Here is a 41,107-nt window from a genome sequence, read left to right on the forward strand (position 1 = left end):
CATCAAGTACAGCCTGGTGCGCACCGTGCTCGCCGACGAGGCCGTGCATTTCTGGCAGATGCACAAGAGCGCGCCGGACAACCGGCCGCCGAACACGCGCAATATCCAGGGGTATTTCTCGCCGGCCGGAACCGCCGCCGATGCGGCGCCTGCTGCGCTGCGCCGCCTGTCGCCGGGCTTCAGCGAAGTTGCCGCCGCCGATGCCATGGTCTATGTGGACCAGCGTCCGGAAGGGCGCCTGTACCTGGTGTTCCCGCGCTCGCGCGCGGCGCACCTCACGCTGTGGTTCGGCGTGGTGCCGGCCATCATCGTGCTGCTGGGAATCTACGGCGTGTCGTGGTTCACCTACCGGGTGTCCAAACGCCTGGTGTCGCCGATCAGCTGGCTGGCACGGCGCGTGTCGCAGTGGGACCCGCGCAACCCGGATGTGGACGAACTGGCGCCTGAGCGCCTGCCGGCGGAGTTGCAGGGCGAAACCCGGCAGCTGGCGCTTGCGCTGCATGCGCTGGGGCAACGGGTCAGCGAGCATGTGGCACGCGAACGCAACTTCACCCGCGATGCCAGCCACGAGCTGCGCACGCCGCTGACGGTGATCCGCGTGGCCAGCGACATGGCCCTGGCCGACGACGATCTGCCGCAGCGGACCCAGCGCAGCCTGCGCCGGATCCAGCGCGCCGGCCGCGACATGGAAGCGGTGATCGACGCCTTCCTGATCCTGGCCCGCGAAGCGGAGATCGACCCGCAGAGCGAAACCTTCGACGTGGCCGAGTTGGCCAGCGAGGAGGTCGAGATCGCGCGCGAACTGCTGGGCGACAAGCCGGTGTCGCTGCACATGGTCGGCGACCGCCACCTGCAGATGTTCGCGCCGCCGCGGGTGATGCGGGTGGTGCTGAGCAACTTGCTGCGCAATGCCTGCGCCTATACCGACACCGGCAGCATCGAGGTGGAGGTCGCCCGCGACCGGATCGTGGTGCGCGATACCGGCATCGGCATGAGCGATGAAGCCCGCGCGCGGGCATTCGAGCCATTCTTCCGCGCCGACCCCACGCGCCCGCAGGGCACCGGGCTCGGGCTGTCGATCGTGCGCCGGCTGTGCGACCGCTTCGGCTGGCGCATCGAGCTGGAGAGCGAAGCGGGCGTGGGCACGTCGGTGGCGGTGGTGGTGGCCTGAGGCTGGCCGCTGCCGGCCGCTGCGGGCGCTCGTGGATCGCCTGGGTGTGGCAGGCACCGCTGCCGCATCAGAGCGCTGACTGGCCGACGTCGCGTGATGCGCTCCGGCGTGCGCGCGGATCGACCATGCGGATGGCATGCTGACGTGTCGCTGCGCGCAGATGCGACGGCACGGCTTTCGCCCAGGCCGCGTGAAACGTCTCGACGATCCTCACCCTGCAGCGGACAGCGAACCCTCCTGCGCGATTTCCGCAGTGACCGCTGCATTCGCAAGGCTGCAGATGGTCAGCCAGGCATGTCGCCGCCACCTGCGCAGCGTGGGCGACCCGGCAACGCCGCGCGGATCGGTCCACGTGGCGCGGCGGGTGATTACTCCAGCACCGGGGCCACGGCCTTGCGCCATAGCGCGTAACCGTCGGCGGTCATGTGCAGCCTGTCTTCGCGAAACAGCTGCGGACGCGGCTTGCCGCTGGCATCGAGCATCGGCGTGTAGACATCCACGTAATCCACCCGCGCAAAGCCCGCCAGTGCGTCCTTGATCAGGCGATTGGCGGCAATGACCGACGGTAGCAGCTGCGCGCGCGCCGGGCTGGGTTTGATCGACAGATAGCTGATGCGCGCGTCCGGCAAGTCGCGGCGGATACGCGTCACGAACGCCACCACATCATCGCGCACCTGCTCGGGCGTGCGCCCGCTGTTGAGATCGTTGTCGCCGGCATACAGCACCACCTGGCGCGGCGCATACGGAATCACGATGCGGTCGGCGTACCAGGTGCTGTCGCGTACCTGCGAGCCGCCAAAGCCACGGTTGATCACCGGCTTGCCTGGAAAGTCCTTGCCCAGCGTGTCCCAGAAGCGGATCGAGGAACTGCCGACGAACACGATGCCGTGCTTGGGTGGCGGCTGGCGCGCATCGCTGGCAGCGAAGCGCTGCATGTCTTGCTCCCAGGCCGCATCGGACACCTGCGCAGGGATCACGGGCGCAGTGCGCGGGGCTTCGGCGATGGCCTGGCTGGAGACCAGCACAAGTGCGCACAGCAGTGCGCGTAAGCGATGTGGGAGCATGAGAATCCTGCAACGATGGAGCGGGCCTGGCATGGTGCAGCAGTCTGCAAGCTGAGGGCAAACCGGACCGTGGCTGGCGATGCGCCGCGTCACGGTGCAAGATTCGCACTTTCCCCAGCAGCGACCACACCATGCGTTCTTCCTGTCCCCAGATCCGCCCGTGCGGCCGGACGTCCTGACGCATGGCCGATCAACTGGGACACGTGCCGCGCGGCCCGCGCCGCATGCTCAAGGCGGCGATCTGGTCGTGGCAGGGCCTGCGCGCGGCATGGCTGCACGAATCGTCGTTCCGGCTCGAAGTCTGCCTGGCGTCGGTGATGGCCCCGTTGGGCGCGTGGCTGGGACAGACGCCGCTGGAGCGCATCGCGTTGGTCGCCCCGTTGTTGATCGTGCTGGCGGCCGAACTGCTGAATTCCGCCATCGAAGCGGTGATCGAACGCTATGGCCCCGAGCATCACGTGCTGGCCGGTCGCGCCAAGGACATGGGCTCGGCGGCGGTGTTCCTGCTGTTGCTCAACGTGCTGCTGTGCTGGGGGCTGATCCTGTTGCCGCGGGTAGTCTGAGGCAACGCTTGCGTTGGGGCAGCGAGCGTGGGGCATGGCTTGATGTCGCTGCGCGCCAGCGAGCTGTTGCTTCGCTGCCGATCCAGCCGCTGTCAGGCGCCGGCGCGTGCATGCGGGCTTGACCTCGCGCGTGGCATGCTGCGGCTCTCTTTCAACGGAATCGCCTGCATGTCTGTCCTGATGCGCGCCCTGATGGTGCTGATCCTGGCCGTCGGCCTGTCCGGCTGCGGCTACAACACGATCCAGCAGAAGGAGGAGGGAGTGAAGGCGGGTTGGTCGGAAGTGCTCAACCAGTATCAGCGCCGCGCCGATCTGATTCCCAATCTGGTGCGCACCGTGCAGGGCTATGCGCAGCAGGAACGCCAGGTGCTGACCGAGGTGACCAACGCGCGTGCACGCGTCGGGCAGATCCAGGTCAATGCCGACGACGAAGCATCGCTCAAGCAGTTCCAGCAGGCGCAGGGCGAGCTGGGCAGTGCGTTGTCGCGCTTGCTGGTGGTCAGCGAGAACTACCCCCAGCTCAAGTCCGACCAGTCTTTCCGCGATCTGCAGGTGCAGCTGGAAGGCACCGAGAACCGCATCACCGTGGCGCGTGGTCGGTACATCCAGACCGTGCAGGACTACAACACCTACATTCGCTCGTTTCCGCAGGTGATCACCGCCAAGATCTTCGGCTACCAATCCAAGCCGAACTTCAGCGTGGAAAACGAAGCGCAGATCTCGCGCGCGCCGCAGGTGGACTTCGGCAATCAGCAGGCACCGCAGCAACAGCCTGCACCACAGCCTGCGCAGTAATCACAAGCCCCTCTCCCCTCGGGAGAGGGGTTGGGGGTGAGGGTACGGCGCCAAGCTGCTGTGTTTCCAACTGCACGTGGCTTCGCTCGCACCCTCATCCGCCCCTTCGGGGCACCTTCTCCCCATGAAGGGGGCAATGTCCCGGTGGAAGAAGGGAAAGACTGAGTGTCAATGCGCATCAGCTAGGAGTCGGCAATGCGGCCAACGTCTTTGAAAGTGGTGTGGATGCTGGTCTTGCTGCTGCTGCCGGCGTCGCTGCTGGCGCAGGAACTGGCGGCCATCCCGCCGCTGCGTTCGCCGGTGATCGATGTCACCGGCACCCTGGATGCGGCGCAGATCCAGCAGCTTGAGCAACAGGCACTGGCGCTGCAACAGCGCAAGGGTGCGCAGTTGCAGATCCTGATCGTGCCCAGCACGCAGCCGGAGACGATCGAGCAATACACCCTGCGCGTGTTCGACACCTGGAAGATCGGGCGCAAGGGCGTCGACGATGGCGTGCTGCTGCTGGTGGCCAAGGACGATCGCCGCGTGCGCATCCAGTCCGGTTACGGCCTGGAAGGTGCCATCCCCGATATCGTGGCCAATCGCGTGATCCAGGAATACCTGGCGCCGCGCTTCCGCGAAGGCGACTACGGCGGCGGTATCCGCGACGCCACGGCAACGCTGGCCGGCCTGATCGAGGGCGAGGCGCTGCCACCGCCGGTCAGCGGCCATGAGGGCGGAGCCGGTCAGGGCGCCGGCGGCGGTGGCTGGATCATGGCGCTGTTCATCGGCTTCGTGGTCGCGATGGTGGCGCGGGGCATCCTGGCCGCCTTGCCACGCCCGGTGCGCGCGTTATTGACCGCCGTTGCGGCCGGCGGCGCGGCGTTGCTGTTCACCTCCCTGCTGCTGGCCAGCGTCGGCGCGGCCGTGATCGGCTTGCTGGCCGGGCTGGCCTCGGCGTCGCCGGGGCGCTTCGTCGGCGGCGGTGGCTGGGGCGGCGGCGGTGGCTTTGGAGGATTCGGGGGCGGTGGCCGCGGTGGTTTCGGTGGCGGCGGCTGGGGCGGTGGTGGCGGATCGTCGGGAGGCGGTGGCGCCTCGGGGAGCTGGTAATGCGGTGGCTCAAGCATGTCTTCGCGCCCTCGGCGCAGCGCAGATTTCCAGCCTCCTGCATGGAGACGATCGCCGCGGCGGTTGCCGCCAGCGAGCGCAGCCACACAGGGCAGATCATGGTGGCGGTCGAGGCGGACTTGCCCCTTGGCGCGCTGTGGCGCCGTCACAGCGCGCGGCACAGCGCCGAACAGGCCTTCGCCCACCTGCGCACCTGGGATACGGAGGCCAACAACGGGGTGCTGATCTACCTGCTGCTCGCCGACCACGCCATCGAGGTGGTGGCCGACCGCGGCCTGCGCCGCCTGGTGCCGGATGCCCAGTGGGCGGAGGTGTGCCGGCGCATGCAGCAGTTCCTGCGCGAGGGGCAGTACGAGGTGGCGGTGCTAGCGGGCATCGAGGCGGTGACCGAGCTGCTGGTCGCGCACTTCCCGCGCAGCGCGGACGCGCCGTATGAAGACGAGCTGCCCAACCGGCCACAGCTTTTAGGCTGAGGGCGCCCGAGGTGTCAGAATAGCGGTCTCGCTCTACGTGATCCGCGCTCGGCATGATCTATCTGCACGCCATCGACCCCATCGCCTTCTCGCTTGGCCCGGTGCAGGTGCACTGGTATGGCTTGATGTACCTGGCGGCCTTTTTCTCGGCCTGGGCGCTGGGGCGCTCGCGCATCCTGCGCGGCCGCCTGCCTGGCGTGGACATGGACGGGTTCTCCGACCTGCTGTTCTACGGCATGCTCGGTGTGGTGCTGGGCGGGCGCATCGGCTACATGCTGTTCTATGCGTTCGATACCTTCCTGGCCAACCCGCTGATCCTGTTCAAGGTGTGGGAAGGCGGCATGAGTTTCCACGGTGGCCTGCTCGGGGTGCTGCTGGCCTGCTGGCTGTGGGCGCGCCGCCACCGGCTGCATTTCTTCGACGTGATGGATTTCGTCGCGCCGCTGGTCCCGCTGGGCCTTGGCTTCGGGAGGCTCGGCAATTTCGTCGGCGGCGAGCTGTGGGGCAAGTTCACCCAGGCCGGGTGGGGTGTGATCTTTCCGCATGCGCCGGAGCTGGCCAATATGGCGCCGGCACAGATTCAGGCGCAATACGCCGCCGGGGCGCTGGATCGGTTCGCGCGTCATCCGTCGCAGCTGTATGAAGCGGCGTTGGAAGGCGTGGTGATGTTCGTGGTGCTGTGGGCGTTTTCGATGAAGCCGCGTGCCCGCTACGCGGTGTCGGGCGTATTTGCATTGCTGTACGGCGTGTTCCGCTTCATCGTGGAATTCGTGCGGGTGCCGGATGCGCCGATCGGCTACCTGGCCTTCAACTGGCTGACCATGGGGCAGATTCTGAGCCTGCCGCTGATCGTGGTGGGGCTGGTACTGCTGGCGATGTCGCGCCGCGCCCCAGTGCTGCAGCCGGTGCTGCCGGCCGCCGTCACCGTGGAGGCGGTCAAGTGAAGCCGTACCTGGACCTGCTGCAGCATGTGCTGGAGCACGGCGCCGAGAAGTCCGACCGCACCGGCACCGGCACGCGCAGCGTGTTCGGCTGGCAGATGCGCTTCGACCTCAATGCCGGGTTTCCATTGGTCACCACCAAGAAACTGCACCTGCGCTCGATCATCCACGAGCTGCTGTGGTTCCTGCAGGGCGACACCAACATCGGCTATCTGAAGGACAACCAGGTCCGCATCTGGGACGAATGGGCCGACGACAACGGCGACCTCGGCCCGGTGTATGGCAAGCAGTGGCGTCGCTGGACCGGCCCGGACGGCGTGGAGATCGACCAGATGCAATGGCTGGTGGACGAGATCAAGCGCAACCCGGATTCGCGGCGGCTGGTGATCAGCGCCTGGAACGTGGGCGAGCTGCCGCAAATGGCGCTGATGCCGTGCCATAGCCTGTTCCAGTTCTATGTGGTCGACGGCAAGCTCAGCTGCCAGCTGTACCAGCGCAGCGGCGACATCTTCCTGGGTGTGCCGTTCAACATCGCCAGCTATGCGCTGCTGACGCACATGGTGGCGCAGGCTACCGGCCTGTGCGTGGGCGACTTCGTGCATACGCTGGGCGATGCGCACCTGTATGCGAACCACTTCGACCAGGCGCGCGAACAGCTGACGCGCGCCCCGCGCGCGTTGCCGACACTGCGCCTGAATCCGGAAGTGACCGACCTGTTTGCGTTCCGCTTCGAAGACATCGCCATCGAAGGCTATGACCCGCATCCGGCGATCAAGGCGCCGGTGGCGGTATGAGTAGGCGGGACCCGGGACCCGGGACCGGGGACCGGGAAACAGCAACTGCAGCACCAACGGCAACGTCGGAGATTTGCGTGGATCTGCTTCCCGGGTCCCCGGTCCCGGGTCCCCGGTCCCGGCCCTCCATCACCCTGATCGTCGCCTTCGACCGCAACAACGCCATCGGTCGCGACAACGACCTGCCGTGGAAGCTGCCGGACGATCTCAAGCGCTTCAAGGCGCTGACGCTGGGCAAGCCGATCCTGATGGGGCGCAAGACGGCGCAATCGCTGGGGCGTGCACTGCCGGGGCGTTTGAACCTGGTGCTGACGCGGTCGGGGCAGGTGCCCTTTGCCGGCATGCAGGCGGTGGCGTCGGTCGAGCAGGCGCTGGAGTGCGCCGAACAGGCGGGTGCGCAGGAGCTGTGCGTGATCGGTGGTGGCGAGATCTACCGGCTGACGATGGAACGCGCCGATCTGCTGGCGGTCACCGAGGTGGACACTGCGGTCGAACATGCCGATACGCACTTTCCGCCGATCGATCCGGCGCTGTGGGTTCCAGCGCATCGCCAGGCGCATGCGCCCGATGACCGCCATGCGTTTGCGTTTTCCTTTGTGGATTACCTGCGGCGCTGAGTCGGCACGGACGCAGCGCGCGATCGGCGCGCCAGGTTCAAATGAGGCTTACTCATGAACGCCGCCACCTTGCGGCTTGGCCGGCGCAGCATTGCCGTTGCCCGCATTTCCAGCAGTTCCAGCATTCCCCGCGTTGCCTCCTCCATTGCCGCGCCCACGGCCGCGCCCGCGTTGGCGGCCCTGGCCTTCGCGCGGACGCCGGGGGGCGTGCGCGGACGGCGCCGCCGGGGCGGTGACTTCACGTCCCGGCACCTGCACCACGCGCAGCTCGTCGGTGTCCAGCTGCAGCGCGGTGAGCTTGCCGCCCCAGACCGCACCGGTGTCGATGGCGTGCACGCCCTGGGTGATCGTCAGCCCCAATGCCGACCAGTGCCCGCAGACGATCTTCAGGTCGCGCTCGACCCGGCCCGGCACCTCGAACCACGGATACAGTCCCTGTGCCTGCGTGCCCGGCGTGCCCTTGTCTTCGGTGGCGATCCGCCCGCGCGGGGTGCAATAGCGCATGCGCGTGAACAGGTTGATGATGGCGCGGCTGCGCTCATAGCCGCTCAATCCCGGCGACCAGCCGGGCTGGTCGCCGTACATGTTGCGCAGCAGCTTGCGGTAGCCGCCGCCCTGCAGTTGCTGCTCGACCTCGCGCGCATGCTTCTCCGCCATCTGCGTGGTCCACTTCGGCGCCAGCCCGGCATGGATCATCATCCAGCCCAGGCTGCGGTCCACGTGCGCCAGCTTCTGCATGCGCAGCCAGTCCAGCAGCACGTCGCGGTCCTCGGCCAGCACGATGCGCTGCAGGTCCGGGTTGACCTTGCGCTGCTCCTCTTCCGAGCGTGCGCCGATCGCCAACAGCGACAGGTCATGATTGCCCAGCACCACCACGCTGTGCGCGCGCAGCGAATGCACCAGCCGCAGCGTTTCCAGCGACTGCCCGCCGCGGTTGACCAGGTCGCCGCAGAACCACAGCGTGTCCTGCGCCGGGTCGAAATTGATCTTCTCCAGCAATCGCTGGGTGATGTCGTAACACCCCTGCAGGTCGCCAATTGCCCAGACGCTCATCGCGTGCGCTCCATCAGTCCAGCAGTCATCAGTGCAGCGTCCTGGGCACGCTCAGCACAAAGGCGGCGATCGGGGCGGTGAATTCGGTGCCATCGTCGGCCACCATGTCGTAGTGGCCTTGCATCTGGCCCTGCTCGGTTTCCAGCAGCACGCCGGAGGTGTAATGAAACGCCTCGCCAGGGCGCAGCCAGGGCTGCTCGCCGACCACGCCTTCGCCATCGACCCGCTCGGTGCGGCCGTTGGCGTCGGTGATCTGCCAGTGGCGGGCGATCAGGCGCGCAGGCACGGCGCCCGCGTTGTGGATGCGGATGCTGTAGGCGAAGGCATAGCGGCCTTCTTCCGGGGTCGATTGCTGGGCGAGGAAGCGTGGCGACACCTCGACCTCGACCCGATAGCGTGGATCATCGTGCATGCGAAAATTCTAGATAAAACGCTGTGGGAGCGGCGCTCACGCCAGCTGGACATTGGCCAGCCGGATGAAATCGGCCACCTCGAGTTGTTCGGCGCGGGCATCCGGGCGCACCCCGGCAGCCTCGAAATGCGCCGGCTCGCACACCCCGGACAGGGCATTGCGCAAGGTCTTGCGGCGCTGACCGAAGCCGGCGCGCACCACGTCGGCGAAGCGGCGGTGGTCGGTGATCATCACCGTGGCCGGGTCGCGCGGCACCAGCCGCACCACTGCCGAGTCCACCTTCGGTGGCGGCCGGAACGCGCCCGGAGGCACCACGAACAGCGCGGTGACCTCGCAGTACGCCTGCAGCATCACGCTGAGCCGGCCATACACCTTGCTGCCCGGGCCGGCGGCCATGCGGTCGACCACTTCCTTTTGCAGCATGAAGTGCATGTCGGCCACCGCGCCGGCATGGTCCAGCGCATGGAACAGGATCGGCGAGGAGATGTTGTAGGGCAGGTTGCCGACCAGGCGGATCGGGCTGCCATTGGCCAGCTCGGTGAAGTCCACGCTGAGCACGTCGCGGTGGATGATGTTCAGCGCACCGATCGGCGCGGCGGTCTCGGTCAGCGGGGCGATCAGGTCGCGATCGAACTCGATCACGGTCAACGCGCCGTGCTTGCGCAGCAGCGGGAAGGTGATGGCGCCCTGGCCGGGGCCGATTTCGACCAGGTGCTGGCCGGCGCGCGGGTCCACCGCCTGGACGATCCGGTCGATGTAATACCGGTCGGCAAGAAAGTGCTGGCCGAGCGACTTCTTGGCCGGTGCGCTGAAGGAAGAATTCATCCACGCAGTTTAACGGAGCCGGCGGCCGCACGCGGTATCGGAGCCGGTTGCGCGGCGTGCAGCGACCGGCTAACCGGGCCACCGCTGTGGCCTCCCGCGCCGCGCGGGCAGCTCAGCCGCGCGCCGCCAGCCGCGCGCACAGCGCGGTCGCCGCCATCAGGCTGGACGGGTCGGCAATGCCGCGCCCGGCCAGTTCCAGCGCGGTGCCGTGGTCGACCGCCACGCGCGGGTAGGGCAGGCCCAAGGTGATGTTGACCGCCTGCTCGAAGCCGCTGTATTTGAGCACCGGCAGGCCCTGGTCGTGGTACATGGCCACCACCGCGTCGAAGCCGCTCAGTTTCTGCGGCAGGAAGGCGGTGTCCGCCGGCAACGGGCCGATCAGGTGCAGCCCTTCGCCGCGTAGCTGCTCCAGCAGCGGAATGATGACATCCAGTTCCTCGCGGCCCAGATGCCCGTCCTCGCCCGCATGCGGGTTGAGCCCGAGCACGGCGATGCGCGGCGCAGGCAGGCCGAAGTCGCGCCCGAGCGCAGCGTGGGTGATGCGCAGGCATTGCGCCAGCGCTGGGGCGGTGATCGCATCGGCCACCGCGCGCAGCGGCAGGTGGGTAGTGACCAGGGCGACGCGCACGATGTGATTGGCCAGCATCATCACCACGGGGCAGCCGGCCTGCTCGGCCAGTAGTTCGGTGGTGCCGGTATAGGCGATGCCGCCGGCATTGATGACCGCCTTGTGCACCGGGCCGGTCACGATGCCTTGCAGGCGGCCGGCCAGGCAGTCGCCGGCCGCGGTACGCAGGCCGGCGATCACCGCCGCGGCATTGGCCGGGTCCGGCGTGCCGAAGCGGGTCCGGGTGGCCTGGCGAATCGGCACCAGCGGCAGCTCGCCCGGTGCCCGCGCCGGCTGGTCGGGGTCGAGCAGCCGCACAGACAACGACAGCGCCCGTGCGGCGCTGTGCAAGGTATCCGGATCGGCATAGGCGATCAGGTGTGCGTCCGAGCGCGGCCGTTGGGCCAGCCGAACGCACAGCTCCGGCCCGATCCCGGCCGGCTCGCCTGGCACCAGCGCGAGCGACGGGACCCGCATGACCTCAGCGCGCCGGCTGTGCCGGCGGCGGGGTCGGTGCAGCCGGTTCTGCCGGCTTGGTCGGTTCGGCGGTGGCATTGCCGTCGGCACGATCGCCGGTGCGGTAGCTCACATAGGCTTCGCCGCGCAGTTCCTGCAGGTAGCGGTTGTATTCCTCTTCCAGCTTGCGGCGGCCGATCGTCTCGCGGATCTGGGCGCGCTGGTTCTCGGCACTGACGTCGGTCTGGCGGCTGCCGACGCGCTGCACGATATGCCAGCCAGCCTGGGTGCGGAATGGTTCGGAGACCCCGCCGTCGGCCAGGCTCTCGACCTGCTTGCCGAAATCCGGGCCGAAGGCGTCGGCCGGGAACCAGCCCAGATCACCACCCTGCCCACGGCTATTGGTGTCTTCGGACGCTTCCTTGGCGGTCGCCTGGAAGTCGGCGCCGCCGACGATGCGCGCGCGCAGCGTGTCGATCTTGGCCTTGGCCTGGGCTTCGGTCTGGTTGTCGCCGATGCGGATCAGGATGTGCCGGGCGTTGTACTCGGTGACCATCTTCTTTTCGCCGCCGGCATTGGCATCGCGCATTTCCACCAGCTTGAGCAACTGGAACCCGCTCGGGCCACGCAGCGGGCCGGCGACCTGCCCGGGTTGCATGTCGCGGATCAGCTGGGCGAAGGCATTGGGAATTTCGTCCAGGCTGCGCCAGCCCAGGTCGCCGCCTTCCAGTGCATTCGGGCTGTCCGAATAACGCACCGCCGCCGCGGAGAAATCCAGTTCGCCCTTGTCGATCAAGGCCTTGACGCCATCGACCTTCTTCTGGCCGGTCGCGATCTGATCGGCGGTCGCGCCTTCCGGCAGGCCAATCAGGATGTGCGCCAGGTGGTATTGACTCCCGGTGGTGGCCTGCTGGGCCAGCGCGCTGTCCACTTCGCCCTCGCTCACGCTGATGCGGCTCTGCGCAAAACTCTGGCGCAGGCGCTGCACGATGATTTCATCGCGCACCGAGGCGCGGAAATCGCCGTAGCCCATGCCGTCGGCGGCCAGCTTCTGGCGCAGGCCATCGACGCTGGTGCCGTTCTGCAGGGCAATGCTGGCGATGGCGCGGTTGAGTTCCTCGTCGCTGACGCGGATGCCGCTGCCCTCGGCGCGGCCGACCTGCAACTTGACCAGGACCAGGCGCTCGAGCACCTGGCGCTGCAGGACATCGTCCGGCGGCAGCTGGTTCTCGCGGCCGGCGTACTGCGACTTGACGTTGCGTACAGCGCGATCGAGTTCGCTCTGCAACACCACGTCTTCGTCCACGATGGCGGCGATCCGATCCAGCGGCTGGGATTGCTGCGCCGATGCCAGCGGCGAGACCGTGCTGGTGATCGCCAGCAACGAGGCAAGAACAACGGAGAAAGGCTTGGTCATGGAATCAGGTTCGGATCGTAATCGTCCGGATTGGTCGTGGTGTTGCTGGGCGGGACCAGGTACAGGTCGTCGCGGTAATAGCCGAGAATAGCACGGCGCAAAGTGCGGTCCGTGTTCTGGCCGAACGAGCTCAAGCCCTTCAGCACGAACTCGAACTGGATGGAGTTGTCCATGTCGCCATCGCGGTTGCGCACGAACCGGCGCACCAACGCGCGCACGGCCAGGCAGCAGCTGTCCCATTGCACGCCGCCGATGATTTCCAGCGGTTTGCGGTCCAGCAGCGAGTAGTAATACCGGCCGACCGCACTCCAGGTGGGGTTGATCGGATACAGGAACGAAAAATCCGCCTGCTTGAGCTGGTCGCTATCGTCGATCAGGTTGCGGCGATAGCGATAGGCCAGATTGACGATGCCGTCGTTGCCCAGCAGGTAGCGCGTGCGCAGGCTGGCCAGATCTTCCTTGCGCGAGTTCGGGTTCCACTGGTAGGTGGCGCCCATCGACCAACGGTCGTTGATCATGTAGTTGGCATCGGCCACCCAGGCCGACTTGCCCTGCTCGATGGGTTGTTCGCTATTGGCGGTGGAGCTGTTGATGGTGACCAGCGAGTCGTTGAAATACAGGATCTGGCCTGCGCTCAGCGACAGTTTTTCGCGTCCATCCTCCTGGCGCAGCCAGCGCGAGGTGACCGCCAGGGTCAGCTGGTTGGCATCGTTCTGGCGGTCGGCACCGGTATAGCGGCTGTCACGGAACAACTGCCCGTAGCTGAAGGTGAACGGGCGCGTGTCGAAGACCGGCAGGTCGTCCTGGTCGCGGTACGGCACGTACAGGTAGTACATGCGCGGTTCCAGCGTGTTGAGATAGTTGGTGCCGAACAGCGAGGTTTCGCGATCGAAATACAGGCCGGCATCCAGCGAGGCGATCGGCAGGCTGCGCGAGGGCGTACGGCCGCCGGTGAGCGGAGGTGTCGTGGCCACGGTGGAGTCCAGCTGATAGGCGGTATAGCGCCAGGCGACCGTGGGCGTCAGGAACCAGGCCGCGCCCGACAACGGCATCGAGATGTAGGGTTTGACGTCCAGCCGCGATCCGCTGCCGTAGTCCTGGTTGCGGATGTTGGTGCGGACGTATTCGTCGCCGTTGTTGTCGTTATTGCCGTTGGTGTTCGGGACGAAGTTCACCTGGTACGAATCGTCATGCGTAAACCGCACCGCCTCGGCATAGACACCGGCTTCGAAAATGCCGAACGGCTTTTCCCAGGTGAAATACGCACGCGGCTGACGGTTGTAGGGCAGGGCTCGCTCGTCCAGGGTGTAGTCGGTCAGCTGCCAGCGGTCGGCCATCAGGCCGGCTGTCCAGGTTTCGCCGGTGCCGTAGATACCGATGGTGCTCTGCAGACTGGACGCCGAGCCCATGCCGTTCACGCGGCTGGTGAAATCTTCCACATAGCGGGTGTCGCTGACCCAGGAGATGCTGCTGCGCGCCTGCCAGTGGGTATTGACGTTGTGATAGCCACTGTAGAAAACGCTGCCGCGGTCCTTGTCGCGCAATTTGTCGCTGGGCAGGTAATTGCCGGTGATCTCACCGCGGCCGCCTTCGTACAGATACCGGAATTCGGTGCCGAACATGAAACCGCGCTTGCTCATGTAGCGCGGCAGCAGGGTGGCGTCGTAGTTCGGGGCAAGATTGAGGTAGATCGGCTGCAGGTAATCGAAGCCGTTACGCCCGGACAGGCCGAATTGCGGAAACAGCAGGCCGGTCTGGCGACGGTCGTCGATCGGGAACTTGAACCACGGGAAGTACAGCACCGGCACCTTGCCGATCTGCAACACGGCATTGCGCGCGGTGCCGAAGCCTTCCTCGTTGTCGACGTCGATCTCCGGCGCACGCACGCGCCAGATCGGCTGCGACGGGTCGCAGGTGGTATAGGTCGAACGGTGCATCTGGCCGACCTGGCCCTGCAGGTCCACCGACTCGGCGCCGCCGTTGCCGCGCCGGTCCACCAGCTGGTACTGGATGTTGGTGACCTTGTGACTGTCGGTATCCTGGTTGCCTTCGGCACGGTCGGCAACCATGCGGAAGGAGGTGTCCTGGTAGCGGACATTGCCTTCGGCGATGTAGTTGCCGGTTTCGGTGTCCATGCGCAGGTTGTCCGCGCCCAGGAACTGATCGCCGCGCCTGAGCGCCACATTGCCCTGGTATTGCGGGGTGGTGCTGGTGCCGGACAGTTGGTCGCCTTCGATGTCGGTCGGCAGCTGCTGGCGCATCTCGGCCGCCTTGGGGTCGGCGGCGGGAGCGCCGTCGAAGCCTGGTAGCGGGTCCACGGCCGGGCACAATCCCCAGTTCAACGGCTTGTCGGCAGCCATGGCCGGGAGGCAGATGGCGATGCTCAAGGGCAGGGGCAGCAGACGGAGAGCTCGGCGCACGCGTGGTTCAACCAATAAAATGGCCGCTAGCTTGCCGCATACCCCGCATAGGGGCAATGAAGAGGGCCCGCGTGGAGCGGGCGAGGTTCATCGCCGGCAGCGGTGCGGCCGGGGGCGCTCGTGGCGGTCAGCGCAGTGCGGCGACGTGGGCTACGCTGCTCTCGCGCAGGGCCTGCAGGTCGTAGCCGCCTTCCAGCATGGACACCACCCGCCCGCGCGCATGCCGCTCGGCCAGGGCGCGCAGGGCGGCGGTCAGCCAGCCGAAATCGTCGTCGTCCAGCAGCAGGTCGGCCAGTGGGTCGCGCAGATGGGCGTCGAAGCCGGCCGAGATCAGGATCAGTTGCGGACGAAACGCATCGATCAACGGCAGCATCTCGTCTTCCCAGACATTGCGGAAGCGCAATCCGTCGCTGCCCGGCGGCAGCAGCAGATTGTGGATATTGCCGACGCCGCGCTCGTGGACGCTGCCCGAATGCGGATACAGCCCGGACTGGTGGGTGCTGAGGTACTGCACGGCCGGGTCGCGTTCGAAGATCGCCTGGGTGCCATTGCCGTGGTGCACGTCGAAATCGACGATGGTGATGCGCTCAAGCCCGTGCCGGTCGCGGGCGTGGGCGGCCGCCACGGCGATGTTGTTGAACAGGCAAAAGCCCATCGACACCTGCGCGGTGGCGTGGTGGCCCGGCGGGCGGACCGCACAGAAGGCGGTGCGGCTGAGGCCCTGCATCACCGCATCCACCGCCGCGATGCCGGCACCGGCTGCGCGCAGGGCGGCCGCACGCGAGGCCGGCACCATGCGGGTGTCCACGTCCAGCTGGCGGTAGCCTTCGAAGGCGGTTTCCAGCACGGCATCGACCTGTTCGCGCTCGTGCACGCGGCACAGGTCGCCCAGCTTGGCCAGCGGCGCCTCGCGCCAGTCCAGGTCCGGGAAGGCGGCGCGCAAGGCGTCGACCACCGCCTCCAGGCGGGCAGGACTCTCGGGGTGCTCAGGGCCGGCGTCGTGGCCGAGACAGGCGGGGTGGGTAAAGACCAGCATGGGGCAACTCTAGCCTCTCCGCAGCGCCAGGCACATGCTCAAGCGCGGCGGCGGTCGTGCCGCCACAGCACTTCCTGCTGGCCATCGACCCGGGCCAGTACCCGCGCCAGCACGAACAGCAGGTCGGACAGGCGATTGAGGTAGCCGATCGCCTCGCCGCGCACCGTTTCCTGGCGCGACAGGGCGACGGTTTCGCGCTCGGCCCGGCGCACGATGGTGCGGGCCAGGTGGCAGCGTGCGGCCGCCTCGCCCCCGGCCGGCAGGATGAATTCCTGCAGCGGCGGCAGGCTGTCGTTGAAATGATCCAGCTGCTCTTCCAGGGCCTGGATGTCCTGCGCGGCGATCGCCGCATGCCCGGGGATGCACAACTCGCCGCCCAGATCGAACAACTGGTGCTGCACGGTAGTCAGCAGCTCGGCGATCGGAGTCGGGACCCCGGGCGCGGCCAGCAGCACCCCAATGGCCGAATTGGCTTCGTCCACGGTGCCGTAGGCATTGACCCGCAAGGCGTCCTTGCCGGTACGGCTGCCATCGCCGAGCCCGGTGCTGCCATCGTCGCCGGTACGTGTATAGATACGAGAAAGCCGGTTGCCCATGACGTCAGCCGGCGTGGGTCTGGCGCGCTGGGGCGACCAGGCGCTCGGCAACGACCTGGACGAGCGCTGCCGCAGCCACGTACAGCGCCGCGCTGCGCAGGTAGGGCCCCAGCCAGTCGGTATAGTTCTTGAACCAGCCGGCCACGGTGGGCTCGCTGACGCTGGCGCTGATCCAGTAGAAGCTGCCCTGGGCGATCAGCTGGCACAAGGCCACGGCGACCAGCAGGGTGGCAACCAGCCAGGCCAACGCGCTCCACTGCGCACCGTGGTAATGCCGACGTAGCCAGACGCCGCCGGCCCACAGCGCGAAATACGCCGGGATCAGGCACCAGTACGCCGGCGACACGCAGTAGTGCTGCCAGAAGCTCATGCCCTGGCCGGTGATCACCAGCCAGTCCACCGCCACCGCCAGCCCCATCAAGAGCGGGAATGCCAACCGGGTGCGTGCCGCCAGATGGAATCCGCCGATGAAGAACACCGCCCACGACGCATCCGGCACCGGGGCGAAGTGATTGATCCGGGTGGCCGCCATCAGCACGGCCAGCAGGCTCAGGATCCAGGTGTCGTGGGAGCGAGGCGTCATGTGCGAGAAAGGCCGGGTTGCAGATCGGGGAGTGTAGCGTGTAAGCCGGCGTGCCCGCGCCGCGGCCTGAGCGGCGCCGGGCTGGGCGGTGCGAGGGGTGATGCCTGCGTCAGCTACGCGCGCTGGCAGACGCGGCAAGATGTCCCATGCAGCGGCGCCACCGGGCCGTGGGCGAGGGCTTATCATGGCCGGATGACACTCCCACATGACGTTCTGATCGTTGGCGGCGGCCTGGTCGGCTCCAGCCTGGCGATCGCACTGGACCGCCTCGGCCTGGATGTCGGGCTGGTCGAAGCCACCCCGGCCGGCGCGCCGCCGGCGGTGTTCGACCAACGCAACCTGAGTTTTGCCGCGGCCACCGTCAACGCGCTCGGCGTGCTGGGGGTGATGGCCAAGCTGCGTAGCCCGCCCGGCCCGATCCGGCGCATCCACGTCAGCCGCGCCGGCGATTTCGGCCGGGTGCAGCTGAACGCCACCGACTATGGCCGCGAGAGCTTCGGCCAGGTGGTGGTGGCGCGCGACTTCGGCGACGCCTTGCAGGCACGCCTGGACGAAACGACCGGCGTGCGCCGCTACCGCCCGGCGCGCTGCATCGGTGTGGAGCCGGTACAGGACGGCATGCGCGCGGTGCGCCTGGCGACCGCCGACGGCGAACAGCGTGTGCAGGCCAGGTTGGTGGTCGGTGCCGATGGCAGCCACAGCGCGGTGCGCGAGCTGCTGCACATCGGTAGCGACGCCCAGGATTTCCTGCAGACCCTGTTCGTGGCGCGCGTGCGCGCCTCCCGGCCGCCGGACGGCACTGCCTGGGAACGCTTCGGCGAACATGGGCCCACCGCCCTGCTGCCGCGGGGCGACCGCCATTACGGCGCCATCCATTCCGTGGCGCGCGCCGAGGCCGAGGCGGTAGCCGCCCTCGACGATGCCGGCTGGCTGGCACGGCTGCAGCGCGCCGCCGGCTGGCGCGCCGGTCGCTTTGTCGCCAGTGGCGAACGCAGCGCGTATCCATTGGTGCAGGTGCTGGCGAACGAACTGATCGCCGAACGCGTGGTGCTGCTGGGCAATGCGGCGCAGACGCTGCACCCGATCGGCGCGCAGGGGTTCAACCTGGGCCTGCGCGATGCGCTGACGCTGGCCGAACTGATCGAACACGATCGCAGCGATGCCGGCGCCGGCGCATTGTTGGCCGACTATCTGGCGCGCCGTCGCGTGGATCGCGAACAGACCATTGCGTTCTCCAGTGGCCTGGCACGCCTGACCGGCAACCCGGCGCCGTTGCTGCGGCCGTTGCGCAGCCTGGGCTTGCTGGCGACCTCGCAGGCCGCGCCGCTGCAGTCGATGCTGGTCGGTGGTGCGATGGGCTTCCGCGGCGAAGTGCCGCAGCTGTGCCGGGGAATCGCATGAGCCGGCGCCCTGGACGCGATGCGGTGATCGTCGGCGGCGGTGTGGTCGGTGCGGCCTGCGCGCTGGCGCTGGCCGATGCCGGCTTGCACGTGGCACTGGTGGAAGGGCGCGAGCCTGCACGTTGGCAGGCCGGGCAGCCCGATCTGCGCGTCTATGCATTCGCCGCCGACAACGCCGGGTTGCTTGACAGCCTTGGCGTATGGAACGCAGTCCGCGCAGCGCGCGCGCAGCCTTACCGGCGCATGCGGGTATGGGATGCCGGTGGCGGCGGCGAGCTGGGGTTCGATGCCGATACGCTGGGACGCGAGCAGCTGGGCTGGATCGTCGAACACGCGCTGCTGGTGGATCGGCTGTGGGCCGCCGTGCACACCGCGGGAATCGATGTGCACTGCCCGGCGCGGGTGGTCGAGCTGGAGCAGGACGCCGGAAGCGTGCGGCTGCGCCTGGACGATGGCAGCCGGCTGGAAGCGGCCATTGCCATCGCCGCCGACGGCGCGTCCTCCACGCTGCGCGAACTTGCCGGGTTTCCGGTCTCGCGGCATGCCTATGCGCAACGCGGTGTGGTCGCCTTCGTGGAGACCGGGCAGCCGCACCAGTCCACCGCCTGGCAGCGCTTTCTGACCACCGGGCCGCTGGCGTTCCTGCCGTTCGTCGATGGCCGCAGCTCGATCGTGTGGACCCTGCCCGATGCCGAGGCCGAGCGCGTGCTCGCACTGGACGATCTGGCGTTTTCGCGTGAACTCACCCAGGCCTTCGGCAAGCGCCTGGGCGAGGTGCGCGTGGTTTCTGCACGCGCTGCATTCCCGCTGCAGCGGCAGCTGGCGGAGCGCTACGTCAGTGGCCGCGTACTGGCGCTGGGCGATGCCGCGCATGTGGTGCATCCCCTGGCCGGCCAGGGTGTCAACCTGGGCTTGCGCGATGTCGCTGCGTTGCGCGACACGGTGCGCAACGCCCTCGCCAGGCGTGCGGACTGGGCGGCGCCGCACCGCCTGCAGCGCTGGGCGCGCACCCGGCGCAGCGAGAACACCGTTGCCGCCTACGGCTTCGATGCGATCAACAGCGTGTTTTCCAACGATGACATGCACCTGACCCTGCTGCGTGGGTCGGTGCTCGGCCTGGCCGGCAGGCTTCCACCGCTGGTGGACCTGCTGTGGAAGCGCGCGTCCGGCAAGGCGTAGCCGGCGCCACGCGTGCCGGGCTGCGCGCGGGGAACCTGCGGTCGCGTTGTTCTATGTTTCAGAGCTTATAGCGGAGGCAGCATCTTCCATACGACGGATGCTGCCGGCCTAGCTACAGTCGATCCATGACCTCGCATACGCACCCACCCAGGCCCACCGTGCTGCTGCTCTGTGGCTTGCTGTGCGACGCCACCATCTGGCAGCCGCAGCGCGACGCGCTGGGCGATCTGGCCGACGTGCAGGTACTGGATTTCGCCGGTTTCGACAGCATCCCGAAGATGGCTGCCCATGCGCTGACCCTGGCGCCGCCGCGGTTTGCGCTGGCCGGGCATTCGATGGGGGGGCGGGTGGCGTTGGAGATCATGCGCCAGGCGCCCGAACGGGTCACACAGCTAGCCTTGCTCGACACCGGTACTGCGCCGCGTCGGGAGGGCGAACGCGAGGAGCGCCAGGCATTGGTGGACCTGGCGCAGACCCAGGGCATGCAGGCGCTTGCGCTGACCTGGCTGCCGCCGATGCTGCACCCGGCGCGCGTTGCCGATGCCAGTCTCATGCAACGCCTGGTCGCGATGGTGCGCCGGCAAAGCGCGCAGAGCTTCGCCGGCCAGGTCACTGCCTTGCTGGAGCGTCCGGATGCCACGCCGGTGCTGGCGCAGATCCGCTGCCCCACCTTGCTGGGCGTTGGACGCCAGGATGCCTGGAGCCCGTTGGCAAGGCATCAGGACATGGCGCGGCAGATTCCGGGTGCCCGCCTGGTGGTGTTCGAAGACAGCGGGCATATGGCGCCGGTGGAGGCACCGGTCGCGGTGACTGCAGCGTTGCGCGACTGGTTGCAGGCCGCGTAAGCGGTGTCGCGCCTGGGCATGCATGGAGGCTGTGGCCTCGCCATCCACGCTGCGCGGTAGCTGAGAAACTCGAGGAGGCTGCATGCACGAAGACGCATCGATCATCATTGCCTGCGAGCAATTGATCCGGCGGTTTGCGCTCTACAACGATCGCCATGATCACGAAGGTCTTGCGGCCTTGTTCACTGCCGATGGCGTGTTCGCGCGGCCCAGTGCGCCCGATGCGCCGGTGCAGGGGCGCGAGGCAATCCTGCAGGCGTTTCGCGCGCGTCCGCCGCGCACCACCTGCCACCTGATGCTCAATACCCTGGTCACCATTCGATCGCCGATCCTGGCGCACGCGCACAGCAACGTGCTGCTCTACACCGCCAGCGAAACCTCTTCAGCGCCGCCATGGGCCGCGCAGTCGCCGGCCTTGCTCGGACGTTTCGACGATGTGCTTGTCTTCGATCAGGAGCGCTGGCTGTTCAAGCAGCGACTTGGATCGCTGCTGCTGCAGATCGGCAACTGAGCCGGAACCGCTGGATCGCAACAAGCGTTGCAGCCGCCGTCGGCATGCAGCGCTGTCGTATCGCTTTCTCCCCCATGCCGCGCCTGCTGTCATCCATCCTTCCGCATTGGAGAGTCGCCTAGTGGAACGCGTCCGTTCATCCGCTCGTTGTCGTTCGGTGTTGCTGCGCGCGGTGTCGCGTCGGCAATGGTCATGGATTGTCGGCGCCACGCTCGCCGCGGTGCTGCCAGGCACGGCGATGGCGCAGACCGTGCCAGAAACGGCAGCGCCCCCGCAAGGCATCAACCTGGGGGGCACCAGTTTCATGGACGGGTTTGGCTCGTTGACGCCTGGCTGGACCGTCATCGAATACCTGCGCCATTACCACTTCAATTCGATCAGGAATGCGAATGGCGATGACTCGCCGGCCTTCCTCGATCCAGTGGTCGATGTCGATGTGGCGCTGACGCAGCTGATCTATGTCACGCCCTACACCTGGAAAAGCGCATCGTTGAGCTTCAATGCCATCGTGCCGCTGGTCAACTACGATACTTCCTTCGCTGCCGACAGTCCCGTGCGGCTGAGCAGTAATGGGTTCGGCATGGGCGATATTTCATTCGGGCCTGCGCTGCAGTTTCCACCGGTGATGCGCAACGGCCGCGTGTTCTTCTTCCAGCGATTTGCTATCGACGCGTTTGCACCGGTCGGCAAGTTCGATCGTGACATCGCGATCAATCAAAGCACCGGTTTCTGGTCGGTTGCGCCGCACTGGGCATTTACCGTGCAACCCAGCGACAACTGGGAAGTCAGTGCGCGCCTGAATTACCTGTACAACTTCCGGACCAGCCGCGCCGGCGGCGTGCCGCCCATTCCGGGCTTTCGTTTCCGCAACGGGCAGGCCGGCGACGTGCTCTGGCTCAACTTCGCCTCGTCACTGAAGCTCAACGAGCAGTGGCGGGTGGGTCTGAACGGCTACTACCTGCAGCAATTGAAGGACAACCGCACCAACGACCAGCGCGTGCCGGACAGCAAGCGCAGGCAGTTCTATATCGGGCCGGGCCTGTCATGGCGCATGGATGAAAAAAACCTGTTCAACTTCAATGTGTACCTGCCGGTGGATGTGGAAAATTCGGTCGCCGGCAATAACTTCAACCTGATGTTCGTGCATTCGTTGTAGGGATCCCTACCTGCCACGCGCGGCGCCTGCGGTGGGTGGCCGTGCGTGGCGGGCAGGTTGTCGTTGCTGCCCGCCGCAGCGTGTCCGGCCGGCGGCTGTTCCCCGGTTGGCGCGTGGCGCGCTTCTGCGGTGTCGCGTGGCTCGCCGGAGCCTGGCGCCGAGGCTATCCCGTTCACAGCCCCATGCTGTGTCGCTGGGTGTGGGCATGCTCGCGGAACAGCAGCTCTGCGCGCGCGCCATCGCGTTGTTCGATCGCCGAGACGATCGCCCCATGTTGCCGGTGACCGTAGTACAGATCGTTGTAGGCCACGGTGGCCGAGCGCTGGCCGAAGACCACATGGACCGGGCTGACGAACGGCACCACCGTGCAACGGTCGACGGTCTCGGTGAGGATCGGCTTGTTGGCCGCAATCACGATGGTCCGATGGAAACGGGCGTTCATTGCGGCATAGGTCTGCTCGTCGCCGGCATCGAGGTTGCGCTTGGCGAACAACCGGTCGCCTTCGCCAAGACAGGCATGCAGGGTGGCGAGCACCTCGGGCGATGCTCCCTGTTCGGCGACCGTGCGCGCAGCCATGCCTTCCATCAGGGCGCGTACGGCCAGGGCGTCCAGGCTCTCCTGCTGGCTGAAGCGGCGGACCGCATAGCCACGGTTGCCGGCCTGCGCCAGCAGTCCTTCCTGGCACAACGCCGGCAATGCCTGGCGGATGGGCGTGCGCGAGATGGCCAGACGTTCGGCCAGCGCCGCCTCGGTGATGCGTTCGCCCGGGGCAAACGTGCCGCACAGGATCAATTCGCGTAACTGCTGAACCGCTTGCAATCGGTGGTTGTTCGCCATTGGCTCCATTCTCTCGCGCCGTACCGCAGCGCACGTTCCTTCCAGGGGGAAAACTCGCAATACCTGTATAAAAACCTTGCGGATGAGAGCGCTTGGTGGCAATTTGGATCCCAAGGATACCGTTTTGGCGATCCGGAGTCGTTGGTCGTCCTCGTTGGGATCCATTGCGGTGGATCCTGGTCCAACCAAAGACGCTCGCTCAGCCGGTCGGCCGAGGTGCGTCGCAGGAGTGCAGCATGGCAAGCATCATCGGCGGCATCGGGACTTCGCACGTTCCCACCATCGGGGTGGCCTACGACAAGGGCAAGCAGCAGGATCCGATATGGAAGCCGCTGTTCGACGGCTACACGCCGGTCGCTGCCTGGCTGGCGCAACAGCGCGCCGACGTGCTGGTGTTCTTCTACAACGACCACTGCACCACGTTCTTCTTCGATCTGTATCCCACCTTCGCGCTGGGCGTGGGCGAGCGTTTTCCGGTGGCCGACGAGGGGGCCGGGTTGCGCAACCTGCCTCCGATCCGTGGTGACGTGCAGTTGCAGGCGCATATCGCCGAATGCCTGGTAAACGACGAATTCGACCTGACCGTGTTCCAGGACAAACCGATCGACCATGGCTGCGCCGCGCCGTTGCCGCTGCTGTGGCCACATGTTCCGGACTGGCCGGGCACGGTGGTCCCGATCGCCATCAATGTCTTGCAATATCCGCTGCCGACCGCGCGTCGCTGTTACCGGCTGGGCCAGGCGGTGCGCCGGGCGATCGAGTCGTATCCGCAGGATCTCAGGGTGGTGGTGGTCGGTACCGGCGGGCTGTCGCATCAGATCCACGGCGAACGCACCGGTTTCAACAACACCGAGTGGGACATGGAATTCCTGGATCGCTTCCAGCATGCCCCGGAAACGCTGACCGATCTCACCCATACCGACTATGTGCGCCTGGGCGGGGCCGAAAGCGTGGAGCAGATCATGTGGCTGGCCATGCGTGGCGCGCTGGATGGGCCGATCCGCAAGCTGCATCAGAACTACTACCTGATGACGACCACCGCGATGACCGTGGTGCTGTACGAGCCCGGCATCGAGTCCGCCGATGCGCCGCGCTCGGCCGAGCTGCTGGCACGCACCGCCGACGCGGCATGAGGAGAGGCAGATGAATCCGCAAATAGACGGGATGGAGAAGATCGACGGCACCTACGTGTTCGATCTGCGCACCAGCAACCGCGCGCTGCGCCTCAATCGTTTCTTCTGGCACATGATCCGTGCCCCATGGCGCGACCGCTTCCTGCAGGATGCAGAAACCCTGATGCAGGAAGCCGAACTCACCGACCAGGAAAAGCAGTTAATCCGGGCGCGCGACTGGCTCGGCCTGGTGCAATATGGCGCCAACTTCTTCGTCATCGAGAAGTTCGCCCGCGTGGTACGGATGACCAATCTCCAGGTCTACGCCATCATGCGCGGCGAAACCTTCGAACAATTCATGCAGACGCGGCGGGTTCCAGAAGCGCGCTGAGCTGCGCGCCCCGGCCGTCGGCCCGGGCGCCGTATTCCCGACTTCCCAACGTAAGGCCCACCCCATGACCATGTCCTCCGTGTTCTTCGAACACCGCATCAAGGTCCGGCATCTACGTGTGATCGAGGCGCTGGACCGGCAAAAAAGCCTGCTCCGCGCCTCACGCGTTTTGAATGTCACCCAACCCGCGCTCACGCGCGCCTTGCAGGAGATCGAGGAGATCGTCGGCGCGCCCCTGTTCGAGCGCCATTCGCGTGGCGTGCGGCCTAATGCGATGGGCGAGGTGCTGGTGCAGACCGCGCACGTGGTGCTGGGCCAACTGCGCCGCGCGCAGGATACCTTCGAAGGCCTGCTGCAAGACGACGCGCTCACGATCACCGTAGGCGCGCTGCCGGTGGCGGCGAGCGGCCTGCTGCCCGCCGTACTGGCTGCCCTCTACCGCGCCGAACCCACGCTGCGCGTGCGCCTGCTGCATGGACGTACCGATGAGCTGCTGCCCAAGCTGGCGGGTAACGAAGTCGACCTGGTGGTCGGCCGGCTCTATCCGCTGGCCCGCTACGACGCCTTGGTTCGCAAGGTGCTGTACCAGGATCCCATCGCGCTGGTGGCACGTAGCGATCACCCGTTGTTTGCCAATGGCCCGGTGCGGATTGCCGAAGCGGCGGCCTATCGGCAGGTGTTGCCGACGCTGAGCCAGCACGTGGAGCGCGACGTGGCACAGGTCATGCGCGAACATGGGCTGGCCACGCGCGATCAGCTGCGTTCCAGCTCGGCCAGCTTCACCCGCGAGATCCTGCTCGGCACCGACAGCATCGCCGTGATGCCGAGCATGATGGTGGCCGGCGACATCGCACGTGGCGAGTTGCGTGCGTTTCAACTGCAGCAACCCTCGCAGGCGCGCGCCGGTGGGGTGATCTACCGCGACAGCAGCGCCATCCACAAGCCGGGCGTGCGCCTACTGATGCGCGAGCTGGAGCATCAGCTCGCACTGATGGCCGAGCAGGGCGCGGTATGGGTGGACAACCAGGTTGGCGAAGACGACATCTTGCTGGACGCGTCAGCATAAGCGGCGGTGTGGTCGGCGCGATGTCTCGGGCCACCTCGACAGTTCGAGGCGAGCGTGTGCAGCAATGGGCCTGCCCACGCTTGCGACCCGCCGATGCGATCAGGATTCACTCGCCAGTGCATCCTTCAGGCGCGCTTTCTGCAGTTTGCCGGTGGCGGTGCGCGGCAGTGCCTCGATCACGCGCAGGTGCTTGGGCACCTTGTACTTGGCCAGGCGCTCGATCAGATGGCTGCGGATCTGTTCCAGATCCAGCTCCTCGACGGCCGGCACGATCGCCAGGCAACCCACCTCTCCCCATTGCGGGTCGGCCATGCCCACCACCGCGCATTCGCGGATCTGCGGGTGATCTGCCAACACCGCCTCGATCTCGGCGGGGTAGACGTTCTCGCCGCCGGAAATGAACATGTCCTTCTTGCGATCGACGACCCAGAAGAAGCCATCGGCATCGCGCCTGACGATATCGCCGGTGCGGAACCAGCCTTGCCCATCGCGCATCTCTGCCGTTGCCTGCGGGTCGCGCCAGTACCCCGGGCTGAGGTTGGGACCGCGCAGCAACAACTCGCCGGGCGTGCCCGGAGGACATTCGTTTCCGTCGCCATCCACAACCCGGGTCTGTACCGTCGGCGATGAAATGCCGGCCGCACCGAGTTTGCTGCGGATCACCTCGCAGTCCACCGACATCCCGAACACCGTGCCGGCCTCGCTCATGCCGAAGCCGCAGACCATCGGGATGCCGTCTTCCAGCCAGCCCAGCAGATCGTCGCTGGCATGCGGCGCGCCACCGCTGACCAGCGCAGTGAGGTGACGCAACGAGGCAGGATCGAAGCCCGGCTGGGTGCGGAACGCCTGCATCATCTGCGGCACGCCGACATAGTGGGTGATCCCCAGCGCCGGATCGCCAAGCCATCTGAGGGTGCGTTCGGGTTCGAAACCGCTGGAGACCTGGATCGAGCCGCCGACCGCGAGCACCGGACGCACGTTGGTGGCCAGGCCGATGATGTGGAACATCGGCGCTTCGCACAAAAAACTGCTTCCCGCATCCACGCGCGTGGTGACGCCGAAGTTGTGCGCCACCTGCTGCAGGTTCTGTTCGCTGAGCATCACGCCCTTGGGTTGGCCGGAAGTGCCCGAGGTGAACAGGATCAGGCTGACGCGTTCGGGTGGAATATAGGGTGTCTGGGCAGGCGTGAGCGCGCTGGCGCTATCGATGAAGTCGGCCAATGTCTCCACCTGTGCGCGTCCTGCGGCCACCTCGTCGCCCAGCAGCAGTCGCGGTTCTGCGCGTTGCAGTAGCGCGTCCAGTTCGTTGGCGCTCAGCCGCCAGTTGAGCGGGACATAGATCGCACCCACCCGTGCACAGGCGAAGTGCAGTGCCACCTGCCAGCCCGAATTGCGCGCGATCACGGCGAGCCGTTCGCCGTCGACGCAGCCGCGCGTCTGCAGCAAGGCGGCCAGGCGGCCGATCAGGTCGTCCAGTTCGGCATACGTCCATTGCTGCTCCAGCAGCAGGTCGCGGGCGGCGAGCCGTCGTGGCGTGAGGCGGGCATGGAACGAGATCGAGTCGGTCGGCATGGTCATGACACTGTCTTCCGAGAGTGGAGTGGGGCGTGACGGTGGTGAGTGCGACGGTGACGGCAGAAGGTTTGCTTGCCTGGGTGACTGGCGGCGGTGACCCATTGATGCGTTGCGGTCGATCTGCAGCAGGCATCGACCGACACCTCGCGCATCGCCACGCATCGCGCTTGCGTAAACGCGTTGGTCACGTGGTGATCCGCGATGGACTAGCGGAGATAGACGGTCTGGGTTTCGAGAAACGCTTGCAGTCCTTCGATGCCGCCTTCGCGGCCGATTCCCGAATGCTTGAAGCCGCCAAACGGCATGTCGATATCCACCCACATGCCATTGATCGCGTGGCTGCCGCTGCGCACGCGACGCGCGATGCGATACGCGCGATCCACATCTTCGCCATAGACGGTGCCGTGCAGGCCATAGTCGCTGGCATTGGCCTTGGCGATCATGTCGGCTTCGTCGTGATAGTCGATGAAGCTCACCACCGGGCCGAAGATTTCTTCGCGTGCGATGGTCATGTCCGGCGTGACCCCGGCAAAGACCGTCGGTTCGATGAAGAACCCGCGTGGCAGGTGCGCCGGGCGACCGCCGCCCATGATCAGGCGCGCGCCTTCGGCGCTGCCCTTGGCGATATAGGACTGCACGCGCTCCAGCTGTCTGCCCAATGCCAGCGGCCCCATGCCGGTGTCGGCAGCGAACGGGTCGCCCAGCTTGAGTGCTCCCAGGGCCGCGCAATACGCTTGCAGGACTTCTTCGCGGCGTTGCACCGGCACCAGGACGCGGGTCAGCGAAAAACACACCTGGCCGGTGATCGGCATCGAGTAGGGCACCAGGCTGGGCAGCACCTTGGCCAGATCGGCGTCCTCGAGCACGATGGCAGCCGACTTGCCGCCCAGTTCCAGGCCGCATCGCGCCAGACGCTGCGCGCAGGCAATGCCGATCTGCCGTCCGGCCTGGGTGGAACCGGTAAAGCTGACCTTGTCCACCAGCGGGTGACGGATCAGCTGCTCGCCCACCTCGCGACCGCCCGGCACCAGGTTGAACACACCATCGGGGACGCCTGCGGCGCTGATGCACTCGGCCAGGATGTACGCATCGATCGGGGTTTCCGGCGACGGCTTGGCCACCACGGTGCAGCCGGCGGCCAGCGCTGCGGCCACCTTGTAGCAAAGCAGCACCAGCGGTGCGTTCCAGGGCGTGATCGCCGCAACCACGCCCACCGGCTCCTGCACCACGTGCACCAGGCCGCCGTTGGCGCGGGCGCGCGATTCGACGAACGGGTGGGTGGCGATCAGATCGCCGTAGTAGTCGAACAGGCCGGGCGCCTGTTGCGATGCGCGACGACTGAAACCGATGGTGGCACCCACTTGCCCGGTCCAGGCCTCGGCCAGCTCCGGCAGGCGTGCGCGCAGCTGCTCGGCGACGCGTTTGAGCACGGCCCCGCGCTCGGCCGGCGACAGCCGCGGCCAGGGACCGCTATCGAAGGCGCGATGCGCGGCAGCCACGGCAGCCTCGACATCTGCAGGCGACGGCTCGGTGTAGCGCAGCAGGCGCTGCTCGGTATGCGGGGCGATCACATCGACAACGCGATCACCGTTGCTGGCGCGCCACTGGCCATCGATGAACAGGCCATTGGGTCCACGTGCGGCGATCCCGCGCAGCGTAGCGGTTGAGGCTTCCATACTCCCTCCTCGGTGCAGAAAACCACTGGCAGCGCCAGCGATGCGTGGGATGCACGCATCGCGCCGGACGCAGCGGAAAGACTCAGGCGCGGTGTTTGGTCAGGTCGTATTCGCCCAGGCCGGGCTTGTAGCTCTTCTCGTCGATGAATTGACGGATGCCTTCCTTGCGCGCGTTGTTGTCGAAGGAGTTGGCCGCTTCCTGCATGCGCACCAGGTAATCCTCGGCCTCGTCGTAGGTCATGGTGCCCACGCGGCGGACCGCATCCTTGGCGTATTTCAGCGCCACCGGATTCTTGCGCAGCAGCAGCTCGGCCACTTCGCGGGTGCGTGCTTCCAGGCGCTCCAGCGGCACGCTTTCGTTCACCAGACGCCAGTGGGCTGCCTTCTTGCCGTCGATCATTTCGCCGGTCAGCGTCATCCACATCGCATCGCGCATGGACAGCAGCTCCACCGCCACCTTGGTCACGCCGCCGCCGGGCAGGATGCCCCAGTTGATTTCCGACAGGCCGAATTGCGCCTCATCGGCAGCGATGGCCAGGTCGCAGGCGAACAGCGGGCCGAAACCGCCGCCGAAGCACCAGCCGTTGACCATCGCGATGGTCGGCTTCTGATACCAGCGCAGTCGGCGGAACCAGCCATAGGATTCGCGTTGCGAGCGGCGCACGCCACGCAGGCCCTGCGCTTCGGTCTCGCGGAAGTATTCCTTCAGGTCCATGCCGGCCGACCAGGCCGTGCCTTCGCCACCCAGCACCAGCACGCCCACGTTGTCGTCGAATTCCAGCTCGTCCAGCACGTCCATCATGCGACGGTTGAGCGCCGGGCTCATCGCATTGCGCTTGTCGGGGCGTGCGAACTTCACCCAGGCGATGCGGTTTTCGATGCGGACCGATACCACGTCATGCTCGTTCAAGCGGCGTCTCCTTCAAGTCGGGGGCTGCGGGGATCAGAACTCTTCGGCCAGCGCAGCGTCTGGAACGTTCGACCGCTCCAGGGTGGCGCTGTCGTTTAATTTGCACAGCAGGCGCAGCAGGGTCTGCTGCTCGCCTGCCTGCAGGCCGGTGCAGGTGCGCTCGACGGCACGCGCAAGGCAGTCTTGCGCCACGTCCAGCGTGCGTTGGCCGTGCTTGGTCAGATACAGGCCCTTGCTGCGTCGGTCGCGGCCGGCCAGGCGTTCGATCAGACCCTGCTCTGCCAGGGCATTGGCGATCTTCATGCCGGCGGCACGGTTGACCAGCAGGCGGTTGCCGAGTTCGGTCTGGTCGCAGCCGGGCTGGTCGCGGATGTGGATCAACGCGGTGACGCGCGCGGGTGTGAGGCGCAGTTCGGCCAGTTCCTGGCGCGCGGCATGGCTGGACGCCAGTGCGGCCAATTGCAGTTGGTAGCCCAGGTCTGCGGCAAGTGTCGGGCGAGCGGTCATCGATCCATCCAGATTGTATCCGTTAAATACAATCTAGCCGACCGAAGCAGGCGCTGCAAGAGGTGCCGCCGTTAAAAAGCACCCGCCGGCGCGCGCCCGCGTGAGGCCATGGCGGGCGCGCGACCGCAGCTGACGGCGGGATTACTGGATCAGCCAGCCGGCCAGCTGTTCGCGGCTGAGATAGCCGCTGTGGCGGGTATCGAGCGCATCGAATTCATCGGCCAGTGCCGGGTTTGCCTGGGCTTCTGCGCGGCTGATGCGGCCATCCCCATCGGTGTCCATGGCCTGGAAATCGATGCGGTAGCTGCCGACCACGCTGCTGGGCTGGATCGAACGCACGATCACGCTGGACTGGCCGCGCGGGCGTTCGAGCTGGGTTTGGTGGGTGACCTCGCCTGCAGCCAGCGGCTGGGTGCGGATGGCGCTGGGCACATCGATCAGCGGCATGCTGCTGGCCGGCGTGGGTGCCTGCTGTGCGGAGGCCGCGCCGCAGATGAGCAACAGGGAAGCGAGTGTGGCGATACGACGGGTGGTCATCAGATCCCCCTGATGTGGAACAGCCCGTAAGGATAGAACGTGTGGAATGGATTGAGGGATGCCCGATGCCGGCGTTGCGGACGATCGGCGGCCCGGGCAGTGCCGGGTACGGCGTGGATGCGGCGCTGTAGTGGCGGCGTTGTCCGCCACGCCAGGGCGACGGCACTCTGCCGCCGCCCTGCGCGCCGCTCAGCCGGGGATGAACGGAAACACGATCTTGAGCAATCCTTTCAGGCCACCTTCTGCCGTGCTGGCGACCGCCTTGGCGCCCAGGCTGTTGAGCGCGCGGCGCACATCCTCCCAGCGCAGTTGCGCGATGTCCTTCTTCAGCAGGTCGGCGACTTCTTCCGCGGTGGGCGTGAGTTTCTGCAGTTCGCGCACGGTGGCCTGCGGATCCGGCTGCAGGTATCCCCAGCGCTCGGCGATCTTCAGCAGCGTGTCGAAACGCACCGCGACCACTTCGCGATTGCGCTCGTAGACCGGCAGTGCGCCGACATCGAGAATGGCCTGCTCGAACTGCTGCGCGTCGTCGGGATGTTCGATGCGCACGGCCAGGAACCCCTCCTTGCGGCTGCGCTCGCTGACGTGCTTGGCGCCGGAGCGCAGATTGTCTTCGGTGAGCACGTTGGCCACGATGCGCTGCATGGCCGCATCGCCTTCTTCGGGAACCAGCGCGCGCCAACGTGCGTAGCCATCGCGACGCAATGCCTTGACCTTGGCCGAGGTCACGCGCAACTGCAGCGCCACCGCGGCATTGGAGCTGTTGCGCGAGATGGCGCCGTCGCGTTCCAACAGCACGAAGATCAGCAATTCCAGGTCGCGCTTGGTCAATGACTGGAACCCCTGCAACAGGGTCAGTCGCAGGAATTCGCTGCCGAAGGCGGCCGCGTCCTTGAGTTCGATCGGTTGCATGGGGAGTCCTCCACGGGTGACCTGCAGGATGCCAGGACGCTGTTGCGCGGCCTGAGAACCGATGCGACGCGCACAGCAGTTTCAGCGTCCGGTTTCGCGCCCCGGGCGATCGGATCTGAACGTTTCAACTGCGCCCCGATCCTGCAACGTCACCACCACCTGCTTGCCATCGCTGCCGCCGAAGGCGAGGTTGCTGGCCTTGCGGCCCTTCAGCGCGATGGTGCGCAGCAACTTGCCGGCCGGCGACACCACGGCGATCTGCCCGGCGTCGTAACGGGCGATGTAGAGATTGCCGTCGGCATCGCAGCGCATGCCGTCCATGCCGAAATCGGGAAAGGCGATCAGCAGGCGCTTGTTGCGCAGGCTGCCGTCGTCCTGGCGGTCGTAGACCCACACCTTGCGCGACATGCTTTCGTTGACGTACAGATGCTTGCCGTCGGGGCTGACGTCCAGCCCGTTGGGTGTGGTCATGCCGGCTTCCAGCAAACGCACCGCGCCGGTGCGGCTGATGTGCCACAGGCGCCCGCTGTTGTCCTTCCAGTTCGGATCGCTGGCGTAGAAGCTGCCATCGGGCGCAAGCGCAAGATCGTTGGGGCCATCGGCCTCGGGCAGCGAAGCGAAGGTGCTGACCATGCGCGTCTTCAGATCCACCCGCAGTAAGGCGTGACCGGTGTAGTCGGCCACGTACATCACCCCGTCGCGGAAGCGGATGCCATTGCCGGTGCTGCCCGCCGGCAGGGTGAGGAAGACGTCGGCCTTCGCGCTGCCATCGGCGTGCAGGGTGATGCGCGCGATGGTGCCGTCCTTGCCCAGGTTGACGGCATAGAGCGCGCCATCCGGGCCGAAGGCGGGACCCTCGGCATTGTGGGTGAAGGCACCATCGCCGATCAGGTCGCGCGCGACGAATGGCGTGTCGGCAGCGATGGCGAGCGAACTGGACAACAGCAAGGCCAGCGGCAGGAGACGAAGGCGGGTAACGGCGGTCATGCAACACGCTCCGGATGGGATCGCCAGCAGTGTGCCAGAACGTGCGTAGCAGCCATGGCGGTGATCACGCGCGATCAAGTAAGGTGCGCGAGCAGTGTTGCAGTAGCGCGGCAGCATGAGCCCGCAGCGATCGGCGATCGGTAGTGCTGGTCGGCTTGGTGATCCGGAGACATGTCCCTGTCACGCGCACTTCGCGACAGGCGTTACGCCGGTCTGATGCTGCCTGCGCGCGCTGGTCGCCACTCTTACTTGAAGGAGGTTTGCATGTCCGTGGAATCCTTGACACGTCGTCGCCTGCTTGCCGCCTTCGGCAGTGCAGGCATCCTGCTCGGCGCACCCGCATGGGCACTGCCGAAGAAAAAGCCTGGAAAGCCGCTCAATGTCGCGTTGGCAGGTCTGGGCAGTTATGCCAGCGAACAACTCGCCCCGGGCCTGGCCCTGACCAAGCATTGCAAGCTGGCGGGCATCGTCACTGGCACGCCGTCGAAGATTCCGCAGTGGCAGTCCAAGTATGGTATTGCCGATCGCAATGTCTACAACTACGAGAATTTCGACCGCATTGCCGACAACGACGACATCGATGTGGTGTATGTCGTCACGCCGACCCATCTGCATGCGCCATTGACATTGCGCGCGGCCGCGGCTGGCAAGCATGTGTGGTGCGAAAAGCCGATGGCCATGCATGCGGGCGAATGCGAGGCGATGATCGCGGCCTGCAAGCGCAACAAGGTGGCGCTGACGATCGGCTATCGCATGCAGCATGAGCCCAATACGCGACGGTTGATCGCGATGGCCGGCGAAAAGCCGTTCGGTGCGATGCAGCGTGTGCGTGCCGAGGCCGGCTACAACGGCTACCGCGATACCACCAAGGCCGATCGGCCGTGGCGCCTGCGTTCGCAGTTCGGTGGCGGTGCGATGTACGACATGGGGGTGTATCCGCTCAATGCCGCGCGTTACACCGTGGGTGCCGAACCGCTGTCGGTGACCGCCAAGCGCTGGACCGACCGTCCCGAGCTATTCGACGAAGTGGACGAGCATATGGACTTCACGCTGGAGTTCCCCAACGACGTGCGTGCGCAATGCAAGACCAGCTTCGGCGCAAACATGAACGTGCTGCGCGCCGAGTGCGAACGTGGCTGGTACGAGCTATCGCCGTTCCAGAGCTACCAGGGCGTGAAGGGCAAGGCCAGCGATGGCCGCGTGTTCGATGCCAAGGTGCCGCACCAGCAGGCGCTGCAGATGGACGAGGACGCGCTGGCGATCATGAATGGCACACCGCTGCGCGCGCCCGGCGAAGAAGGACTGCGCGACATCCGCATCGTCGATGCGATCTATCGCTCCGCGCGGGAAGGCAGCAAACGCATCGTGCTCTAAGTCAGCCGGCTCCGGCGGCCAAGTGCCGCCGGGGTCGTCGAAACAGCAGGCAGCGGCCAGGGCCGCCGGGCATGGCAGCACACAGCGGCAACAGGCAGCGGGACGGTGGAGCGAACAAGCGGCCAACGAGCCGCACATACCACGCCTGCAATCGACGGCCGACAGCGGTGCGCGGAACGCCAGTGGCAACCAGCGCCCATGGATTGCGGAAATGTCGATGCAGTGAGCGAAGAGCAAGCGTCACTTCGCGAAAGCCAGCCGCGCCAGCCGGGAGGAAATTCCTACGACAAGACGCGGGACCAAGCACCGCGAGGATTCTCCCTCCACGCCGCAGGCGCGCTTCAAACGCTCAGAGCATCGCTGTGCAGGAATGATGCAAACGGTCAGTGAACGTCGCGCGGTGGTTGAAGGAATCGACGGCAGCACATACAGCCGAGCCAGCCAACCGCTTTTACGAATCCCAAATCCCAAATCCCGATTCCCAGCCTCATTCCCGCATTGCCAGCACCGTGATCTCTTCCCGATCGTGATACAGCTGCTTGGCACGCACGGTCAGCGATTTTTCGGCCTGCTGTTCGAACAGGTCCAGGCATAGCCGGGTCTCGTCCCAGCGTTTTTTCATCGGGAGTTTGAGGTTGAAGATGGTGTGGCGGCACCAGCCTTCGCGCACCCAGGTGGCCATGCGCTCGGCAACGCGGCGCGGTTGCTCCACCATGTCGCAGACCATCCAGTCCAGCGGTTGCGCCGGCTTCCAATGAAAGCCGTCCGCACGCAGGTGCTCGACCAGGCCGGTGGCCAGCACGTGCTCGCGCAACGGGCCGTTGTCCACGCTGGTGACGTGTACATGTTGGCGCGTCAGCACCCAGGTCCAGCCACCGGGAGCGGCGCCCAGATCGGCGGCACGCATGCCGGGTTTGACCAGGCGCTCGCGTTCTTCGGATGTGAGCAGGGTCAGCAGGGCTTCGTCGAGCTTGAGCGCCGAGCGCGACGGCGCTTCGGGCAGCAATTTCAGGCGGGGAATCCCCAGTGGCCACGGGGCGCTGTCGTCGGCATCGGCCACTGCCAGCAGTGCGTGGTCGCCATCGAGAAAGCACACATGCAGGCGCGGCAGCCGCGCCTGCGGCCTGTCGGTCAACAGGCCGGCCTTGCGCAGTGCCGGACGCAGTGCGTTACCGAAGCTGCGCGCCAGCCCCGCCAGCGGTTTGCCGGCATTCGAATCCGGATGCTCCACCCACAGATCGCCAAAGCGCGATTGCCCATCCAGCGCGGCCAGGATCGGCGCAATGCGGTCGGTGGGATCGATGCCCTTGAGTTCGGCAAGCACGACCAGTTTCTGGCGCGCGAAGATCAGTTCGCGCCACTGCAGCCTGGCGGCCAGTTGCGCCGCGTCGTCGCAGACGAACAGCACGTAGCCATCGTTGCGCTGGGTGCGCGCATAGCCGGCAATGCCGACGAATGCCGCGCGTGCGCTCAGTTCGGCCGCCAGCTCAGGTTCGAAGCCCTGGCGGCAATAGCAGAGCAGCCCGCTCATCGCGGCGCGCCCGGCGAGCGGTCAATAACGATCACCGCCGCCCTCGCCGTAGCTGCGCAGCACCGCGCAGGCCTGTTCGCGCTGCACATCGCGCACCACCTCGATGCCACGGCGGGTCAGTTCGCCCACCCAGTCGGTGGGCAGCGGGCCTTCGTCGAATTCGGTCAATGCCATCACGTCTTCGGCGCGGGCGCCGATCAGCAGACGATCGATGCCGGCCCACACCGTGGCGCCATAGCACTGGCAGCACGGCTGCGCGGAGGTGGCCAGCGTGATCGGCGACAGCACATCGTTCAGGCGCGGCGTCTGCAGGCGCTGCTGCGCCAGCATGTAGGCCATGTTCTCGGCATGCGCCAGCGAGGTGGTCTGCGGCACCACCCGGTTCACCGCGGCCGCGACGATGTGATGATCCGGCCCGAACACCACCGCGCCGAACGGGCCGCCACTGCGGGCTTCCACATTCATCCGCGACAGCGCGATGGCCAACGCCACCTTGTCGTCGTCGCCGGGATAGGCGCGGCTGGCATCCACAAAGTCATGGATCCAGGCGGGCAGGGTGAGGTGGACTTGCGCGTAGAGCATCACTGGACGACCGGTAGCGGAGAAGAAGCCTAGCGGCGCAGTGTATCGGCCCGGGCGCGGCGCGCAAAACGCCGCCGCGGGCGGATCTGAATGCGGCTAGCGCCGGCGGTCGTCCGGCGTGCTCAGGCGGCGTCGTGGCGGCGCGTCGCGCGCAGGCGCGCAGCCCGGCGTGCATAGTCGTCTCATGACGAAGGATCTACTTTGCAGCGCATTGGCCGGATACGCACTGGCAGGCGCTGATCTCGCGGAAACCGCAGACGTTCATCATGCCGCTGGACTGGCATTGCGCCATCACGCCTTTCGGGTCGGTCGGGCTGTTGACGTTGACGCAGGCTGGGTAGGCGCCGCAACAGTTGCCGACGTTCTTCACCGCGCAATCGGCGTCGACCTTGCAGGTGGTGACGACGGTGATCGGCTTGGCGGTTGCCGGCGGCGTGGCCGCGTCGGTTGGCGGTGCGGCCACACAGCCGATCAGAAAGACCGACGCCATCAGCAACAGACTGCTCAGATACCAGGACAAGGCTCGGGACATGCGGTTGCTCCGATCATGACAGGTGAATGGTCATGGTAAGCCTTTGGATGCGCTGCGTGCGGCCCCCCGACCTGCAGCCGCGTCGCCCAATCCGATGCAGTCGGAGCCGCGCTGGCCGTGAGCAGCGCCAGGGTGCGGCCGGGGCGTTGGCTGCGCTGTGGCAGTCGATGCCGGGGCGGAGACGTTGTTGCGATAGACGCGTGGTGGAGGCGGCGAGCAGGCCGACATGCCGGTCCAGAGCGAAAATTTCGCGCCATACAGGGTCCACGGCCCCGGTCGTGGGCGGCACGTGGCGGCATTCCACCCGATGCGCACTGCAATCCAGAGGCGATGACACGCCAGTGGTCGTGGTCAAGTCGCTTCCGCATGCAGTGCTGCGCACCACAGCACGCCGATCAGCAGGCAGGCGATCGCGGCAAGTTCCAGCGGCGTGGGCAGTCGCATTTCCCAGGCGAATCCGTAGATCAGCGCAAATACCGTTTCGAACACGATCATTTGCCCCACCAAGGTCAATGGCAGCACGCGGCTCGCGCGGTTCCAAAGCGCATTGCCGATGACCGAGGCCAGAATGCCCAGTAGCAGCGAGATACCCCAGAAGCCGGCCCAGTCGATCGGTGCATGGGGGGCGCTGCCGATCAGTGCCGCCGGCGCCAGCAGTGCCGCCAGCGCCCCGGTCACCACGCCGGTCAGCAGCGACCAGTCGCCACCGGAGAGATCGGGGCGGCGCCGCAACCATCGCGCATTGGCGATCGAGTACGCCGACCACGAGACCAGGGCGCCCACGGCGCATAACAGCCCGGCAATGCGGGTGAGACGATCGCCTGCCTGCTGCCCGGAGTCGTCGTGCACGGTGTCCAGCGCCACCAAGGCCACGCCGATGACGCACAATACGCACGGTGCGGCGAGCCGCCGCAGGTGCACCGCGCCCGCCGCGCGCGTGCCGATCACGGTCACCACCACTGGCAACAGGCCGATGATCAGCGCAGTGGCGGCGCTGCCGGCCCACTGCACGGCACTGCCCAGCAGCACGTAATAGACCAGATTGCCCATCAGGCTTAGGCGCACCAGCGCCCACCACTCGGCGCGGCCCAGGCGGGCGGCGGTGAGGCGCGCACGTGGGGCCAGGACCAGTGCGGCCACCACGCCATATGACAGGTAGCGGGCCACCGCCAGCTGCATCGGCGTGAATGCAGACAACAGTTGCGGTGCCAGGAACACCAGCCCCCACAGCGCGCCCGCGCCAATGCCGCAGGCGACGCCCATCGTCAAACGTTCACGCATCGCGCCTCTCCCTGCCTGTCATGCCCGGCAGCGTGCAGTGCGGCCGCGGGATGAGCAAGGCTTGGCAGGTGGACATGCAGTGCCGGCGCTGCAGCAGTGCAGGCCTCACGACCATAGGGCGATCATGGCTGCGCAGGCGGGCCGGAACTCGACGCCGCCATCGATACGAGCGTGCACGCAGCGGGCGAGCCATCCTGCGCAATCCAAACGTTTGACGCACCGGCCGCGCCACACCGTGCGGTGGACGCGGCCGCTGCATCCTTGGGCATCACGTGGCCCAGGTGTCGCGCAAGGTCACACTGCGGTTGAACACCGGCGTTGCTGCGCTGTGGTCGCGGCGGTCGGCGACGAAATAGCCGGTGCGCTCGAACTGGAACGCCTGTTCCGGCGCAGCCTGCGCGGCAGACGGCTCCACATAGCCGCGCACGCTGCGCTGGGACGCGGGGTTGAGATAGTCGCGGTAGGTCTTGCCTTCGGATTCGTCGTCGGGCTTTTCCACCGAGAACAGGCGGTCGTAGAGGCGGATTTCCGCTTCCACCGCATGCGCGGCGCTGACCCAATGGATGGTGCCCTTGACCTTGCGGTTGGCGCCCTCCATGCCCGGACGCGATTCCGGATCCAGCCAGCCGCGCAGTTCGACGATCTGCCCGTCAGCGTCCTTGATGACCTCATCCACGCGCGCAATGCCGGCGCCGCGCAGACGGACTTCGCCGCCCGGCACCAGACGCTTCCAGCCCTTGGGCGGAACCTCGGCGAAATCTTCGCGCTCGATCCACAGCTCGCGTGCGAACGGCACCTCGCGCGTGCCGAAGCTCTCGTCCTTGGGGTGGTTGGAAAACTGCAACGTCTCGGTGTGGCCGTCCGGCAGGTTGGTCAGCACCAGCTTGAGCGGCTCGATCACCGCCATGCGGCGTGCCGCGGCGGCATCCAGATCCTCGCGCAGGCAGCCTTCCAGCACCGAGAAATCGATCAGCGAGTTCTGCTTGCTGATGCCCACGCGATCCACGAACAGCCGCATCGCCGCCGGCGTGTAGCCGCGGCGGCGCAGACCCTGCAGCGTGTACATGCGCGGGTCGTCCCAGCCGTCCACCAGCCGTTCTTCCACCAGCGCGGTGAGCTTGCGCTTGCTCATCACCGTGTAGTTGATGTTCAGGCGCGAAAACTCGATCTGGCGCGGCTTGGCCGCTTCGCGCGGCAGGCCCTTGTCCAGCAATGGCTGCAGCAGTTCCGGGTGACTGGCCAGGTCCACCTTGTCCACGCACCAGTCGTACAACGGGCGATGGTCTTCGAATTCCAGCGTGCACAGCGAATGTGTGATGCCTTCCACCGCGTCGCCCAGCGAATGGGCGAAGTCGTACATCGGGTAGATCGGCCAGGCGTTGCCGGTGTTCTGGTGCTCCACATGCTTGATGCGGTACAGCGCGGGGTCGCGCAGGTTGATGTTGCCGCTGGCCATGTCGATCCTGGCGCGTAGCGTGCGTGCGCCATCGGGGAATTCGCCCGCGCGCATGCGCCGGAACAGGTCCAGGTTTTCGTCCACGCTGCGCTCGCGGTACGGCGAGTTGCGGCCCGGTTCGGTGAGCGTGCCGCGGTACTCACGCACCTGCTCGGCGGAGAGGTCGCAGACGAAGGCATGGCCGTCGCGGATCAGTTTTTCCGCGGCCAGGTAATACACCTCGAAGTAGTCCGAGGCATGGCGCAGCTGCGCCCACTCATAGCCCAGCCAGCGCACGTCGTCCTGGATGGCGACCACGAACTCGGGGTCTTCCTTGGCCGGGTTGGTGTCGTCCAGGCGCAGGTTGCACAGCCCGCCAAACTCGGCTGCCAGGCCGAAGTCCAGGCAGATCGCCTTGGCATGGCCAATGTGCAGGTAGCCGTTGGGCTCGGGCGGAAAGCGCGTGCGGATGACCGTGTGCTTGCCGCTGGCCAGGTCCTCGCGAACGATCTGGCGGATGAAGTCTTTCTTCTCCGCCGGGGCGGTGGCGTCGGTGACTGGGATCTCGGACATGCGGGGCATCGGCAATAGGTAAACCGCAAGTTTAGGCGGTGGCACCGGTTAGGGGTAGGCGGCCGGCCCGGGGATGGGGCGGCGCAAGCCTGATCGGGTGAGTCCCGGGCATCTCCGGGTGCGCCGGAGAATCCGCCGTTGCAGGGATCCCCTTGCGGTTGCGCGCCGCCGCCGGCCGCATCGCGCGATGGTCACGTGCGGGCGTGGCCGGTCTGACGGCGCTGGCGGCAACCGGCCGCCCCGCGTACGCTGCGCCGACCCCGTCAGGAGCGCGCCCCGCATGCCATTGCCCCGCCTGGTGATCGGCGACAAGACCCTGTCTTCCTGGTCGTTACGGCCGTGGTTGCTGTTGCGGCATTTCAGGATTCCATTCGAGGAAGTCTGCCTGCCGCTGGATACGCCCGAATTCCAGACGCGTATCGTCGGTTACTCGCCCACCGGCAAGGTGCCGGTGTTGTGGGACGACGCCCTGCACGTGTGGGATTCGCTGGCGATCTGCGAGTACGTCAACGAGCATTGGCTGGACGGGCGCGGCTGGCCGGCCGATCTGGCGGTACGCGCACAAGCCCGTGCGGCCGCAGCCGAAATGCATGCGGGCTTTGCCGCCTTGCGCAGCCAGTTGCCGATGAATCTCGCCCGCGCGCCCGGCCCGGCGCAATGGGATGCCGCGGCCGAGCGCGACATCACCCGCATCCAGACGCTGTGGGCCAGCCTGCGCGCCGAGCATGGTCATGCGGGAAGTTTCCTGTGCGGTGACTTCGGCATCGTCGATGCGATGTACGCGCCGGTGGCGCTGCGCTTTGCCAGCTATGGCGTGCCGCTGTTCGAAGCGGCCGGCGATTATCTGGCCGCGCTGGACGCACTGCCGGCGCTGCGCGAGTGGCGCCATGGGGCAGAGCGCGAACGCGCGGGGCGCGGCTGAGGCAGATCGCCTATCGCGTCAGCCACATCATCGATGCGCATCTGGCCAAACATGCACTGGAAGATGCCGGCATCACCGCCTTCGTATTCGGCGAATCGCTGCTGGGCGGCGCCGGCGAATTGCCGGCCTTCGGCGTGCTGCAGGTGTGTGTGGCCGACGCGCATCTGGGTCAGGCGCAGGCGGTGCTGGCCGAGATCGGTCTGTGCGTGCAGGTCACCCGCGCGCTGTAGCGTTAGAGCAGCCCAGCGCCAGTCGCAGATACCGTCTTGCCCCTCACCTGGCAAGGGCTTTCTGTGGGTCAAATGCGGTGCCCGATTTGAGGACGCCATAGACCAGATGCAG

42 protein-coding genes (1 of these 42 only partly in view) are annotated in these 41,107 nt (G+C 66.8%); 19 read left to right on the plus strand and 23 right to left on the minus strand.

Annotated elements, in window-relative coordinates; genetic code table 11:
- A protein-coding gene (locus tag XcodCFBP4690_RS13600; protein WP_104541531.1) for a sensor histidine kinase crosses the window boundary here: on the plus strand, positions 1-1,171 show its 3' portion. It extends 101 nt beyond the left edge of the window; 1,171 of the gene's 1,272 nt are visible here — the last part of the coding sequence; its start codon lies beyond the left edge, outside the window; the stop codon is at positions 1,169-1,171.
- Positions 1,172-1,539: 368 nt separating this feature from the next.
- On the opposite strand, the gene XcodCFBP4690_RS13605 is transcribed toward XcodCFBP4690_RS13600, so the two are convergent.
- A complete protein-coding gene (locus XcodCFBP4690_RS13605) occupies positions 1,540-2,235 on the minus strand; it encodes an SGNH/GDSL hydrolase family protein (RefSeq protein ID WP_167394618.1) in 696 nt (231 codons plus the stop codon).
- Positions 2,236-2,417: 182 nt separating this feature from the next.
- Here XcodCFBP4690_RS13605 and XcodCFBP4690_RS13610 point away from each other — a divergent pair, with 182 nt between their 5' ends.
- The 7 genes from XcodCFBP4690_RS13610 (at position 2,418) to XcodCFBP4690_RS13640 (ending at position 7,528) form a co-directional block, all read left to right on the plus strand.
- On the plus strand, positions 2,418-2,798 hold the full coding sequence (locus tag XcodCFBP4690_RS13610; RefSeq protein ID WP_104541533.1) for a diacylglycerol kinase: 381 nt from the start codon (positions 2,418-2,420) through the stop codon (positions 2,796-2,798).
- Between the two features lie 168 nt (positions 2,799-2,966).
- Entirely contained in the window at positions 2,967-3,593 is a 627-nt protein-coding gene (locus tag XcodCFBP4690_RS13615; RefSeq protein ID WP_104541621.1) for a LemA family protein, read from the plus strand.
- 195 nt (positions 3,594-3,788) lie between these two features.
- Positions 3,789-4,685 (plus strand): TPM domain-containing protein, encoded by an 897-nt coding sequence (locus tag XcodCFBP4690_RS13620; protein ID WP_104541535.1) that lies wholly within the window; start codon positions 3,789-3,791, stop codon positions 4,683-4,685.
- Complete coding sequence (locus XcodCFBP4690_RS13625) at positions 4,685-5,176, plus strand: TPM domain-containing protein (protein ID WP_104541537.1); 492 nt, start codon at positions 4,685-4,687, stop codon at positions 5,174-5,176. The genes XcodCFBP4690_RS13620 and XcodCFBP4690_RS13625 overlap by 1 nt, the downstream gene beginning before the upstream one ends.
- 53 nt (positions 5,177-5,229) lie before the next feature.
- Positions 5,230-6,120, plus strand: coding sequence for a prolipoprotein diacylglyceryl transferase (gene lgt, locus XcodCFBP4690_RS13630; protein ID WP_104541539.1), 891 nt, complete (start codon positions 5,230-5,232; stop codon positions 6,118-6,120).
- Positions 6,117-6,911 carry a thymidylate synthase gene (locus tag XcodCFBP4690_RS13635; protein WP_104541541.1) on the plus strand — a complete coding sequence of 265 codons (795 nt, stop codon included), beginning with the start codon at positions 6,117-6,119 and terminating at the stop codon, positions 6,909-6,911. The genes lgt and XcodCFBP4690_RS13635 overlap by 4 nt, the downstream gene beginning before the upstream one ends.
- A gap of 77 nt (positions 6,912-6,988) precedes the next feature.
- Positions 6,989-7,528, plus strand: a complete 540-nt coding sequence (locus XcodCFBP4690_RS13640; RefSeq protein WP_244183661.1) for a dihydrofolate reductase — start codon at positions 6,989-6,991, stop codon at positions 7,526-7,528.
- 48 nt (positions 7,529-7,576) lie between these two features.
- Here XcodCFBP4690_RS13640 and XcodCFBP4690_RS13645 read toward each other — a convergent pair whose 3' ends face one another.
- The 9 genes from XcodCFBP4690_RS13645 to XcodCFBP4690_RS13685 form a co-directional block, all read right to left on the minus strand.
- Complete coding sequence (locus XcodCFBP4690_RS13645) at positions 7,577-8,581, minus strand: symmetrical bis(5'-nucleosyl)-tetraphosphatase (RefSeq protein ID WP_104541543.1); 1,005 nt, start codon at positions 8,579-8,581, stop codon at positions 7,577-7,579.
- 28 nt (positions 8,582-8,609) lie between these two features.
- A complete protein-coding gene (gene apaG, locus XcodCFBP4690_RS13650; RefSeq protein WP_104541545.1) occupies positions 8,610-8,993 on the minus strand; it encodes a Co2+/Mg2+ efflux protein ApaG in 384 nt (127 codons plus the stop codon).
- 36 nt (positions 8,994-9,029) lie between these two features.
- Positions 9,030-9,818: a 16S rRNA (adenine(1518)-N(6)/adenine(1519)-N(6))-dimethyltransferase RsmA gene (gene rsmA, locus XcodCFBP4690_RS13655; protein ID WP_104541547.1), complete on the minus strand. Its 789-nt coding sequence runs from the start codon at positions 9,816-9,818 to the stop codon at positions 9,030-9,032.
- A gap of 112 nt (positions 9,819-9,930) precedes the next feature.
- Positions 9,931-10,902, minus strand: coding sequence for a 4-hydroxythreonine-4-phosphate dehydrogenase PdxA (gene pdxA, locus XcodCFBP4690_RS13660; RefSeq protein ID WP_104541549.1), 972 nt, complete (start codon positions 10,900-10,902; stop codon positions 9,931-9,933).
- Positions 10,903-10,906: 4 nt separating this feature from the next.
- On the minus strand, positions 10,907-12,298 hold the full coding sequence (locus XcodCFBP4690_RS13665) for a peptidylprolyl isomerase (RefSeq protein WP_104541551.1): 1,392 nt from the start codon (positions 12,296-12,298) through the stop codon (positions 10,907-10,909).
- Entirely contained in the window at positions 12,295-14,718 is a 2,424-nt protein-coding gene (gene lptD / locus XcodCFBP4690_RS13670; protein WP_104541553.1) for an LPS-assembly protein LptD, read from the minus strand. The genes XcodCFBP4690_RS13665 and lptD overlap by 4 nt, the downstream gene beginning before the upstream one ends.
- Positions 14,719-14,845: 127 nt before the next feature.
- Positions 14,846-15,754, minus strand: coding sequence for a histone deacetylase family protein (locus XcodCFBP4690_RS13675; protein WP_104541555.1), 909 nt, complete (start codon positions 15,752-15,754; stop codon positions 14,846-14,848).
- 38 nt (positions 15,755-15,792) lie between these two features.
- Positions 15,793-16,350, minus strand: coding sequence for a cob(I)yrinic acid a,c-diamide adenosyltransferase (locus XcodCFBP4690_RS13680; RefSeq protein WP_104541557.1), 558 nt, complete (start codon positions 16,348-16,350; stop codon positions 15,793-15,795).
- Positions 16,351-16,354: 4 nt separating this feature from the next.
- Positions 16,355-16,933 (minus strand): hypothetical protein, encoded by a 579-nt coding sequence (locus XcodCFBP4690_RS13685; protein ID WP_104541559.1) that lies wholly within the window; start codon positions 16,931-16,933, stop codon positions 16,355-16,357.
- A 192-nt stretch (positions 16,934-17,125) separates the two neighbouring features.
- On the opposite strand from XcodCFBP4690_RS13685, the gene ubiH reads away from it, so the two are divergent.
- The 5 genes from ubiH (at position 17,126) to XcodCFBP4690_RS13710 (ending at position 22,024) form a co-directional block, all read left to right on the plus strand.
- On the plus strand, positions 17,126-18,334 hold the full coding sequence (gene ubiH, locus XcodCFBP4690_RS13690; RefSeq protein WP_104541561.1) for a 2-octaprenyl-6-methoxyphenyl hydroxylase: 1,209 nt from the start codon (positions 17,126-17,128) through the stop codon (positions 18,332-18,334).
- Complete coding sequence (locus XcodCFBP4690_RS13695) at positions 18,331-19,512, plus strand: UbiH/UbiF family hydroxylase (protein ID WP_104541563.1); 1,182 nt, start codon at positions 18,331-18,333, stop codon at positions 19,510-19,512. The genes ubiH and XcodCFBP4690_RS13695 overlap by 4 nt, the downstream gene beginning before the upstream one ends.
- Positions 19,513-19,637: 125 nt before the next feature.
- Positions 19,638-20,357: an alpha/beta fold hydrolase gene (locus XcodCFBP4690_RS13700; protein ID WP_104541565.1), complete on the plus strand. Its 720-nt coding sequence runs from the start codon at positions 19,638-19,640 to the stop codon at positions 20,355-20,357.
- Positions 20,358-20,439: 82 nt separating this feature from the next.
- Positions 20,440-20,868, plus strand: a complete 429-nt coding sequence (locus tag XcodCFBP4690_RS13705) for a nuclear transport factor 2 family protein (RefSeq protein WP_104541567.1) — start codon at positions 20,440-20,442, stop codon at positions 20,866-20,868.
- Positions 20,869-20,989: 121 nt separating this feature from the next.
- The gene (locus tag XcodCFBP4690_RS13710) at positions 20,990-22,024 is read left to right on the plus strand and encodes a SphA family protein (RefSeq protein WP_167394619.1); all 1,035 of its coding nucleotides are present in this window, start codon (positions 20,990-20,992) and stop codon (positions 22,022-22,024) included.
- A 172-nt stretch (positions 22,025-22,196) separates the two neighbouring features.
- Here XcodCFBP4690_RS13710 and XcodCFBP4690_RS13715 read toward each other — a convergent pair whose 3' ends face one another.
- The gene (locus tag XcodCFBP4690_RS13715; RefSeq protein ID WP_104541569.1) at positions 22,197-22,871 is read right to left on the minus strand and encodes a GntR family transcriptional regulator; all 675 of its coding nucleotides are present in this window, start codon (positions 22,869-22,871) and stop codon (positions 22,197-22,199) included.
- Between the two features lie 227 nt (positions 22,872-23,098).
- Here XcodCFBP4690_RS13715 and XcodCFBP4690_RS13720 point away from each other — a divergent pair, with 227 nt between their 5' ends.
- From XcodCFBP4690_RS13720 to XcodCFBP4690_RS13730, 3 genes are all read left to right on the plus strand, one after another.
- Positions 23,099-23,995, plus strand: a complete 897-nt coding sequence (locus tag XcodCFBP4690_RS13720; protein ID WP_104541571.1) for a gallate dioxygenase — start codon at positions 23,099-23,101, stop codon at positions 23,993-23,995.
- 10 nt (positions 23,996-24,005) lie between these two features.
- Positions 24,006-24,365, plus strand: coding sequence for a protocatechuate 3,4-dioxygenase (locus XcodCFBP4690_RS13725; RefSeq protein ID WP_104541573.1), 360 nt, complete (start codon positions 24,006-24,008; stop codon positions 24,363-24,365).
- A 64-nt stretch (positions 24,366-24,429) separates the two neighbouring features.
- Positions 24,430-25,431 (plus strand): LysR substrate-binding domain-containing protein, encoded by a 1,002-nt coding sequence (locus tag XcodCFBP4690_RS13730; RefSeq protein WP_104541575.1) that lies wholly within the window; start codon positions 24,430-24,432, stop codon positions 25,429-25,431.
- Positions 25,432-25,530: 99 nt separating this feature from the next.
- On the opposite strand, the gene XcodCFBP4690_RS13735 is transcribed toward XcodCFBP4690_RS13730, so the two are convergent.
- From XcodCFBP4690_RS13735 to XcodCFBP4690_RS13765, 7 genes are all read right to left on the minus strand, one after another.
- The gene (locus XcodCFBP4690_RS13735; protein WP_104541577.1) at positions 25,531-27,009 is read right to left on the minus strand and encodes an AMP-binding protein; all 1,479 of its coding nucleotides are present in this window, start codon (positions 27,007-27,009) and stop codon (positions 25,531-25,533) included.
- A 203-nt stretch (positions 27,010-27,212) separates the two neighbouring features.
- Positions 27,213-28,682, minus strand: coding sequence for an aldehyde dehydrogenase (locus XcodCFBP4690_RS13740; RefSeq protein ID WP_104541579.1), 1,470 nt, complete (start codon positions 28,680-28,682; stop codon positions 27,213-27,215).
- Positions 28,683-28,764: 82 nt separating this feature from the next.
- Entirely contained in the window at positions 28,765-29,592 is an 828-nt protein-coding gene (locus XcodCFBP4690_RS13745) for a p-hydroxycinnamoyl CoA hydratase/lyase (protein ID WP_104541581.1), read from the minus strand.
- A gap of 33 nt (positions 29,593-29,625) precedes the next feature.
- Entirely contained in the window at positions 29,626-30,099 is a 474-nt protein-coding gene (locus tag XcodCFBP4690_RS13750) for a MarR family winged helix-turn-helix transcriptional regulator (protein WP_104541583.1), read from the minus strand.
- Between the two features lie 141 nt (positions 30,100-30,240).
- On the minus strand, positions 30,241-30,636 hold the full coding sequence (locus XcodCFBP4690_RS13755) for an EF-hand domain-containing protein (RefSeq protein ID WP_167394620.1): 396 nt from the start codon (positions 30,634-30,636) through the stop codon (positions 30,241-30,243).
- 189 nt (positions 30,637-30,825) lie between these two features.
- Positions 30,826-31,548 (minus strand): hypothetical protein, encoded by a 723-nt coding sequence (locus tag XcodCFBP4690_RS13760; RefSeq protein WP_104541584.1) that lies wholly within the window; start codon positions 31,546-31,548, stop codon positions 30,826-30,828.
- 81 nt (positions 31,549-31,629) lie between these two features.
- A complete protein-coding gene (locus tag XcodCFBP4690_RS13765) occupies positions 31,630-32,535 on the minus strand; it encodes an SMP-30/gluconolactonase/LRE family protein (RefSeq protein ID WP_104541585.1) in 906 nt (301 codons plus the stop codon).
- Positions 32,536-32,799: 264 nt separating this feature from the next.
- Here XcodCFBP4690_RS13765 and XcodCFBP4690_RS13770 point away from each other — a divergent pair, with 264 nt between their 5' ends.
- Positions 32,800-33,909 (plus strand): Gfo/Idh/MocA family protein, encoded by a 1,110-nt coding sequence (locus XcodCFBP4690_RS13770; RefSeq protein WP_104541587.1) that lies wholly within the window; start codon positions 32,800-32,802, stop codon positions 33,907-33,909.
- A 487-nt stretch (positions 33,910-34,396) separates the two neighbouring features.
- On the opposite strand, the gene rlmM is transcribed toward XcodCFBP4690_RS13770, so the two are convergent.
- From rlmM to XcodCFBP4690_RS13795, 5 genes are all read right to left on the minus strand, one after another.
- On the minus strand, positions 34,397-35,440 hold the full coding sequence (gene rlmM, locus XcodCFBP4690_RS13775) for a 23S rRNA (cytidine(2498)-2'-O)-methyltransferase RlmM (protein WP_104541589.1): 1,044 nt from the start codon (positions 35,438-35,440) through the stop codon (positions 34,397-34,399).
- 21 nt (positions 35,441-35,461) lie between these two features.
- The gene (locus XcodCFBP4690_RS13780) at positions 35,462-36,022 is read right to left on the minus strand and encodes a nucleoside deaminase (RefSeq protein ID WP_104541591.1); all 561 of its coding nucleotides are present in this window, start codon (positions 36,020-36,022) and stop codon (positions 35,462-35,464) included.
- A gap of 196 nt (positions 36,023-36,218) precedes the next feature.
- Positions 36,219-36,554, minus strand: a complete 336-nt coding sequence (locus XcodCFBP4690_RS13785; protein ID WP_104541593.1) for a hypothetical protein — start codon at positions 36,552-36,554, stop codon at positions 36,219-36,221.
- 351 nt (positions 36,555-36,905) lie between these two features.
- On the minus strand, positions 36,906-37,835 hold the full coding sequence (locus XcodCFBP4690_RS13790; protein ID WP_104541595.1) for a DMT family transporter: 930 nt from the start codon (positions 37,833-37,835) through the stop codon (positions 36,906-36,908).
- A 268-nt stretch (positions 37,836-38,103) separates the two neighbouring features.
- Positions 38,104-39,843, minus strand: a complete 1,740-nt coding sequence (locus XcodCFBP4690_RS13795) for a glutamine--tRNA ligase/YqeY domain fusion protein (RefSeq protein WP_104541597.1) — start codon at positions 39,841-39,843, stop codon at positions 38,104-38,106.
- Positions 39,844-40,123: 280 nt separating this feature from the next.
- On the opposite strand from XcodCFBP4690_RS13795, the gene XcodCFBP4690_RS13800 reads away from it, so the two are divergent.
- Together XcodCFBP4690_RS13800 and XcodCFBP4690_RS13805 are read left to right on the plus strand one after the other, a co-directional pair.
- Positions 40,124-40,765, plus strand: coding sequence for a glutathione S-transferase family protein (locus XcodCFBP4690_RS13800; RefSeq protein WP_104541599.1), 642 nt, complete (start codon positions 40,124-40,126; stop codon positions 40,763-40,765).
- The gene (locus tag XcodCFBP4690_RS13805; protein ID WP_104541628.1) at positions 40,762-40,995 is read left to right on the plus strand and encodes a putative signal transducing protein; all 234 of its coding nucleotides are present in this window, start codon (positions 40,762-40,764) and stop codon (positions 40,993-40,995) included. The genes XcodCFBP4690_RS13800 and XcodCFBP4690_RS13805 overlap by 4 nt, the downstream gene beginning before the upstream one ends.
- The last annotated feature ends 112 nt before the right edge of the window (positions 40,996-41,107 follow it).

The organism is Xanthomonas codiaei, assembly GCF_002939785.1.
Taxonomy (GTDB): Bacteria; Pseudomonadota; Gammaproteobacteria; order Xanthomonadales; family Xanthomonadaceae; genus Xanthomonas; species Xanthomonas codiaei.

Coding starts and splice junctions, on each gene's coding strand:
- XcodCFBP4690_RS13605 (WP_167394618.1), bottom strand. CDS start 2,235: ATGCTCCCACATCGCTTACGCGCACTGCTGTGCGCACTTGTGCTGGTC.
- XcodCFBP4690_RS13610 (WP_104541533.1), top strand. CDS start 2,418: ATGGCCGATCAACTGGGACACGTGCCGCGCGGCCCGCGCCGCATGCTC.
- XcodCFBP4690_RS13615 (WP_104541621.1), top strand. CDS start 2,967: ATGTCTGTCCTGATGCGCGCCCTGATGGTGCTGATCCTGGCCGTCGGC.
- XcodCFBP4690_RS13620 (WP_104541535.1), top strand. CDS start 3,789: ATGCGGCCAACGTCTTTGAAAGTGGTGTGGATGCTGGTCTTGCTGCTG.
- XcodCFBP4690_RS13625 (WP_104541537.1), top strand. CDS start 4,685: ATGCGGTGGCTCAAGCATGTCTTCGCGCCCTCGGCGCAGCGCAGATTT.
- lgt (WP_104541539.1), top strand. CDS start 5,230: ATGATCTATCTGCACGCCATCGACCCCATCGCCTTCTCGCTTGGCCCG.
- XcodCFBP4690_RS13645 (WP_104541543.1), bottom strand. CDS start 8,581: ATGAGCGTCTGGGCAATTGGCGACCTGCAGGGGTGTTACGACATCACC.
- apaG (WP_104541545.1), bottom strand. CDS start 8,993: ATGCACGATGATCCACGCTATCGGGTCGAGGTCGAGGTGTCGCCACGC.
- rsmA (WP_104541547.1), bottom strand. CDS start 9,818: ATGAATTCTTCCTTCAGCGCACCGGCCAAGAAGTCGCTCGGCCAGCAC.
- pdxA (WP_104541549.1), bottom strand. CDS start 10,902: ATGCGGGTCCCGTCGCTCGCGCTGGTGCCAGGCGAGCCGGCCGGGATC.
- XcodCFBP4690_RS13665 (WP_104541551.1), bottom strand. CDS start 12,298: ATGACCAAGCCTTTCTCCGTTGTTCTTGCCTCGTTGCTGGCGATCACC.
- XcodCFBP4690_RS13675 (WP_104541555.1), bottom strand. CDS start 15,754: ATGCTGGTCTTTACCCACCCCGCCTGTCTCGGCCACGACGCCGGCCCT.
- XcodCFBP4690_RS13680 (WP_104541557.1), bottom strand. CDS start 16,350: ATGGGCAACCGGCTTTCTCGTATCTATACACGTACCGGCGACGATGGC.
- XcodCFBP4690_RS13685 (WP_104541559.1), bottom strand. CDS start 16,933: ATGACGCCTCGCTCCCACGACACCTGGATCCTGAGCCTGCTGGCCGTG.
- ubiH (WP_104541561.1), top strand. CDS start 17,126: ATGACACTCCCACATGACGTTCTGATCGTTGGCGGCGGCCTGGTCGGC.
- XcodCFBP4690_RS13695 (WP_104541563.1), top strand. CDS start 18,331: ATGAGCCGGCGCCCTGGACGCGATGCGGTGATCGTCGGCGGCGGTGTG.
- XcodCFBP4690_RS13700 (WP_104541565.1), top strand. CDS start 19,638: ATGACCTCGCATACGCACCCACCCAGGCCCACCGTGCTGCTGCTCTGT.
- XcodCFBP4690_RS13705 (WP_104541567.1), top strand. CDS start 20,440: ATGCACGAAGACGCATCGATCATCATTGCCTGCGAGCAATTGATCCGG.
- XcodCFBP4690_RS13715 (WP_104541569.1), bottom strand. CDS start 22,871: ATGGAGCCAATGGCGAACAACCACCGATTGCAAGCGGTTCAGCAGTTA.
- XcodCFBP4690_RS13720 (WP_104541571.1), top strand. CDS start 23,099: ATGGCAAGCATCATCGGCGGCATCGGGACTTCGCACGTTCCCACCATC.
- XcodCFBP4690_RS13725 (WP_104541573.1), top strand. CDS start 24,006: ATGAATCCGCAAATAGACGGGATGGAGAAGATCGACGGCACCTACGTG.
- XcodCFBP4690_RS13730 (WP_104541575.1), top strand. CDS start 24,430: ATGACCATGTCCTCCGTGTTCTTCGAACACCGCATCAAGGTCCGGCAT.
- XcodCFBP4690_RS13735 (WP_104541577.1), bottom strand. CDS start 27,009: ATGACCATGCCGACCGACTCGATCTCGTTCCATGCCCGCCTCACGCCA.
- XcodCFBP4690_RS13740 (WP_104541579.1), bottom strand. CDS start 28,682: ATGGAAGCCTCAACCGCTACGCTGCGCGGGATCGCCGCACGTGGACCC.
- XcodCFBP4690_RS13750 (WP_104541583.1), bottom strand. CDS start 30,099: ATGACCGCTCGCCCGACACTTGCCGCAGACCTGGGCTACCAACTGCAA.
- XcodCFBP4690_RS13755 (WP_167394620.1), bottom strand. CDS start 30,636: ATGACCACCCGTCGTATCGCCACACTCGCTTCCCTGTTGCTCATCTGC.
- XcodCFBP4690_RS13760 (WP_104541584.1), bottom strand. CDS start 31,548: ATGCAACCGATCGAACTCAAGGACGCGGCCGCCTTCGGCAGCGAATTC.
- XcodCFBP4690_RS13765 (WP_104541585.1), bottom strand. CDS start 32,535: ATGACCGCCGTTACCCGCCTTCGTCTCCTGCCGCTGGCCTTGCTGTTG.
- XcodCFBP4690_RS13770 (WP_104541587.1), top strand. CDS start 32,800: ATGTCCGTGGAATCCTTGACACGTCGTCGCCTGCTTGCCGCCTTCGGC.
- rlmM (WP_104541589.1), bottom strand. CDS start 35,440: ATGAGCGGGCTGCTCTGCTATTGCCGCCAGGGCTTCGAACCTGAGCTG.
- XcodCFBP4690_RS13780 (WP_104541591.1), bottom strand. CDS start 36,022: ATGCTCTACGCGCAAGTCCACCTCACCCTGCCCGCCTGGATCCATGAC.
- XcodCFBP4690_RS13785 (WP_104541593.1), bottom strand. CDS start 36,554: ATGTCCCGAGCCTTGTCCTGGTATCTGAGCAGTCTGTTGCTGATGGCG.
- XcodCFBP4690_RS13790 (WP_104541595.1), bottom strand. CDS start 37,835: ATGCGTGAACGTTTGACGATGGGCGTCGCCTGCGGCATTGGCGCGGGC.
- XcodCFBP4690_RS13795 (WP_104541597.1), bottom strand. CDS start 39,843: ATGTCCGAGATCCCAGTCACCGACGCCACCGCCCCGGCGGAGAAGAAA.
- XcodCFBP4690_RS13800 (WP_104541599.1), top strand. CDS start 40,124: ATGCCATTGCCCCGCCTGGTGATCGGCGACAAGACCCTGTCTTCCTGG.